This window comes from Shewanella sp. 10N.286.54.B9, assembly GCF_041468565.1.
Taxonomy (GTDB): domain Bacteria; phylum Pseudomonadota; class Gammaproteobacteria; order Enterobacterales; family Shewanellaceae; genus Shewanella.
The window spans coordinates 57,672-115,342 of record NZ_JBFRIY010000015.1; the positions used below are offsets into that span (position 1 = coordinate 57,672).

Here is a 57,671-nt window from a genome sequence, read left to right on the forward strand (position 1 = left end):
TTGACCGTTGGTGGAACAGCTTAATAAGCATCAGTACAAGAAAAATATTCAAAGTAAACTAGGATTTAGTAGTCAGTCATTGCGCTAGATCCTAGCGAGCGTCAGTAAGCAATGATACCATCGGCACATTAAATAGAGTAATAACTCTAGAGGTGTAAATGAAACGTTCGCTCTGTGCTCTTTTGTTAGTTTTTCCGCTGTCGATACAAGCTAAACCTATAGCCTTTGATCAAGCTTGGCAGCAGTTGCTCCAAGTGAGTGATAAGTTGCAAGCTGGCACGCAGGAGGTTAACCGCGCCGAGGCTGAGCGTGTAGCGGGCGAAGATATGAACCTACCTTCAGTCAGTATTAAGGGCAGTTATACCCGTTTAGAAAAACCGATTGAATTGGACTTGCGCGACCTAAACCCTCTCGCGTCACTCGATCCTGCTAGCTTACCACCGGCTTTAGGTGGAGCACTCGCTGGGATCCCCGGCTCCCTGTTTATCACTCCTTTTACCGAACAAGATATTTTTCGCTCGAGCTTACAGGCGATGTGGCCAATCTATACCGGTGGGAAAATAACCGCTGCGCAAGCGATTCATGAAGCCCACGTTGCAGAGAAAGAAGAGCAGCTAAAGCTTACCACTCGCGATCTCTTTGTCAGTCTAGTCGATCGCTATTACGCTGTAGCGGTAACAGCAACATTAGCCAATACTCAAAAGCAGCTGGTTGATTCCCTCACATTGCATGCATCTCATGCACAAAAACTTGAGCAGCAAGGGCAAATTGCCAAGGTAGAACGGCTCAATGCGCAAGTTGCACTAGAAAATGCCAGGGTGAGTTACGGCAGCGCCAAGCGTCAAGCTGAAATGGCAATGATCGCACTGTCTCGGATGTTGCATGAGCGTCAAGTTGATGCAACTTCGCCGATGTTTATGATAAAGAGTGCGCCGTCTCTGCCTCAGTTGTCACAACTGACCATGAATCAACATCCTGCTTTGAAGTTGTTAGCGGCAAAAGAGGATCAAGCCCAAGGACTCATTAGTGTCGAGAAGGGCAGCTACTACCCGACCGTTTTCCTTTACGGTAATTACACGCTTTATGAAGACGATAGTTTGTTCTCTAAAGTGGAGCCTGATTGGATGGTTGGTGTTGGGGTGAATATCCCTCTTATTAGCCGAGATGGCCGCAGCGGCAAAGTGGAAGCGGCTAAGAGTGCACTATTGCAGGCTAGATACACTAAAGCGCAAACCCAACAAGACTTAAATCTATTACTGGAACAAAGCTACCGCCAATTACTGCAAGCGCAGGAGGAAGTTGTTTCGCTTAATACCTCGCTGAGTTTGGCGGAAGAAAATAAACGTTTGCGTGATATTGCCTTCAGGCAAGGGTTATCCACTTCTATTGAAAAAGTAGATGCAGAACTTAAGCTCACCGCGGTAGAAACCCAGCAACTTGGCGCGCAATATCGCTATGTACAAGCTTATGCAAGACTGATGGCGATTAGCGGTCAGCTAGATGAATTTATTGGAAGAAGTCTTCAGCAAGGGGAATATAATGCGCACTAACCGCATCTTAGCTGCAATCGCAATGGTTGTGCTCATTGGAATACTCGCCTATGGCTTAGTATTAGCTTATACGCCGAAATCTCAAGTTTTGCAGGGGCAGATAGAAGCTCGCGAATATAATATCTCATCAAAAGTCCCTGGGCGTGTTGAGCAAGTGTTAGTTCGCCGTGGCGATATCGTCAACCAAGGCGATCTGTTGTACGCGATTTATAGCCCAGAGCTGCAGGCCAAACTGATGCAAGCTGAAGGTGGCCGTGATGCTGCCAAAGCAATGCAGCAAGAAGCAGACAATGGTGCTCGTAAACAGGAAGTTATGGCATCAAAAGAGCAGTGGTTGAAGGCTCAAGCTGCATCAAAGTTGGCCAGCACCACCTTCGCTCGTGTTGAAGCGCTGTTTAACGAAGGTGTAATGGCCAGACAGAAGCGAGATGAAGCTTTTACTCAATGGCAAGCCGCCAAGTATACCGAACAAGCCGCATTAGCGATGTACCAGATGGCCGATGAAGGTGCCCGCGACGAGACTAAAGCTGCAGCCGCAGGTAATGCCCTTATGGCCGAAGGCGCGGTAAATGAAGTTAACGCCATACTCGCCGACAGTCAGATGCGCTCGCCTAAAAATGCTGAAGTGAGCGAAGTTTTATTGCAAGCGGGTGAACTCGCACCAAGCGGTTTTCCTGTCGTTAGCTTAATCGATATGAGCGATGCTTGGGCGGTGTTTCAAATTAGAGAAGATCAGCTTAAATTGGTAAAACAGGGACAAGTCTTATCATTAACAATTCCAGCTCTTGAGCGTGATGTAGAGTTCACCGTCAGCCATATTGCGGTGATGGGGGATTTTGCTACTTGGCGTGCAACTGAAAGTGGCCATGACTTTGATATGCGCACTTTCCAAGTTGAGCTACGCCCCAATGAAGTGATTGCTGACCTAAGGGTTGGTATGTCAGTTCTATTTGCTCTATAACTCAGTGTAGCCCGAGGCTGTTGCTTTGATGACAATGCTAAAAAGAGAGCTTGCTGCCCTAATGGATGATCCTTGGCAGTTGGCACTTATCAGCTATATCCCGCTACTCAGCATTATCGGTTTGTGGCTACTTTTTAGTGCCGGGCTTCCGAGACAACTGCCGGTGGCGGTGGTCGATTTGGACCAAAGCCAAGTTTCCCGTGCCTTAGCGAGGCAATTACAAGCAAACCCTGTTACACAGCCTATCAGTTATACCGATCTTGCAAGCGCTGTTAAAGCGATGCAGCAAGCAGATGTTTATGCCTTGCTAGTGCTGCCTCATGGCCTTAAGCGTGATCTATTGACTGGCAAAAGTCCTACTATAGATATTCGATATAACAGTCAGTTTTTACTGGTGGGTAAGTTGCTCTCAAGTCAACTGCAGGCCAGTATGGCTGATGGATTAAAGCCGTTAGCGGCGATCAAGCAGTTGGCTGCTGGTGTACCTAAAGCCAAGGTTGCGGTTAATTTAAGTCCAGTAAGTAGCCAAACAACGGCGTTGTTCAATCGCAACAATAACTATGTCGGTTTTTTGGTACCGCCGGTGCTTATAGCGCTATTACAACTGGTCGCAATGATGGTGTTTGCCAATAGTTTGAATCGAGAGCTACGCTGGAATACCACTTCAGAATGGATGGCATTGGGGGTGTGGAAAGGGGTAGCGGCTAAGATGCTGTTTTATACTCCACTCGTTTTATTGCACGGTGGCTTTATTCTGGCGCTCATCTATCTATATTTAGACTTACCCATCGCGGGCAGCATCGCACTGTTGTTAGTGGCGCAGTTAATCATGTTGCTTGCCGTTTGGCTGATGGTATTGTTGATCTTCTTTGCGCTAAAAGACAGCGCACGAGTCATAAGCTTTTGTACCGCGATGTTTGCACCTGCATTTGCGTTTATGGGGGTGACGTTCCCAACCCATGAAATGCCGGAATTAGCCCAGTGGTGGCGAGTCATTATGCCTAGCAGTCACTACATTGAGACTCATGTAGCCATTGTCAGCTATGGCCAAGGTTGGTTAGCCACATTGCCACAGTTTACCAGTTATTGGGGCTACTTATTGCTGCTTATACCTATTAGCTTATTAGCAAAGAAAGGGTTTGAGTCAACTGATGATATTGCGACAGTAATGACCCAAGAGGAGCGCTAGTATGAGTTTTTTACAGCTTATTCTCGCCGAGTTGAAAGCGATACTAGCAGACAAAACCATTGTGCTAACTGTATTTGGTGGCGTGCTTTTTTACGCTATTCTCTATCCGTTACCTTATCTCAATCAAGTGCCTACCGACCAACAACTGGTGGTGGTTGATCACGATAACTCGTCATTAAGTCGACAGCTTATTCGCCATGCTGATGCCAGTGCTAAGATTAAAGTCGTCGCTAAAGCGGGCTCGATTGATGAGGCTAAAAACTGGATAGAAACTGGCAGGGCACACGGCCTGTTAGTGATCCCGGCCGACTTTAGGCGTGACCTGTTACTCGGGCGCGGGGTCACATTGAGCTATGGTGGAGATGCGAGTTACTTTCTCATTTATTCAGCTGTTGCTGAAGGGCTTATTTCTGCGGGATTAGATGCAGGTAAGAACATTCAACGCTTAGGCTTACTAGCCCAAGGTAGCGGTGCACAAGCGGCGGATAAAAGCCTTGATGTAGTAAAGCTCAACAGTATTCCAGCTTTTAATCCTAGTTTAGGTTATACCCCTTATATTGTGCCAGGGCTGTTCTTACTGATTTTGCATCAGACCCTGTTAATAGGGACCAGTATTCTAGGAGCTAGCCAATGGCAACAAACTGGCTATTGGCAACAGGTTAGCCCACTTAAATTGGTTTGTGGTCGCGTGGCAGCCTTTATGTTTATCTATACGTTACTTACCAGCTTTTACGTTGGCTATTGTTACTATTGGTATGACGTAAGCTTGCAGGCAAGTTTTAGTCAAGTAGCGTTACTGCTACTGCCATTTTTGCTTGCTACTACAGCCGCGGGAATTGCATTTAGTAGTCTATTTACTCGACGGGATCTGCCGACACAGGTGTTACTGCTGATCTCGATGCCCATTCTATTTGTCTCGGGTTTTGTATGGCCAACGGCATTGATCCCTGAATCTGTAGTGGCCATTTCGCAAATATTTCCTGCGGTTCCAGGGATTATGGCGATGTTAGAGCTCAATCAAATGGGCGCTTCATGGCAAAGTATTATGCCGCAATGGCTGCAGTTATGGGCGATGCTGGTGATTTTCTTTGTACTGGCATGGTTTGGTGTCAAGAAGCGGTTTGCCGTGAGTCAGCAAGCGCTAATCTCGCCTGTTACAGACTAAGAAAAGATCAACGACATCTGCTTGAGATAGATTAAAAAGCCCGTTGTAATCTTATTACAACGGGCTTTTACTTATTGATTTGAGTGACTATCGCAGCGGCTAGGTTCCGGTTAGTTCGACACTAAAGCCTATGCTGCTTTTAACCGCTTTAGGCGTCGCGACTTCAATTGAAACCAGACTGTTTTTCGTCAGTTCGCCGCTACTGGTGGGATCAATATCGTTAGTTAGTGTGAAACCTGTGGTAGTTCCGCCAATACCGTTGCGGTTAGGCACAGTGTAAGCGTCAGCGGTGAGTTCCCCCTGATTGGCACTGGTATTGAGTGTGGTATCAGCTGGCATGATTTGGTTGGCGTCGTCGAAGAAGCGAATGCTAAATGTAGACGATGCGCCTGCCGGAATAGCGTTGGTTACAATCGCTGCGGCATCATCACCATCACTATAGATGGTAATGCCATCTTGTTTTATTTCGAAATGAGCTTGCGAGCCTGACATGGTTAAGATAAGCGCCTTACGAATGTAAGTTTTGTTTGCTTGATCTTGGCCACATAGCCCATTTTCAATATCTGATGTTTGACACTGAGGCCCATTAAACTTGTTATCACCGCAGGTTCCATCAGTCCCTTTATCTATGCAAACATATTCACTATTAGAACTTGTATTAAAGTATGGCTCACCTAAATCATGCTCAAAGTTCTCGTTATCGTCTCGAAATGCATCACCTAAATCGACGAAACCCTCAGTATGATATGTTTCAATATCCATACCATTACCTGAACAAACAACTGTATCACCGTTAGGTTTTAAGCAAGCTTTAATGATTTTACTGCCGTCATCTAGCTCTATTGGCTCCAAAACATTATTGTCGAAAATATTATTACCATTGGTATCAAAGAATGTTTCATGTCCAAGAGCGTAGGCAAGCACGGTAACGCGGTGATCTGGTACTCGGGCATTAGCCGATGTCCATTCAACGCTGCAACTGCCGTTAACGGTCAAGCAATTTGATACTATTTGCCCGCCTTCTGCAGTGAAGTTAATACTAGTGTCATCCGGTGCCGGGTTACCAAAGCTGTCTGACGCGTAGGCGGTTATCGATACTTTTTCACCATTAAAATCACCCGCTTCAGGGTTGAATAGATCAGCGGAAACACTAAAACCAAGCTGTTGCGGTAAACCTGTATTGATGGTGAGTTGCTCAGATTGAGTGGTGACTGATTCATTGTCTTTAGTTGCCGTTGCAACGACTCGCACTGGTGTGGGCACTGTGCCTGATAATACGGTGGCACTGACTAGCCCTTGTGAATTACTGGTGTTGGTTGCAGTTGCTGCGCCATTGTCAAAGCTAATACCACCGACAGTGGTATCCAGCGAAAAATCGACAGCCTGTTGAGCAATCACTTGGCCATTAGCACCTGAGACTTTAAAAGTGATCAGTGATGACTCGCTAGAACCCGTACCGCCAGCGCCTTTGAGTCGAATGGAAGTCGGTTCAGCAGAAACAAAGCTTAAATTGGCCAATGTTTGGCTGGCAAGCGAGAAATCGAGAGTGGCACTAATACTTTGGTTGCCTGCAACCACGGTTGCGGTTATTTGGTCATCGCGTTCGCTATTGCCGCTACAACTGCTGTTTTGGAAAGTAGAGCTTGCGGTGCCTGAAAGAGATGTCACTGGTGAGTCGATACTGGCGCTATTACTTAATACACAACTTGAGCTGAAACTCACACTGGTAGGAGTCTGCAGGCGGGTGTAGCTGCCGTCATCGTTTTTAGTGGCTAAATCTGCTGTGACACCGAAGGTGCCGCCGGCGCTAACCATGTACTTGCCATCAGCGAGTGGTAATGTTGTGGCTAATTGGTTTTCTGTAAATGTCGCACCATCAGCAGAGAAACTACCGATAACAATGATGCCATCTTCACTCACTGCATCTTTTGCTAATACTTCATAAAGACCTGAGCTTTGGTATGTTTTACCGTCACTCTCTAGTGTTACCGTCATGTTGGCAGCACCGAGTTCACTTTCTGTTGGGGTATAACTCACTTGAGCGATACCGTTTTCTTTAGTGAGTGCAGAGCTTGGAGTTAGATTAACGCTACCCGCTACAAAAGTTGCCATTTGACCGGCCACGCCCTGACCTTGTTCATCTAAAAACTGGGCTTGCAGTTGTACCGTCTCTTCAGCTTTGAACTGAGTCACTATGGTGGTGCCATTAATGATTGCGCTGTTGAGGGTAAATGTTGGCTCTGACGGCGATGTCGCTGAGGTAAACTCAAAATTACGAGTGCCGCTGGCTGCATCATCATTTTCAGAAAAGTTAGCTGTTAGGGTGCCTGCACCTTCAGTTGCTGCTGAATTACTGACAATGACTTCGGCTAGACCGCTGCTGTTGGTCAGTTTTGTTGCCGCTGAAAGTTCACCAAAACTGGTTGAAAAAGCGATAAGCTTACCGTTGCGGTTACTGCCACCTTGCTTAAGATGAGCGACCGCGCAGAATGAACTATCGGCACTGAAACTAAGTGCATCCGTGGCTTCAGCACATTGTCCATCAACCACAGTTTTATAGCTTAAAGACAAGCTATAAACACCGCCATTATCGGTATCTTCATTATCGCCTGAGGCGCCATTACAGCCACTTAAGGCAGATAAACATAAAAGAGTAACAGGGAGGGCGGCCAGCTTTTTGGTGAGGCGCATTCGCAAATTCCTTGTGCAACTATATACAGTGATGTTTGAAGGGGTTAGTTGGTCATAAAGATAAAACTTATATTATCTTAGACCAAAAAATAGCCCTCTGAACAAGCTACTTATTCAGAGGACTAATGTCTAGAGCTGACGACTATTCTGTGATTTCGTTACGTAAATATTTACTTAACTCTTTCGCTGTTTTCGACAGAGTGATATCAGCATTTTTAGTCAGTTCTTTCTTAGTCTGACGTACAAACTGACGCAACTTCTGTCTATCAAGCTGTGGGTGCTTTTCAATTAATGCTTGAACAGCAGGATCGCCTTCATTTAGCAGCTGATCGCGAGTCTTGTCTGCAACGTTAGTTTTAGCGCTTTCATTGCTGTTTTGATTCAATACATTTTTCATTGCGAGCTGTAGCTCTTCAATGTCGACGTAGCGCATCAATTTACCAATATACTGCAGGTGACGACGATAGGCTTCTGTGTTGATCTTTATCGTCTTCGCTTTTAATACGTTGTCATAAACTATTTCATCTAGATTGAGTCTCTCAATCTGACTTTTACTAAGTAAAATCAACTTTTTACCTAGTTCTTGATAGATGACGATTTCACGCTTAGCATCTGCTCTGCTTTCGTAATCATCATTTTTGTCATAGGGCTGGTGGAAGTGTTCTGAGTCACCGACAATCTTCATATCTTAAATCTCTTACAAATACTAAGATAATAATAACATTTCTAAAGCCAGTTGACCTGTCAATTTTTAGTCTAACTTGATGAGCGGCCTTTAAAAGCTAAAGTTATTTAATGTGATTGGTTTTTGGGTTTGTTATGCTTATGTCATTACCGATTATTGAAGAGTAGATTTGTGTCCTCACCTAGCATTGATATCGAATTAGTTCCCCTTAAAGAAGCTGTTTCAATGGCGCTGGATTATGCCAAGACCTTAGGCACTTCAGGCGCAGAAGTTGCGATTAGCAAGCAGCAAGGCCTCTCTGTTTCAACTCGTATGAAAGAAGTTGAGACGGTTGAATTTAATAAAGATGGTGCTTTGGGGATCACGTTATTTAGAGATGGTTGTAAGGGCAGCTCTTCAACCTCAGATCTCAGTCCCGCTGCAATTAAGCAAGCGGTAAAAGCGGCTGATGATATTGCTCGCTTTACCTCTGCAGACCCTTTTAATGGACTTGCTGAAAAGTCATTGATGGCGAAGGAGTTTCCTGATCTTGACCTTTATCATCCTGAGACGATTTCGCCTGAAGAGCTAACGCGTATTGCTATATTGGCTGAAGAAGCTGCTCTTGATGCTGATGAGCGAGTGCAGATATCAGATGGAGCCAGCGCTAACGCTCATTCAAGTGTTAAAGTCTACGGTAACAGTCATGGTTTTTTACATGGCTATTGTAGCTCTCGATATAGCCTAAGTTGTGTTGCAATCGGCGAAAACGATAACGGCATGCAGCGTGATTACGACTATACCGTTGCTCGAAAATACAGTGATATGTTGGCGCCTGACTTGGTTGGTAACAAAGCCGCGACTAAGACTGCCAGCAGATTAGGTGGCCGCAAAATTTCTACTACTGAGTTACCAGTACTGTTTTCGCCTGAGATAGCAACAGGCTTGATGGGGCATTTAGTCGGCGCTATTAGCGGTGGCAGTATTTATCGTAAATCCAGCTTCCTATTAGATGCAATTGATACTCAAGTCTTTCCCGATTGGTTTAGCATCGAAGAGCAACCACTGTTAAAAGGTGCACTAGCCAGTGCAGCCTACGACAGTGAAGGCGTTGGCACTCAAGAGCGTAAAATCATCGACAATGGTCGTTTAGCTACGTATCTGCTAACAAGTTACTCTGCTAGAAAGCTAGGGCTAACCAACACGGGTCACGCGGGTGGGATTTATAACTGGACACTTTCATCTACAGGGCAAACATTTGACCAACTCGTTCAAGAGATGGGCACAGGGCTGATTGTCACTGAAGTAATGGGGCAAGGCGTTAACACGGTTACCGGTGATTACTCACGAGGCGCTGCAGGCTTTTATGTCGAGAATGGCGTTATCTTATACCCAGTAGAAGAGATCACCATTGCTGGCAATCTAAAAGATATGTATAGCAATATTGTTGCAGTGGCAAAAGATAGAGATCTTCGCTCATCAATTCGCACAGGCGGAATTTTGATGGATAAAATGAAGATTGCCGGCAGCTAGGTTATTAGTTGGTAGTTATCCCCGTTATACTTGAAAATAAAGGCTTCCTTTGGAAGCCTTTTTTGTCGTTATCTTTCGGCGTGGGCAATCTCACTCTCAAGCCAAAAGCTTTCGAGTGTTTGGATTAACTGCTCATTACTCAGAATGCTGACATGATCTTCATTTAATCCATAAATTTTGGCAGACCGCTTTTGGGCTTTATCGCTCAGTTGGCTTTCTAGGCTAATAACACCATCGCTGCTCTCTTGGTTTAGAATTCCACTCATCTTATAGCCAAAAATAAGTAGATGTGGCGGTGTTGTAGAGTGAAGCTTGCTAGTGGAGAATAGCTTGGCAATAAAATCACTACTCGGCGCTAAGTCACACCATGCAGGCATAACAACTGGGGCATAATCAATGCCGCTTTGAGCTGATCTGACCCCGCCAAAAGGACTCGATATTGAAGTAAAGCTGGCAATATCATTACAGCCTAATTGGTTTCGGCAAAGGTCGAGGTAAGCTTGAGCCACTAAGCCGCCCATGCTGTGAGCCACTAAGTGCAGAGTTTTTACGTCATAGCGATAGTCGATAATTTTAATTAGGCTGTTGACGCCATTGGCTAGTAATTCAAGCGGTAAACCGCTGGGGTAGTTCATCACCCAAACTTGATACTTCTGTCTATCGATTTTGGCAAGTAGTGGGGCAAAGTCTCTGGCGGTACCATTCATACCATGAATAAAAAGAATAGGGGTTTTGTTGCTATCAAATTCATCAAGAAAGAACACGCCACTGTTACCCTCAAGCAGGTGAGTCACGGGTTTCCACATACCAAGCTTAGCCGCTCCGCGATCGAATTTTTCGTCACTTAGCTGAGCTTGTTCACCTATTTTAGCCGGGCTAATTTTTACGTTGACTAGGTTAACGAGTGGCCTATCAATCAGTGCAGTTGGCGGAATGTCTCCAGTCTCACTGAGTGTTATTGTCAGTTCTGTGCTATCACTATTTGCCGCCAATTCGGTAATTGAAAAAGCTTCGCCCACTTGAAAGCGCAAGTCATGATTTACATCGTTGAAAGTAAATAGATATTGACTCAGAGTATCGGTTGTTACGGTGATCTGTTTGTTGCCAATAACGACTTCGTAGCCATCAATAGTCTCAGCATCGACTCGCTGTAATAGCACTAGCACATAAGATTCAACATGATGCATCGACTCGATATTAACCTGATACTCGACGTAAACCTGCTCAAGTAAGTCGACCTCTTCAGCTAGATCTCTAAAATTGGCGCAGCCGCTGACTACACTAATGAGTGCTACAGCTAAAAGCATTTTTGTTATTTTCATTGCGGTGACATGAATACAATTTTTATAAATCATATAGATAACTTAGCAGCAAACTGATCTAAAGCTAAATTTTCACAGCGAATTCATCATTTTTCAAATCCAAACTTGAATATACGGGAAAACATATATATTATTTTCCGTATATTCTGTCTTGGGTACTTATACTTTTCGAGTAATGATAATGACACCTTTAACGTTTTTTAAGGCGATGGCCGACGACACTCGACTACGCAGTTTGTTGCTTATACAAGCAGAAACAGAGCTTTGTGTTTGTGAATTGATGACGGCGCTTGATGAGATCCAACCTAAAATATCTCGCCATTTAGCACAACTGCGCAAGCTTGGGTTATTGGTTGATAGACGCCAGGGCCAATGGGTTTTTTATCGAGTTAATCCAGAGCTACCTGCGTGGGCAAGTGAGATCTTAACGACGTTAGCAAAACAGCAAAATGAGATTATCAAAGAAAACTTAAGTCAGCTTAAACAAATGGGCGATCGTCCTGAGCGCACTAAACAATGCTGCTAGCAGGCAGCTTTTTTATGCTGTTTCACTATTTTAAATTAGGTCAGATGTAATGGGTATTTTTGAGCGGTATTTAAGTGTTTGGGTTGGACTCGCAATTGTGGCTGGTGTGGTTTTAGGCAACTTATCTCCAGACTCTTTTGCCATTGTTGCAGGGCTTGAGTATGCCCATGTTAATTTGGTTATTGCGGTGCTGATCTGGGTCATGATCTACCCGATGATGGTGCAGATCGATTTCTCAGCAGTGAAGGATGTGGGTAAGAGCCCGAAAGGATTAATACTGACCTTGGTGATTAACTGGTTAATTAAACCCTTCACCATGGCGGCGTTAGGTTGGCTCTTTTTCAAGGTATTTTTTGTCGATTTTGTCGATCCGCAAACAGCCAGTGAATATATTGCCGGAATGATATTACTTGGGGTGGCGCCGTGTACTGCCATGGTCTTTGTTTGGAGCCAGTTAACTAAAGGTGACCCTAATTACACGCTAGTGCAAGTATCGGTGAATGATCTGGTCATGGTGGTCGCCTTTGCACCTATCACTGCGCTGTTACTGGGCGTCAGTGATATTCAAGTGCCATGGGCAACGCTATTGTCATCTGTTGGCTTGTATGTGGTTTTACCATTAGTGGCAGGTGCTATTACTCGGCACCTATTACAAAAAAAGGGCAGTGATGCTCAACTGAATGCATTTGTTGCTAACTTAAAACCTTGGTCAATGGTTGGATTATTAGCAACGGTGGTATTGTTATTTGGCTTTCAGGCTGAGACCATTATTGCGCAGCCACAAGATATATTTCTCATCGCAATCCCATTAATGATCCAAACTTATGGCATTTTCTTTGTCGCTTTTTACGCTGCTAGAAAGCTCAAGTTAACTCATAAAATTGCTGCGCCTGCATGCATGATTGCCACTTCCAATTTTTTCGAGCTAGCAGTAGCCGTCGCTATCTCCTTGTTCGGGCTACACTCTGGTGCAGCACTAGCCACTGTGGTTGGTGTGCTTGTAGAGGTGCCTGTGATGTTGTCGCTGGTGGCAATCGCTAATCGCAGTCGACATATGTTTGCTGATGAGGCTTAAGCCATTATCACCGAGTAATTTAAAAATAGTTTTGCAAGCTAGGCTTGAGTATGGACTCGAAGGCTAGCACTACTTACATGATTAAATAATAGGTTAAGAGATCACTATGACAATCAAAATTGGTATTAATGGCTTCGGTAGAATGGGGCGTTTAGCACTACGTTCAGCTTGGCATCATAGCGATGTTGAATTTGTACAGATTAATGATCCCGCAGGCGATGCGGCGACATTAGCCCATCTACTGACTTTTGACTCGATCCACGGCCGCTGGTCTGAAGAAGCCACCGCAGACGGTGACAATATTGTTATTGGTGAGCATATTATTGCGACAAGTCGTAATAGCACTATTGGGGCTACTGATTGGTCGGGCTGTGATGTAGTGATAGAAGCCTCTGGGGTGATGAAGACCAAAGCCTTATTGCAGGCTTACTTAGATCAAGGTGTTAAAAGAGTCGTGGTGACAGCCCCCGTTAAAGAGGAAGGGGTGCTTAATATCGTTATGGGCGTGAATCATCAACTGTATAACAAAGATATTCATCCGATCGTGACCGCAGCATCTTGCACCACTAACTGCTTGGCGCCAGTGGTAAAAGTTATTCATGAAAAAATAGGCATAAAGCACGGTTCGATGACGACCATTCATGACATCACCAATACGCAGACGATTTTAGATGCGCCCCATAAAGACCTTAGGCGTGCACGCGCTTGTGGTTTGAGCCTTATCCCGACAACTACCGGCAGTGCGACGGCGATTACTCATATTTTCCCTGAGCTAAAAGGTAAATTAAATGGCCATGCTGTTCGTATTCCACTTGCCAATGCCTCGTTGACCGATTGTGTCTTTGAAGTCGAGCGCGATACCACTGAAGCAGAAGTGAATGCATTGCTACAGCAAGCAGCGCAGGGTGAGCTAAAAGACATTCTCGGCTTTGAAGAGCGTCCTTTGGTTTCTGTCGATTACAAAACTGACCCTCGTTCGAGCATTATTGATGCACCATCGACCATGGTTGTTAATGGTACTCAAGTTAAACTCTATGTGTGGTACGACAACGAGTGGGGTTATGCAAATCGCACCGCTGAATTGGCCATTATGGTTGGGAAACAAGACCTGCAAGGTTAGGGAGCGAAAAGTGGGAAGAGCAGGTATGAGCTAAAATGGAAAAGCGAGTATTCTGCTCATTCATATTTCTTGGATTACGCATTCAGTTGATTGATTTTTTATAGGTAGTCATTAAGTTGATAAACGTGTTAGCAAAATATCGTGCTTTACCTGAGAGTATTCGGCAGTACTTAATAGTCACTGCTAACTACTGGGCATTCACGCTCACCGATGGTGCGCTGCGCATGCTGGTGGTGCTGCACTTTTACGACCTAGGTTATACACCTCTTGCCATTGCAATGTTGTTTTTGTTCTATGAAATTTTCGGTGTTATTACCAACCTAGTCGGTGGTTGGCTCGGGGCAAGGCTTGGGCTTAATCGCACTATGAATATTGGCTTGGGGCTACAAATAGCGGCACTTGCTATGTTACTGCTACCAGCAGCAATGCTGACCGTACCCTGGGTGATGGCTGCGCAGGCTCTGTCTGGAATAGCTAAAGATCTCAATAAAATGAGTGCCAAAAGTGCGATAAAAACTTTGGTACCCAAAGACGCCGAAGATAAACTCTATCGTTGGGTAGCCATGTTAACAGGATCGAAAAATGCGCTAAAAGGTGCAGGGTTCTTCCTCGGTGGGGTATTGCTCAGTGTTGCTGGTTTTACTGGTGCCATCGCCATTATGGCTGCAGCCTTGTTACTTGTTTGGCTTGGCAGCCTAGTGAGTTTAAAAGCTGATTTAGGTAAAGCGAAGTCTAAACCCAAGTTTACTGAGATTTTTTCTAAGAGTGATAAAGTTAATATTCTCTCTGCTGCGCGGTTATTTCTATTTGCTGCTAGAGATGTGTGGTTTGTCATTGCACTGCCGGTGTTTCTTGCCAGCCAGTTAGGATGGGATCACAGCAGTGTTGGCGCTTTTCTCGCTCTGTGGGTGATAGCTTATGGGATGGTGCAATCTATCGCGCCATCGTTAACGGCTAGAAAAACTATCCCTGACGGCAGAGTCGCAACTATCTGGGCTGGATTGCTGGCATTGATTACCGCACTTTTAACCTTGGCTATTTATACCTCTTGGGTTGCTCCCCAAGTTGCGTTAATTATTGGGTTGTTGGTTTTCGGTGTTGTGTTTGCAATCAACTCTTCTTTGCATAGCTATTTGATTGTCAGTTACGCGGGGGATGATGGCGTTTCTCTCGATATTGGCTTTTATTATATGGCGAATGCGATGGGAAGGCTTATTGGTACCATATTGTCTGGCTGGGTATATCAAGTTGCTGGGCTAGGGGCGTGTTTAGCTATTTCTACAGCCTTATTACTACTGACTTGGCTTATCTCTTTTAAGTTGCCAAGAAGGTAATCAACCGCTAGAACCTAATAGCGTCTTCGGGTGCTAATATCATAATCTTCAAGCGCCTTTCTCTCATGTGGCCTTTTCAAAGGTGAACATTTCGTTGTACTCTGTTTGTTCGATGTATTTTGTTGACTCAGGTCACGTTACATTAGGACCTTTTGACCTTGCTCTAGTTATGGAGAAGATCAAAAAGCCTTACATAAAAATAAAACGATAAAAAATAACTATAAATAATCTGTATCAACGAGGTTTGAATGGAAGCTATTACTGAATTTGTTGGCATGATCAACGGTGTAGTGTGGGGTACCCCTATGCTAGTCATGATCTTAGGCGTGGGTTTATTCCTCACCTTTGGTTTACGCTTAATGCCAATCTTAAAACTAGGCACTGGTTTTAAACTGCTTTGGTCAGGCCGTATTCCTGATAAAGACAAAAACATGAAAGGTGAGATTAGCCCGTTTAACGCGCTAATGACCTCGCTATCAGCAACTATTGGTACTGGTAATATTGCTGGTGTTGCAACCGCCATTTTTATTGGTGGACCAGGGGCGCTATTTTGGATGTGGTGTACGGCGTTAGTCGGCATGGCCACCAAGTTTGCCGAAGCGGTATTAGCGGTTAAATATCGTGAAGTGGATGACAATGGTAACCACGTGGGTGGCCCAATGTACTACATCAAGAATGGCCTAGGTTCAAAGTGGGCTTGGTTAGGTACAGCGTTTGCTCTATTTGGTTCTCTAGCGGGTTTCGGTATTGGTAATACTGTACAGGCTAACTCAGTGGCTGATGCATTAAGCAGTAACTTTGGCGTACCGACATGGGTTACTGGTTTGGTATTGATGGTCTTAGTTGGTGCAGTATTAATGGGCGGTATTAAGCGCATTGCTGATGTTGCCGGTAAGCTTGTACCTATTATGACAATTTTTTATATCGCGGCAGGTATTGCGGTATTAGTGGTTTATGCAGCAGAAATTCCGGCAGCATTTGAATTGATTATCCACAGTGCATTTAATCCTGTTGCTGCGCAAGGTGGCTTTGCTGGTGCAGCTGTATGGGCGGCAATTCGCTTTGGTGTGGCACGGGGCGTGTTTTCCAACGAAGCAGGCCTTGGTAGTGCGCCGATTGCACACGCAGCAGCTCAAACTAATAACCCTGTGGCTCAGGGGTTAGTGGCTATGCTTGGTACCTTTATCGACACCTTGATCGTTTGTACCATTACCGGCTTAGCTATCATTGTCTCTGGCGCTTGGACATCAGGTGAAAACGGCGCAGCATTGACCTCTTTTGCATTTTCCCATGCTTTTCCACTGGGTAATTATGTCGTTGCAATAGCCCTATCAGTCTTTGCATTTACCACTATTTTGGGCTGGAGCTTCTATTGTGAGAAGTGTGTGCAGTTTCTATTTGGTGTAAAAGCAATTAAGCCTTTTAGGATCCTTTGGGTGATAGTGGTACCTTTAGGCGCAGTAAGCTCTTTAGAGTTTATTTGGCTACTTGCAGATACGTTAAATGCAATGATGGCGATACCAAACTTAATCGCTTTGGCGTTGTTAAGCCCAGTAGTGTTTGCGCTGACAAGAGAGTACTTTCTTAAGAAGCGTGAAACGGAAGCTGCTGAGTCGTAGTTTGCGGTGAGGCTGATTGATTCATAAAGCTCCTGGATGTAATTCAGGAGCTTTTTGTTGCGCTTACCTCTTCGGTATCAAGCCCAAAACTCATCATCACCCATTGCTTGTTTTAGCTGGGTTCTTTCTAAGTAGGCTTCTAAGCGTTTTTTGACATCTTTCTTGTGCGCTAAATCATCAGCTGCCTTTTTGTTTTTAGGGGCTGTTAACGCTTCAATTTCTGCATCGTTGGGCACAAAATCTAGTATCTGAGCCATCACGAATTCCTCTTTAAGAAGTATCCATCCTCTTGGCATTTTATATTGCCGAATAATGAGAATGTTATTGATACTTATAGGTTAATAACAGATTTTATCGTGCTCATTTTAGCGGAGTTTACCGCCACATTAGTGAGCGCTTAAGAAGGAATTTAGCAGGCAATTAAATTAAAATATGCGATCTATGTAACAAAATTACAGTTTGGTCCATTGAATGGTTTTAAATACTACTTAATGTGAGTTTTAGTGAAATTAAATAACGGTACATTAGGTTGTTTTAGATTTAACCTCGGACTGATTCAGTTGAGTTTACCGCTAAGATCGCGAGCTAGGAGGGCGCTTTGGGTTGCCAGAGCTGATTATGCATTGAATGAAAATGCAATGGGAGCCCACTGCATCATGCTTTCACTTTGCACTAGCTTGCCAAAAACACCCTGAATTGATGCTTGTTTGCGCTAAGCTTGGTGACTAGAGGTCAAAGCTGTAGCTGTAACCGAGTAAAACTTTTGCATCATCTTCTTCAAGATCGGTATCACTCACCATAAAGGAGACAGTACCAAAATCTGTATCTTTACTTAGTGAAAGTGAGTAGTCAGCATAGTTATCTGTGCCATACCAAGCCGTTACCACATCACCCGTTGAGTAACCGTAGTGGGCAGCAACTGATAAAGTGTCTGATAATGGCAAAGTGACAGTGGTTTGCAGGTAACCCATATCTTTCTCATCAAGTGCTGGGACGCCAGTGACATCACTTCCTGCATTGACGACATGGGCATAGCTTACTTCAATCCATTTCCAACTGGCTGCTAGCGTCACTTCACCGAAATCAACGCTGTCATTAGCATCTGGATATGCGTAGTAAAGATAACTAATGTCGTAACCAAACTCATCACCAATACTGCCAGCAAACCCTGCATAAAAATCAATTTCATAGCTGGTTTCATTGCCAAAGTCGACATTAGAAGCCCAAGTACCCGCATAGAAGCCGGCATCATGGCTGTAATCGACTCCGCCTTGCACCGCGACAGCATCATCTGTTTGAGTTATACCGCGCCACAAATAGTTAGATGTCGCTCCAATGTTGGCTTCGACCGCTGCATGTGCTGAAGCACTCAGTAGTAAAGTTGTGGTGATAACAGCAGTACCAAATAATAGCTTGTTCATTCTCTTCCCCTAAGATTATCATTTTTGTCATTGTCATAGAGGATAAAGCAAGGACCAAGCCAGAAAATTTCATATTATAAAACATTGCTTTAGGTAGTTTTATTGGTTATGAAATGTCTATTTTGAGTCAATTTAGGGCAAGAGGCACTGGTTTAGTGCAATATTGAAGCGGAAGATAGGTTTCTGCAGGCATAAAAAAACCTCCTTAGAGGAGGTTTTATATTAATCACAGAGATTGTGATTAGTTAACGCTATCTTTAAGCGTTTTACCCGCTTTAAACTTAGGTACTGTAGCCGCTGGGATCTGGATCTCTTTACCAGTCTGTGGGTTACGACCTGTGCGAGCTGCACGCTCTGAAGTTTCAAAAGAGCCAAAACCAACAATAGAGATTTTCTCTCCATTCTTCATCGCTTCTGCAACAGTTTCTTCAAAAGATTTTAATGCACGTGCGGCTTCAGCTTTCGTTAATTCCGCAGATTCAGCCATTTTTGCAACAAGTTCAGTCTTATTCATTTGAATCGTCTCTTCTTTCCGTAGATTTATTTGTTAGTAGCGCTATCTAACATGCCACAAGCTTTTGCATTTGAAAAGCGCTTTAAGCCTATGAAATAGCCTTTAAAGTCAAAAATAGGAACGATTTCTCAATTTTTCTACTCTTCGAGCAGTTGAAACAGGATTTGTTTGACCACTTGAGGCTCGAACGGTTTGTCACATAGCGCATTGACTCCTGCTTGTGACACGTTACTTAAGTGGGTGTCATTGGCTTCTGATGACACCATCAGAATCGGAATATGAGATTGCTCGCTATCGTTGCGAATAAATTGTGTTAGTGCCAATCCATCAACACTGGGCATATTGTAATCGGTGATCACTAGATCAAACATCTGCTGTTGCATGATCTCAATCGCTTCTTGGCCGTCTTGGGCTTCGGTAATCATACGTAAACCAAGATTGGTAATTGTACGCTTAATGACATTTCTTGCCATTTTGCTGTCATCAACCACCAGTACTCGTAGATCTTGTACATCGAAATGCGTCAGATCTAATTCATCGTGGCTGAGTAGATCAATCGTTGCGTTGAGTGCTTTTCCAAGATGGCTCGAAGTAAATGGCTTTGGCAGTATGGCCACAACACCAGATTGCCGATAGTTTTCTAGTTGCTCTCTGCGGCACTCGCTAGAGACTAACATGAACTGAATATCACTAAATTGCTCTGTCGACTTGAGCGTTTTTAGCAGCTCTAGGGCTGTACCATCTTCAAAGTGCATTGCGCTGGCAATGAGATCCGGCTGGTGGCGTTTAATTATATCAAGTGCCTGCTCAAGATTTGTAGCAGTTTGGATCTGTTTGACACCCTCTTGCTCTAATCGGTTTGCAATGATTTTTCGCTGAGTATCAGAAGGCTCAACGAGCAGTATCGACAGTTCACTGGGTTGTAAATCGCTCATATTTAGCTTTACCACTTATCGTTATTATTAGTTCTATGGCTATCCGCCGCATTATAATACGACAGTAATCCTTGTTAAATTGAAACTTATTCTTCTTGTTTTAAATAATCTTTCGTCTTCTGGCTAAAGGCAATCCAATATTGGAAGCTCATAGCAACCAATGCTGAGATAACTATCGCGCTAATAGGAATATCACGCCCTTGAAAAATCACTTTTACATCTTCTGGAGTAATTTGGTAAGCAATAACGGCTGCGGTGGCTAACGCTAATAGTGCTACAGTCTGAATTACCAAATATATTTTGAGTACTACAGCCGCCCAATAGCGGCGCATTATAAGCCCGTATAGCACTGGGAAAACGCCTAAAGTGAACAGGTCATAAGATTGGGTTGTCGCGGTGCGCCATAGAGCGGCAAAAGCTAGCAGGACATAGATAAACATTAACACTGCCAGCATGGGGTGAGGCTTCTTCATTGGCTTCCTAACTTTGTTGTATAAAGCGGTTATGTGTAGACCGCTGTGAGTGTAAAAAAATCAACGCAGTGAGTCTAGTGGGGATCCTTGTAGTTTTAATGGCAGAGCTAACTCTTTTATCGAGGATTACGCTAGAATAGCGCTATAGCCACCGCATTTTTAGAGAGCACAATGACAGAGTCACAGTTTTGGGAACTGGTTAGCCGAACTTCTCCCTCGCAAAATCAAACCGATTTAGCTGAAGTATTGAAACAGAAGTTGGCACTTTTAAGTAACGAAGAGTTGCGTGATTTTGATAAAATCTTCGGTCAGCAGATGCGCCGCAGTTATTCTTGGGCTGTTTGGGGCGCAGCTTACATCATCACAGGTTGCGATTCAGAATATGCCTTTGCTGAGTTTAGGTGCTTTCTGATCTCTCTAGGTAAGGACTGGTACGACAAAGTTGTAGAGTCACCAGACGAGCTTGGACATTTGACGGAGTGGCCAGAGAAAGATGGCTATGCTTATCCATTTTTAGATGAATACGATTTGATCGCCGGTCAACTGTATGAAGAGCGCGCCGATGATGAACTTCCCTATGTGCCATCAGGCCAAGCGTCACCAGTGGGTAAGAAATTCTCTCATAAGAAAAAGCAGCTCAAGGCTAACTATCCATTATTGAGCGCCGCTTTTCCATTTTAAGACGGTAGTAAGAGACAAAAAACGAGGCAAGGCCTCGTTTTTTGTATCGCGATACTTAGTCGGTACAAGCGCTAATTTCGCTGTCGAAGTCATAACCGTGTGCTTCACACGTTAGCTCCATAAACTCTTCTTCTGAGTCACTTACCTGCTCGTCAAACTGAGCTTGAAGTTTACTCTCTAGCTCTTGGTCTGATTGAGCTTGCTGCTGTGCCAGGATTTCAAAGTGTCCGTCGACTGCAGCTTGTTCGGCTGGAGTAAAGTCGTTGGCGTTCGCTTGACCAATGAAGCTGAATGAGAAAAGTATTGCAGCGATAAATGCTATACGACCTGAAAACGGCAGTTTTGTAATGTTTGAGTAGTTCATATTTGACTCCAAGTATTAATTAGTGACCAGCATAGGAACTGCTTTCTCTTAACTTGTGCATATTGCGACTGAGCTAAGAGGTTTTCCTCTGGGGATGCGTTTGCTTGATACGTATGTTATCGAATACTTCATGTACCAAAGCTGAACGAAAAGTGAGCAGAGGGTTGTTTAATACTTGGAGTGTGCAAATGAGAATAAAAACAGCTACTTAAATATTTATCTGTTTTTTGTTAGTAACTGATAATTGTTACGATTAGAGATTATGGGACATCAATTACGTTAACATTTTTATTCGTTAGTCATTGTTTCACAATGAAATCCCTGGCGCATTGAATCAAAAGTACAATTAAGGCCACACTCCCAAGTTGCATTATTCAGTTGTTTAGATTGCTGTTGAGAGAATGCCTTACAGCTAGCGTAATCATCAAAGTTGTCTTTTTTATCGTATCCTCCCGAATTATAGCCACTCTTATATACGAAAGAGGACCAAGTCTCATAAGAGGAGCTCTGTTCTGACTCATTGATACTGACGATAGCCCAGACGAGGGCAGAAAAAATAGCGATCACTAAAATGACAGGAGCAAACTTTTGCATGAAAAAATCCAATTGACATAGATTGTATACCCGTTCTACTTGAAAATGCTCGTTTCAGAGGCATTGTGCCAGTTCAATTCTAGGCGCATTAACGTAGAAATGGTTATTCCCTTTTAAGTGAATGCAACAACGAAGTGGGCTGGCACAAAGCCCTCGCTGATGGGCTTTAATGGACTTTACTCAGTGTTATTGATTTTACCAAGGGAATGACCATTCGTTGCAATCAATGCCGTGATTAAAGTCCATTAAATTCCCACTGAATCCTGCATCTTCAGGTAGAACGGGTATAAGCTGTTACTGACAGGATAATATTTAAGCTTGAGAATGCAAACTGTTGTTCTACCCAATTTGTCTAATCGTGAACTGATACAGATTGATGCAACAAATCGATATATAGTGTGGTCTACTAATATAAGACTGGCTGAATATTGGATGTTTCATATTAAGCAGTGATTCAGCTAAAGGCGCTTATACTTGAGAAATAGAACATACCCTTTGTTTAACTGTGGAGCCAATATATGAATTTAAAATACTTACTCGTTGCAGGATTAATGTTATCAGGTTCAGTGGTAACCACATCGGCAATGGCAGCAGATGAAGCCGTAGAAAACCCGGTTACTGAAGATGGTATTGTGAAAGTTGAGTGGCAAGATCCTAAAAGCTTTCGCGATGTTAAGTCGAGCGGTGATATTCAATCTCGCTTTGAAGCTCGAACTTTTAAGGAGCTGACTAAAAACCTAAACAAAGAAGCGGCTAAAATTCTAAAGCCAAATCAAAAGCTAGAAATGGTGGTAACTGATCTAGATTTAGCTGGTGATGTTAGGCCTACATTTGGGGCGACGACAAATGATCTTCGAGTCGTTAAAGATCTCTATCCACCGCGCATCACCTTTAGTTATAAAGTCACCGAAGGTGAACAAGTGATCATTGCGGGCGATGAGAAGCTCACAGACCTGAACTTTATGTACTCAATCAACAAGAGCAATAGCAGGCCAAATCGCTATGAAAATGCACTATTGAAATCTTGGTTAAAAGATACCGTTGCACCTAAGATTTGATTATCGCTAATCATGTTTAGCATTTAAATACTAAGCACTTTTTTCTTGTTGTAACTGGAATAGGCTAAATGAGCTACAGGCTTGTTTAGCCTGTTTTTTAGCTTGTGCACTATAGACTGAAAGTTGATGTTCATTGCAGTTTGAGGTGACAAATGGTGGCAGTACGCCAGCCGTTAAAGCAATTAAATCGTGATAACAAGTCACCCCTTTTCTATCTTCCGCCAGCATGCGCTGAGCGAGCCAGTGTTTATCTGAGTAAAACAGTGACTTTACCGCTTCAAACGCTTCAATGATGCTAAGTGCTTGCTGCTGAATATCATCAGCAGTACTAATTATTACAAAGTCATCCCCTCCGACGTGACCGACAAAGTTGTGGCTATTTTGCTGTTGCTGTAATAATCGAGACACCTCCATGATGACTTCATCACCACGGCAGAAACCATAGTTATCGTTGTAGGGTTTAAAATTCGATAGGTCGAAGTAAGCTAAGTAGAATGGTTTTTTCTGTATCCTCAATCGCTGTAATTCTTCTTGGATTGGGATGTTACCAGGTAAGCCTGTTAATGGATTTGCATGACGTGCAACAGTGATCTTTTGTTCGGTGATCTGTGCTAAAAGATCTTTGGTATGGCCGATACCTAATAATCGACCTTGTTTTAATATAAGAAATTGCTGCGCAACAAGTCCTGTTGAGTCTGACGTTAACCGTTGGCTGACCTGCGACAAAGGCTGGTGGGCTTCTATTTGGATGACGTTGCTGTCGAGAATAGTGTCGACAGCTTGGTGCTCGTGCAGTGATCGACCATAAGGGGTACTGAAAAGCTCGATGACATGTGCACGTGCAATGAGACCAATGACTTGTAGTTTATCCATAACCACTATCGCCTGTAAGGCAGGCTGTTGGATAAACTGCTCGCCAATTAGCTTTAGTTTAGTTCCTGAATCACAAGTTATCGCGCTACAGCTTAGGCTTTCTGCTGAATCAGCAAACCTTACATGATGGCTGATTGGTTCAATGCTCGCTGCCAGTGGAATAGATGTTTTCGGTGACGCTTCAGGGCGGCCAAGTAAGTAGCCCTGACAATAAATAATGCCGAGCTGTTTTAATACGGCCAGCTCTTTTTCTGTCTCTATGCCTTCAGCGATAACTTTACAGCTAAGGTTCTGGCACAGATCGACTATGGAGCGCACAAACTCCTGCTTAACAGGCGATGAGTCTATGGAATCGATAAAGTGCCGATCAATTTTGACATAGTCAGGTGCTAGTTCAGACCATAACCTTAAGCCTGAATACCCCGCACCCAAATCATCAATCGCCGTCAAGAAACCTTGGCTACGATAATGATTCAAACAGGACTTAAGTAAGTCGATATCATCAGCCGGGTATTGTTCTGACAACTCGATGACAACTTGTGAAGGATGGATCCCTAAATCCTGTACTAGGCTTAATGTGAGGCCTTTGGCGTGATTGGGTTCAAGCAGGGCTTTTGGAGATATATTGATAAACAGCTTGCCCGGTAAAGCGCCATTTTTGAATTGCTGGATAGATATCCGCCGGCATAAACTCTCAAGTTCTGATAGCCGACCTTCATAGGCCGCAGTTTTGAATAGTGGTACAGGAGAGTACAGCGGACTGTGCTCTGGACCACGACTGAGGGCTTCATAGCCATGAATTTGATGGGTTGATATGTTACAGATGGGTTGAAAAACCGCTTTGATTTTTTCTCGCTCGATTATTTTTGCGAGTTCTTTTTTGAGATCAATAGCGGTCATATCTTCTACCTAATATCTAATGCTTAGCATCTAAGAGGTAGAAAATTGTATGACGTTAGAGTGACATTTAGATGACAAAAATCAATCCATCAACAAATTAGCCTCATGACTTCAATATACTAAAGTTGTCTTTGAGGAGATTAATGGACTGATCTTGCTGTACTATTTGGCGTTAGATTTAAAAGCCTGCATAGTTTGTAATAATAGGCCAAGCTTACGCACATAACCTTCAAGCGCTTGCGCCATAGTGTCAGTGTTTTGAGTCATGGCTTCCATCTCTGCGGCAAGTTCTTGTACATAGGGTTGAAAGCGATTGCTGGTAGTAGAAAAGCCCTCGTCCTTGGTAAAGATTGTGTCAAACTTAACGTGACCGGCTTTTTTTAGCTCATCAAGTCTGGTGTCAGCATCGATAGCTTGGCGGTATGCGGTTTGCAAACTGGCTTTTAATTGTTCGATAACCTGTGTGTGTGGCATAACAGCCTCTCATTTTTAAATTTGCTGAATTATAAGGGGCAAGTATGTTGGCAACAAGTATCAAGAAAACTTTATTATCGCTGGTGAGCCTTTCCAGTCTATTGTTGGCAACGTTTGTTAGCGCTGCACCCTCCGATAAACCACCGTTCTATCAAATTCATTACCAAGGACAAACAGCCTACCTTCTTGGCTCTATCCATATTGGAAAAGCTGATTTTTATCCGTTTGCTGATCAAATTGAACACGCATTCTTACAATCTAAAGCGTTAGTGGTTGAAGCTGATGTTAGAGGCGCTAACGTGGCTGCGCTATTACAGAAATACGGCGCCGAGGCATTACCTATGGATGATGATACTAAACAAGTGCTAGCGACTTATTGTCAGGATAAGGCAGCCTTGTGTACTGCATTAAGCAGTTATGCGCCTTGGTTGCAATCGATGCAGTTAAGTATCGGACGATACACTGCTTTAGGGTATAGCGCTGTTTATGGTGTTGATTCTGTATTGGTGGAGCAAGCGGGTCATCGTCCAGTGTATGAGTTAGAAAGCACTGAGTTTCAGTTTGGACTGTTGTCCTCTTTTAGTCCTGAGACCCAATGGGAGATGGTGCGTGAAGCCATAGAAGCGCCTGATTCTGACATGTTGGCACTGATTTCGGCATGGAGAAGTGGTGATGAAACTGAACTCGCCGACTTGATGGAAGGAGAGATGATCCGCGATGGTAATACTGAAATGGTTGAGCGTATGTTGTGGGATCGCAACAAAGGCATGGCTAAGAAATTAGTCGAGTTGATGGCCTCATCAACGACCAAACAACCACTTTTTGTGGTTGTTGGGGCTGGACATTTAGTTGGCGAAAAGAGTGTACAAGCCTATTTGGCACCTTTGGGGGTCACTAGTCAAAACTGTTGGCAAAACCGTTGTAAATAAGATGCCTCTAATGCCGATTATCGGCTTTGGCAATTTTAGGGTATAATCCGCGGCTCGTTTTATTTTTGTCTGCGTTCTAATGTAAGGTTTGATTAGTTTGAGTAAAGAATACTGTATTGATTTAAAGGCTATGCCGTCTCTGTTTTCGCTTTATCGAAAGATATTTTTCGGGCGTAAACCTGGTTGGGATGAGCAGCCGCTACCTATGATTAAAGTTAGCAGCCCCAATGTGGCTTTAGCTGCAGATAAGGTCGAGCAGTATGCCAAAGTATGTGGTTTTGAATTTGATGGTCAAACCTTGCCGCCTACCTATTTGTATGTGATGGCATTTAGATTACATGCAATGATTTTTACTCACGAAGCGATCACTTTTCCGCTATTAGGAATGATCCACCTCAAGAACAGTATTACTCTACACCGTCCATCTAGCGTCACTGAAAATTATGATTTCGAGTGTTCGTTAACCACGAGTCAGATGACAGACTCTGGTCTGGAGTTTGAGCTGGTTTCAAAAGCGTTTGTTGCTGGCGAACTCGTCTGGGAGTCACTGTCGACTTACCTTTACCGGATTGAAGGTAAAACTAAACGCGTACGTCCACCCAAAGCCAGTGATATGAACTGGGATGCGCCACAAGCTTGGAGTCTAAGTGAAGATTTAGGCCGCCGTTACGCTAAAGCATCGGGTGACTATAATCTTATTCATTTGCACCCTGTGTTGTCTAAACGATTTGGATTCGATCGGGTATTGGCTCATGGTATGTGGTCTAAAGGCCGCTGTATCGCACAAGTTATGCCAGAAATCGTCAATAAGCCGTGTAAGATTGACGTTGCTTTTAAGTTGCCGCTATTTATGCCAGGCAATGTTAGTTTCTCGGCAGAGAAGCAGCAAGATAGTTTAGTTTTTGAATTAAGAGATCAAAAAGGTCGCCGTCCACACCTAACGGGTGAAATTAGCTTCTTATAAGTGATAATTAAAACAAAAAAGGCGCGTTATCGCGCCTTTTTTGTATCTGAAATCTGCCGATACTATGGCACTCCGTGGCCTGTAGACGCTTGCCAAATACTAAACCACTGCTGTCGTGTTAGTGTCATCCGTTCAGATCTCACTGCTGACTCAATTCGACTCATATTACCACTGCCAATGATTGGATGAGGCTTACTCGGGAGGGCAAGCACCCAAGCATAAATCACTTGGCTGATGTTCTCTGCATCAACTTCGTCTGCAATGGTTTCTAGAACTGCACGTAATCGTAAAGATTGTGGATCGTTAGCCTCAAATATATTGCCCCCGCCCAAACAAGACCAAGCCATAGGCGCTAAATTATGCTGTTGGCAGTGATCTAAAGTACCGTCGTGCAAAGTGGTCATGTTTGTTGGTGATATTTCAACTTGGTTGCACACTAGCTTTTGCGTCATGCGTGATTGCAACAGATCGAACTGTTGAGGGCTAAAATTAGACACACCAAAATGACGGACCATACCTTGTTGGTAAAGGTATTCGAAGGCTGCAGCCACCTCATCAGCATTCATCAGTGGGTCAGGACGATGGATCAGCAGTAGATCTAAGTGATCGGTTTGCAGATTTTGCAGTGATGTCTCTGCACTTTGAATGATATGTTGGCGACGAGTGTCGTAATGGTTGAGATAGTTATCGGGAGTGTTATCTGTAACCAGCTTTATGCCGCATTTGCTAATGAGTTGGATATTATCTCTTAGGCTAGGTTGTAATGCTAAGGCTTCGCCAAATAGCGTTTCACATTGGTAGCCGCCGTAGATATCAGCATGGTCCATACTGTAAACACCGAGCTCGATATAGCGCTCAACAATAGCTAAACGTGCTTGAGCTGATAGCTGCCAGTCGGCGAGTCGCCAAAATCCCGCAATAAACTGAGATAGCTGAAATTCACTACTTTGCATGACCTATTCCTGTCTATTTTATTGATGTAGATTATGAAAAGCTAAAATAGCATTGTTTCACTATTTTACCGCGGTTTCAGATCCACTATATTGCATTCGTTACTCTACCCTACAACAAATAAAAAAGTGGATACATACTGATGCTTTCAGATATTAACATCTCACGCGCTCATGTTTGCAAGCCCATCACTGAGATTGCCTGTCAACTCGGAATCAACGATTCTGAAATCTCTTTACATGGCAAGAATAAGGCTAAGGTCTCGTTATCTGTTGCTAAGCGCTTAGCTGCTAAAGCCGATGCTAAGTTGGTGATTGTGACAGCTGTGACACCAACGCCTCATGGCGAAGGTAAAACGGTGACAACTATAGGTTTAACTCAGGCAATGAATGCCATTGGGGTTAAAACCTGTGGCTGTATTCGCCAACCGAGTATGGGGCCTGTATTTGGGATTAAGGGCGGCGCAGCTGGTGGTGGTTATGCTCAAGTCGTCCCTATGGAGGAGCTGAACTTACATTTAACCGGTGATATCCATGCGGTGAGTAGTGCACATAACCTCGCTGCTGCGGCATTAGACGCTCGGTTATTTCATGAAACAAGATTAGGAGCGGCAGAGTTTACCAAAGAGTCGGGCCTTAAGGCGGTGAACATTGACCCTGACAATATCCTATGGCGCAGAGCCGTCGATCATAACGAGCGTAGCCTGAGGCAGATAGAGGTCGGTTATGGTGCGGTAAACGGCCCTGTGCATAGGTCTGGCTTTGATATTACCGCCGCATCTGAGTTAATGGCCATTCTGGCGCTGAGCAAAGATTTGAAAGATCTTAGGCAAAGAATTGGCCGTTTGGTATTGGCTCTCGATACTCATGCTAACCCGATCACAGCTGAAGATATCGGTGTTGCAGGGGCGATGACGGTCATTATGCGCGATGCAATCGAGCCTACATTAATGCAAACGTTATCGGGGGATCCTTGCTTTATCCATGCGGGCCCCTTTGCCAATATCGCCCACGGTAACTCGTCAATTATTGCTGATAACATTGCAGCTAAATTGGCCGATGTAGTGGTCACCGAAGCTGGATTTGGTTCAGATATGGGCTTTGAGAAATTCAGTAATATTAAAGTAAGAGAATCAGGCTATAAACCATCGGCGGCCGTTGTCGTTGTCACACTAAGAGCACTGAAAGCTAATAGTGGCATTGAGTCCGATATCGAAGTTGATAAACCGGATATGGCTCGTTTAGCGGCTGGTTTTGCCAATCTACAATGGCATATTAATAATGTGCATCAGTACGGCGCACCTGTTGTGGTGGCGATTAACCGCTTTCCAACCGACACCGCTGAAGAGCTCGATTGGCTAAAGGCACAGGTGGCAACGACCAACGCGTTTGGCTGTGCGATAAGTGATGCCTTTGCTAATGGCGCTGAGGGGGCTACTGAGCTGGCCAAAGTGGTGCATGCTGCAACGAAGTGTGAGTCAGAGTTTAACTGTTTATACAAAACAACTGACACGTTACAGTCTAAATTGATGACTTTAGCTGAGGTTGGTTATGGTGCTGCTAGTGTTTCACTGTCAGAAAAGGCAAAGCAGCAGCTCACTTGGTTACAGCTGAATGGTTACAGTGAATTGCCATTGTGTATTGCTAAAACTCCCATGTCGATTAGTCATGATGCGAGTGTGAAAGGAGTGCCCCATGGCTTTGAAATGCCGATTAACGAATTTAGACTCAATGCGGGGGCAGGTTTTATCACAGCGCTAGTGGGTAAAGTGATGACAATGCCTGGACTTGGGGTTAAACCGGGCTACTTGAATATTGATATCGATGCTGACGATGAGATTATGGGTTTAGCCTAAAATCAATCAGGGATAAAAAAGCCCCATCAGCACATGCTGGTGGGGCTTTTTTTTAACTATAAACCTTAGGTGGTTTGGTAAATATGCACATCGCGTTGTGGGAACGGAATACTAATCCCTTCAGCGTCAAAGCGCATTTTCACTTCACGGGTAATGTCCCAGTAGACATCCCAGTAATCGATAGGTCTAACCCAAGGACGGACAATAAAGTCGACAGATGACTCGCCTAATACATGCAGTTTAACCATAGGCGCAGGATCTTTAAGCACCTTGGGGTGAGCCATTATTATTTCGGTTAAAACTTTTTCGGCATGTTCGATATTATCGCCATAACCAATACCAAAAGTTAAATCGACGCGGCGCTGATGCTCAACAGTGATGTTGTTAATGGTGTCGCCCCAGATTTTGTTATTTGGAACGATGAGTCGTTGGTTATCTAAGGTTTTAATCGTGGTGGATACCAAGCTCATATGGCTGACTCGCCCTGTAACACCGCCTGCACTAATCAGATCGTCGACATCAAAAGGACGGTAAATCAGGATCATCATGCCAGACGCGAAGTTAGATAAGGTATCTTGCAACGCGAAACCTATAATCACACCAGCAATACCAAAACCTGCCAATAGCGGTGCTAATTCAAATCCAAGCTGCGACAGACCGATCAATAAGCCTAATGCAAAAACTGCTTTGCCCACCATAGAAACAAAAAAGTCTTGCAGTAGGTAACTAAATTTAAGTTTAGAGTTGCTGACAGTTTTTTGAACTACACGCTTAACAATTTTGCCGACCAAACTTGATAGAAATAGAATTAAGCTAAAAATGATGAGCTTGAAAATAATACTCGCACCATTTTCTAAAGCTTGGGTTTTGGCAATTGACATCCATTCACTAAGAAGGCTACTGGCAACATCGAAGTTAAGGACATCTTGAGTAATATCGCCAGAGATACTAAATAGGGTTTGTTTATACATGGCGGTGTCTTGACCCAATTGATCAAGTAGCCCTATCGCAATCGATAAACTGGAAGAGCTTTGATCTAGGCGCTCTTTAAGCTCAACCACTATTATCGTTTGGTCACTACTGACGTCTTTGCCTGCTACCGCTACATCTGCAACGGCTTGAGTGAGCCGAGACTGGTTGTAATGGACAAAGCTATCTAAATCGTCGGCTCTGTTAACGAGTGCGGCAATGAACTGCTGGTTCTTTTCAGCTACATCGACACCGGCCAGGGTAGCCCAGTCGATTAACTGCTTTTCTGCGACATATAGCTTGTCTTGTTCTCGCTGTATGTGGATCAGTTGCAACATTATCTTACGATCATTGTCAGCGCCAACCTGGCTCATTAACGTTTTCTTTTGCTCGTTAAAGTAGTCTTCAACTAAGTTAGTAAACGCAAGCTGCTTAACAATATAGGGTTTGAGTAGCTCCAAATTAGGTGGCGTTGCTTGAATCTGCTCTTTGAGTTTTTCCTGGAGTAAAGTGGCATTACGGCTAATGCGATATTCAAGAAAAGATTTTATCTCGCCTTTAGTCTCTGTGAGCACCTTAGCATCGCTATTAATAGCGTTTTGAATTTTGTTTAGCTCAGTTATGAGCGGCTCATCATTTGCAGATATGATGGCGGAGAAAAAGCATAAGCTGATAAAGATCAGTTGCGTCAGCAGTCTTTGCATCTGTAAACATCCATTTGTTCCCTAAAGTAACAATATTATACCAATTATATTAAATAGGTAATCAATTCAGGCGTGTTAATGAATTTAAGGCCAATAGACTTTTGTTAATGGTAGCGACTTAATTACTGTTATCGATTCGCGTGGTTGAATTGCTAGTAATAATAAGCAAAATAAAGCCCTGAGTGAGTGGCTAATCTGTTAGAATTATCCGCCGATTTATAGCCCACACTGATTCTTAATTAGCGTCGTTATCCATGTCACTAATTTAACTAATGATAGAGAGAAACAGCTTTGATATGTGCCCATTGTTCTAAGTCTTTCGCAATCGACAAAATAGTCAACCAAAGAGGTAAAGGCTTGAGTGGGGAGATCCAGTGTCCACTTTGCGATGCATGGTTAGGAAAGAGTGCGCCAATGGCGCGAGTAAAAATGGCCGGGTTCTATATTGGCTTTATGGCAATAGTATGGGGATATTTCGATGAGAGTATTCGCAATATCTGTATACCTGTTGCGATATTTGCAGTGATGTTACTTCTGGTCAGCCATATGATGGATCATATGAAGGTCACCGAAGCGCCAGAGCAAGTTGATAACAGCGCAGAGCGGCAGAAATACCGTTAATGGCTATGTGGCTCATGCAATAGAGTTAGCACTGTGAGTGTTAAAGTGCTAACTCGGTAATAGCGACGTATTAGTCGATAACTTGCACTTGCGCTTCTAGCGCTGCTTCAACATAGTAAATACCGCCAAGTACCACAATAAAAAATAGCGATGTCAAAATAAGAAATTTTAAGTTCGAGCGAAGAAGTTCAAGCATGATATTTGCGCCTTATTAATAAATAAACTCTTGTTTCATATCACTATGAATGCATTTTACTGCAGTTATATTAGCTGTATGAGCTTAAGACAGTATTAATTGTCATTCAAGTTTAAGTGATATATATCACAAACAGTTTGTAACGTTTTCTACCTCACAACGCTTGACTTAAACCACGAAGTTAATAAAATTGGCGGGTTTTTTAACAAACAAGGTTAACACTTTGATTCGAATGAGTAGCGTAAAGCAGAAACTCGCAATAGGGCTTATTGCCGTATTCTTGTGCCTGTCATTTGCAGCGTCCGCTCATGATCTGAGTCATTTGGATGATGGCGCTCAAAACCATTGTACTCTGTGTTATCACCAACACCACGTCAATAAACTGCTGCCTAGCTTTGAAATTCATATAGCGGTAGAACGTCAGTTTGTTGAGAGTCGAGAGTACCTCCTGCCCATTTTTAATTCACGTCATGTGAATTTCTTCAATAGCCGCGCTCCCCCTTTTACAGTCTAGTTACTCACAATAAAAAATAACTAAAAATTTAATTAAGCATTCCCAAAGGGAAGGCTTCGCTTAGCTGTATTTCGGAGACAAAATGACTATTTCTACTATGCGCCTTACTGGTGTTGCCGCTGCATGTGCACTTATTTCAATTAACGCTTATGCGGAAGATTCAAGCTTGACTAACCCTGCAATTAGCGCAGTACTTGATGGTTACTATCAAAGTACCGAGCGTCCAATGAGCGAGCGTGTTGAAGGGTTTGGTTTAGGTCACACAGAGTTGGCAATGAGTGCCAATATCGATGATATGTTCTACGGCAAACTGACCGCAGTGGTTGAGATGCATGACGGTGAAACTGAGCTCGGACTTGAAGAAGCATTTATTCAAACTTTAGCTATGCCATATGGTCTATCAATGAGAGCGGGTCGTTTCTTATCAGATATTGGTTACCTGAATAACCAACATGTACACACTGATGCGTTCTCAGACCGTCCTGCCGCCTACCGCGCGTTCCTTGGTAGCCATTATTTTGATGATGGTCTACGAGTGAGCTATGTGGCGCCGACAGATCTTTACTGGACTATGGGAGCTGAAGCATTTAAGGGCGACAGCATGCAAGCGGCAGATGAGCATGGCGAACGTGATTACAAAACTATTGGTGTCTATACTGCATTTACTAAGATAGGTGGTGATATAGGCCTCAATGGGTCATGGCAGGCTGGTCTGAGTTACTTACGCAATGAAAATGGCCGCATGACAGCGGAAGAGCATGAAGATCACCCTGAAGTACAAGAAGAGCATGACCACGAGCATAGTCATAGTGCGCAGTACACCGGTGAGAACACTTATGTGGCTGACTTTGTTTATAAGTGGGCGCCGAATGGTAACTACAAGTACCAACATCTCACATTGAGCGGCGAGTACTTTAGAGTCACAGATTTTAAACCGCTTGAGGAGCACCACGAGGATCATGAAGATCACGATGCTCATGGAGACGAAGGTAAAGATTATCAAGATGGTTGGTACCTAAGTGGTGTGTACCAGTTCTCACCTAAATGGTCTGCAGGTGTACGTTATGGTCAGGTAGATACTCAATTAATGCATGATGACCATTTTGACCCACAAAAGCTGAAAGAAACTGAGGTTAGCTTAGCATGGCACCACAGTCATTTCTCTACAGTACGTTTGCAATACACTAACCAGCAAGGTACTAACTTTGAGGGTATAGAAGACGATAACGTTATAACTCTTCAATATGTTATGACTCTGGGGGCTCACGGTGCGCATCAATTCTAAGCAGTTTTTAACCAGAGGACTAAAAGCCCTCACATTAACCTTGGCTTTGGGAACGGCAAACAGTGCCGTCGCAGGACTTAATATTTTTGCCTGCGAGCCTGAGTATGCTGCATTAGCAAAAGAGCTTGCTCCTGATGCGCGGATCTACTCTGCCACAACGGCAATGCAAGATCCTCATCAGGTACAAGCTAGACCAAGTCTGATCGCTAAAATGCGTCAAGCAGATTTAGCGGTATGCGCCGGTGCGGATCTTGAAATTGGTTGGCTACCTATGCTGCAGATGAAATCTGCCAATGCGAAAGTGCGTTCTACTGATCAAGGGTTGTTCTTTGCTGCAGAACAGATTGATACACTCGATCAAATGAGTTCAGTCGACCGTTCAATGGGAGATGTCCATGCTAAAGGTAACCCACATCTGCATTTCGATCCAAGGCGTTTGTTGGGGGTTGCAGAAGCATTAACGCAGAAGCTCGCTCAAATTAATCCGGATTCTGCTGCTGAGTACAAAGCTAACTTGACTCGTTTTAGCGAACGTTGGAATCAAGCTATTCCTCGCTGGGAAGAGAAAGCTAAGCCATTACAGGGCAAAAAGGTGATTGCTTACCATTCAAGTTTTAAATACCTGTATAACTGGCTAGGCTTGGAGCAAGTTGCCGACCTTGAGCCAAAACCAGGTATTCCGCCAAGTAGTTCTCATCTAGCAGGTTTGTTAAATCGTGCTAAGCAGGGCGACATTTTAGCTATTATCATCGCTTCATATCAAAGTGAACGCGGTGCTGACTGGCTAGGCGAACGCGCAGATCTGCCCGTTATCGTATTGCCTATGTCTGTAGGTGGTAACGATGACAGCGTTGACCTGTTTAGCTTGTACGATAGTGCAATCGATCTGTTGTTGGCCGCTCAGTAGTCTGAAATGAGCTGGGTGCAGAAGGGCACAGACTATGCTTTTATAGTCAGTGCCCTTTTGCAGTTTTGAATACTTAACCAGAGTTAATGCTTATGTTTGATCTGGATCTATTATCGATTTTGCTACCCGCATTTGTCGCCGGAATGCTCGTATTGTCTACCCATGTAGTACTTGGGCAGCAAGTGTTAAAGCGTGGCATCATATTTATCGATCTTGCCATTGCCCAAGTGGCTGCCTTAGGCGCTATTGTGGGTCATATGAACCACGATATTGAAGCGCTTCCTTTCTCTCATATCTGGATGCCTGCACTGTTCGCAATTGCCGGCGCTGCTTTTATTGCTTGGCTGTCTAAGAGAATGGCGGATGAACTAGAAGCTATTATTGGTTGCTTCTACGTACTAGCTGCAGTTGCTGCTATGTTGCTGTTATCGAATGACCCACATGGGGCAGAGATGCTTAAGCAGTTAATGTCTGGGCAGATCCTTTGGGTTAGCTGGAGTCAATTAATGCTGCCAGCAATACTATATGCAGCCATATTGGTGTTATTACTAGTTAAACCACAAATTCTTTCTGGCCGTGGCTTCTACCTAATTTTTGCCATTGTAATAACCCTTTCTGTCGAGCTGGTTGGCGTATACTTGGTCTTTAGCTCTTTGATTCTACCGGCTCTTGCCGTTAATCATTATACCGGACGATTTAAAGTTGGTTGGGCATACTTAGTGGGTCTATTTGGTTATATTGCTGGTTTAGTTTTATCAGCAACATTTGATTTACCTAGTGGCGCTGCAATCGTTGCAACTTTAGCGGTAAGTGCAATTGCCTTTAGACTTGTTCTGCATTTTACGGGGAAGTCGAAAGTTATCGCAACTGAGGTCTGACCTTGCCGGAGTGGGATATAGGCTAGAATTCCCGGTGTTTAATGTGTGCGCTAGATTAAAGTTAGCTTAAGTTGCATGCGCTAAAGTAGCTAAATCACGCTACTGTATAGCTTGAGTTCAGGCTACAGGTGTAAACTAAACATTGAGTCGCCAGAGCTTACTGCTATACTGGCGCCAATTAAATCGCGGGAGATTGTAGTGCTGTTAATCCTTAGGTGTTTGATTTTATCTGTCATGCTAATTTTAGCCTTTATTATCGGTGGCTTAGCTTGCATTTTACGACCACGTCACCGTGATAATGTGCATATGTTTGCCAAGATCTTCTCTTGGGCAGCTCCAGTTCTTGGTATTAAGGTCATTGTTCGCAATTCTAAAGGCGAAAGTGAAGAGCCTTGTGTTTTCCTTGCGAATCACCAAAATAACTTCGATATGTTTACCCATACCGCAGTGGTTCCTAAAGGTACGGTAAGTTTAGGTAAGAAAAGCCTTGCTTGGATGCCACTGTTTGGTCAGATTTACTGGTTATCGGGTAACATTTTGATTGATCGTAAAAATCGCAGTAAAGCGTTTGATACCATGGCTGAAACAGCCAGGAAGATTAAAGATAAGTGCTTATCGGTGTGGATTTTCCCTGAAGGGACTCGCTCTCGTGGTAAAGGTTTACTGCCTTTTAAAGCTGGTGCCTTTTATACCGCAATTGCTGCAGGTGTTCCTATGGTGCCCGTATTGGCATCTAACCAAGGGCATATAAAACTAAACCGTTGGAACAATGGTGTGGTTATTATTGAGATGATGGAGCCTATCGAAACTAAAGGTTTTGATAAGACACAAGTGAAAGAGCTTTCTAAGCGTATTCATAGCATGATGTCAGAAAAGTTATCACAGTTGAATCAAGAAGCTTCTGCATTAATGGCTAAAGCGGTATAATCTTCGCGAAATTTTTGAGGAGCTACTGATGTCTATAGAACGCCTGTTAAACGAACAGAAAGCTGAGAACCGTGAAATCGTCGAAGCGATCCTTGCTGATGGTTCACTACCAGATGCAGATTACACCATTGAGCATCACTTCTCATCGACCAATTTTGATCGCTTAGAAAAAGCCGCTGTAGACGCCTTCAAATTGGGTTTTGAAGTCAATGATGCAGAAGAGATGGAGCTTGAAGATGGCTCGGTTATTATCTGTTTTGATGCTGTTGCTTCTCATAAGCTAGATGTAGAACTGCTCGATACAGCTTGCGAAAAGTTACTGTTGCTAGCGAATAAGCAAAAAGTTGATTATGACGGTTGGGGTACATACTTCATTGATGAAGATGGCGAAGTCCGTGATGAAGAGGAAGACGAACTGGATTAAGTTTTACTGCTAACCAGGTTCGAATTAAAAATGCCCATCAATGATGGGCATTTTGCTATCTAGTACCAATCAAGTAAGTCGCTAACTGTTTTTATGTTGGTGGATCGCACAGGAGTTTCTGCCCGATTCTTTGGCTCGATACAAGGCTTGATCGGCTAAAGAGAGCCATGTTTCACTGCTAAGGATTTCAGGTTGGATATCACATATGCCGATGCTAATCGTGACCTTAATAACCTGATCTTCAAACACGGTTTCTGATTGTTGGACTTTTTTCCGCAATCGCTCTGCAAAAAACAGTGCATTGGCAGCTGGTGTATTGGCAAGTACAACACCGAACTCTTCGCCACCATAACGACCAGCGCAGTCTGTCTCTCTAAGTGACTTATTAATTAGGTGTGAGACGTTCTGTATGACCTTATCGCCAGCTTGATGGCCGTAGGTGTCATTAATCACCTTAAAATTATCGATGTCGAGCATTACCAGTGTTGTTTCGTCGCCATAGCGGCTATTGCGGTCAAACTCTTTTTGCATGCAAAGTTGCCAGTGACGGCGGTTATATAGCTGTGTTAAGCCATCGATCTGACTTAATACTTCAAGGCTTTCATTAACAGCTTTTAGCTGTAACTTGTTGATAGCGACATCAGTAACGTCGTAGACAATCATGCTTAAGTGAGTCACTTCACCCGTCAGTGACGACAGCGGCAGAAGAGTAACATTCTGGTACATGAAGTCAGCACGGCCAGTAATCGGTCGGTAGTTTTTGAATTGAAACACAAACGGACGCTGTTCCCAGCTGATAAAGGCACGGTTTTTAAGCTGAAAAACCGACTCCATTTTATGTTTGAGCCACTTTGCAGGTAGATACTCAAACTGCTCAAACAGATTTTTACCTTTAATCGAATTGGGTGAGACGCCGCTGTGGTTTTCCATGAAACCATTCCACAGCTGGATGTTGTAATCTTTATCGAGTACCACTAACCCAACTTCAATGGTTTGCACCATATCAATCAGCCAGTGGAGCTCGTTCATCGCGCCTTGATCGTCTGCCATCTTATGATCCATCTTAATCTAGCAAATAGCCGAGCTTATAATTAAGCGTTGGCAAAGAGTCTTCAGTAAATAGCAGCAGTAAATCACATTGAATATCATGATTTTCAATTTGATAGTTAATTTCCATTGCTAAGGTGCGTTGCCATTTATCAGAGTTCTCATGGATGAGTTCATTGGCGGTACAATGTCGGCCTAATACCACGGGGTGGCTTTGGCTGAATTTCATATGCAGTTGTTCTGATATCCCGTTCAGAAAGGCACCAATAAGTACGTTGCCGGTATCCATCATGACTTCTAATTCAGTGGTTTCATCTTCTGGGTTTTCAAGCTTCATTAGCTTGGCCATATCCTGGAAAGAGGAGTCATGAAATAGCAGTAAAGCTTCACCTGCAATACCGGCACCAATAAACCCTTGGCAGAGTGCGGAGACGGTACCATTTTCCTCTGTTGCTTTTAGTGTCATTGTCAGCTCACTGACTTCAAGCACATTAACGTTAGGGATAGGCAGTAACACGAACACATCGAGTAGCTTTGATAATAAGTCTGCTGCTCGCCCCATCGCGACGTTAGCAACTTCCTGGCAAGCGTCACGTAGGTCAACCTCAACCATAGGGTTTTCAGTTTGGCCGGTACCAATCGCGAGTTCTAAAATACCGTACTCTTGCAAGATATGGCTTATGGCATCGACACTGACAGGTTTTTGAATAAAATCGAGTGCACCGAGTACTTTGACGCGCTCATGTGCTTTTATTTGGATATCGCCAGAAACAACGATGACTAATGCGGGAAGATCTTCTCTTTGAATCGCTTCGAGAACTTCATAACCATCCATAACAGGCATATTTAAGTCTAAGAAAACAATCTCGCCTTTACCTTCACGGATCGCATCAATCCCTTCCGCACCATTGGCGGCATAAGTGAGTTCTACGTCCCACTCTTTTGGAAGTGTCCGTGCCATCTGCTTTCTCGCAAGCGCAGAGTCGTCACATATTAGTACGGGAAAGGGCATTATTATTCTTATATCCTAATGTTCGTGCTCAAGTTAACTATTGTTATTATTTTTAGACATCAACTGTAAGTTTTGTTTGGCCTATCTATATGAATATAAATGGTTTTTATTTTATTTCTTGTGTTTATATTTTGCTACTATTACATCAATTTTGCAATTGAATTAGTTTCCTAATGCTGTCACATCTATGTCATTAATGAAGGAGATAAGTCAATATCTCATTGATAATTATCACCTATTCAAGCATTGATAGAAAGTAGCACTGTATGACAGTTTATTGACGATGGTCAAAAAACAATGACATGTTATAGGTATTAACGATTTATGCCAAACATGTTAACTTACTATCTGGACTGACCAGTATCATGTAAAAGGATTTGAAAATGAGCAATAAATTAGTCTCGATACGAAAAGAAGATAGTATTGCGTACGTATCCCTGAATCGCCCTGAAAAGTATAATGCTTTGAATTATGAGCTTTTTAAGCAGATTGATGCTTGCATAGTTCAACTCAGAAAGGACAAATCACTAAGAGCTGTGATCCTATTTGGTGAGGGAGATAGTTTTTGCTCTGGCCTCGATGTAAAGAGTGTAAGTCGCTCACCTTTTGATGCGGTAAAGCTACTATTTAAATGGTTACCTGGTAATGCCAATTTGGCGCAACGAGTCTCAATAGGTTGGCGTCGATTACCCGTGCCAGTTATCGCCGTTTTGGAAGGGGTTTGTTACGGTGGCGGAATGCAAATTGCGTTAGGAACAGACTTTAGAATCGCTTCCCCTAACTGTAAATTATCGATAATGGAAGCGCGATGGGGATTAGTACCTGATATGGCTGGTTTTGTCGGGCTTAGAGAACTAATGCCAAAAGATCAGGCGCTTAAGTTAACCATGACTGCTGAAATACTGACTGCTGAACAGGCATTATCCTACAATTTGCTCACGGCCATTGAAGATGAGCCTATGGCTGCAGCAATAATATTAGCTCAACGATTGATGCAAACATCCCCTGATGCCAATGCGGCAATAAAGCAGAGCATTCAAAAAAGCTGGAGTGCGCCTATTAGGCAATTATTGCGCAGAGAGTCGTGTTACCAAGTGAGGTTACTTGCGGGTAAAAACCGAATTATTGCTGCAATTAGACAGTCTAAGGACTCTCTAAAGGAGTATAGAAATAGGCAATCAGGCTGGTAATTCTGATCTATTGCTTAATTTGTGATGAACGTCACAAATGACCATGAAGTTTGTGTGGAAGTGGGAGGCATATTTTACACTTTTGCATCTTACTTAAACTCGTTGGATTAAATGATTGTGCGTGAACTTTTTGAACGTTTTCTATGGAGTAGCCGACTTTCGGTAATGTTTGGTGTTTTATCCTGCATCATTGCAGCTTTTGTTGTATTTGCAATGGGGTTAAAAGACGTTATTCACATGCTGCACCTTATCTGGGGTTATGTGTTTAGTGGTAGCCATGCGATTCGTAATGATCTGGTTATGGTTGTGGTCGAGATCTTAGATACCTTTTTACTTGGTGCTGTGTTACTTATTTTTGCGTTTGGCCTCTATGAGTTATTCATTAGCAACTTAGATGAGGCGAGTAAAAGTGAAGCGGGTGGTAAGATTCTGATTATCAGCAGTATCGATTCGCTTAAAAGTAAATTAGGTAAAGTGATACTGATGATGCTTATCATCAAAGTGTTTTCATTTTTTAGTGAAATTAAGCCAATGACAACGTTAGATTTACTTTATATGGGGATCACCGTGGTACTCATTGCCGGCGCATTGAAGTTAAGTAAAGACTAAAAATAGTAAGCCTATCCGTTCGGGTAGGCTTTATTTATCCGCAGTGCAAAGCCTTCAATTAATTTAATGCCGTTACTCCAACCTTCTTTGTGTAGTAGATCCAGAGACATTCTGTATTGATGATATTTGTAAGGTTGGTTTTGCGGTAACAATTCTAAACGCATTTGCTGTGTAGCAAGAGATGCCGCAGTGCCGTCTCGAGATTGAATGTCGAGTATTGGTATTGTTAGCTCTGCAAGGTTTTTGGGTAATGCTTGATTACGGCTTGGGATGTCACTATAAGGGTTGATTACCGCGAGCATATCTGGCATTGGTAGCTGATTGTCTTTTAGTAATTCAGTGATAATGGCCGCGCTATCACCTGAGCTGATTAAGATCCGCTTGCCTTGATATTGTTTACCTAAGCTATCTAACTGGGCCATGCTGCTAATTAAGAAGCTTTGCTGTTGCTCAAGGTTGAGACTGATCTGCTCATCACTGAACACTGGCATAGCTTGGGTGCTTTGTTCGCTAAGTTGTTGCTCACCAGCAATAGAGACATCTTTGGCTTGAGTGGCGTAATTAGGCATTCCTGGTTTAAGAGGCGGCGTAATGGCAAGTGTTGCCCAGCCAGCTCGATTAAGTTCACGTCGTATATATGCAGTAAAACCTGCCGCATCGGCACCTTGTCCGAGCTGTGGAACAATAATCGCCAGTCCTAACTTTTTCTTACCTTGCCACGATCTTAACAGTGCTGGGTATTGTTGGTCATCCACCTGTAGGTAATTGACTTCAGTCTCTGGTAGGTAAGAAAAATCCTGCGCCATGCTGGGTGCCACAACAAAGGCCACTGATAGGGAAAAGATAAGCGTAAGTAATAGTTTGAGAGGGCTTAAAGTTCGTTGATACATACGCGAGTACAACCTTAAATGCTGCAGAGAATGGTAACGTTAATTCATCGAGTATATCGTATTGGAAACGGCTGCTTAATACCAATCAGTATAAAGATTTTATCGCTCAGCGAGAGTTTAGCGGCTTTGAGGTAAGGTGATTAAATGCTCCTCGGTAACTGCTCCTGCGTTACTCTCGATAATTGCTCCTGCATTATTCTACCTTCGACCATCCTTGGTCTCGTATCTCCTATATCTGACCTCCAGGGATGGAGGGAATGCCTTAAGCATGTCAGGAACATACTAGGTCAAGTGGTTCGTAATGAATGAAGGTCATAGTTATTCTACGTTCAAGTTCATTAACGCAGCATCAGAGCCGCTAAAACTCGCCTGGTAAGGAGTGTTTTTGGCTTGCTACTTCTGTGTTGAATAAGCTCATAAGGGAACAACCATTGTGTCCTTTATCGGCGTTGAGTTAGTTCGCCAAGAACACTCTGAGTAGATCAACGTCTTATGCTGATTGGTATATAGTATATGGAGCCAAAAACAAAAAAGCCTCGCTAAAAAGCGAGGCTTTGGGCTTAGCGTGCTGTATTAGGCGTGGCTGACTAATACCAAACGAATAGCATCAAGTTGCAGTTGGCTACTATCAAGATAACGGTTTAGCTCACTCATCTGTTCGCTTAAGTGGGTTAACTCTTCATCACGAATGTTCGGGTTAACCGCTTTAAGCGCTTTTAGTCGCTCAAGCTCACCAGTTAGTTGCTGGGTCATCTTTTCACGTGCGCTCTCTGTCAGTAATTTGAGTTCGCTGGCAGCGAAGCTCTCTCCTTTAGCAAATAGCGGGTGCAAAATTGCCTGTGAGGCGGTCACTAATTTGCTGGCAATATGACGATTAACCGCACTTAACTGTCTGTCGAAACTCTCGTAAGTGACATTATCAGATAAATTATTACCACTCTTATCTAACAAGATACGAATAGGTGTTGGTGGCAGGTAGCGATAGAGTTGGCTCGACTTTGGCGCTGACGCATCGGCCATATAGATTAGCTCTAAGAACACGGTGCCGGCTGGTAGTGCTTTATTCTTTAACACGGCAACACTGGTGGTGCCAGTTTCTGAAGAGGTGATTAAATCCAATCCCGTCTGTACGATAGGGTGCTCTTGGGTAATAAGCGCGATGTCATCACGTGAAAGTGCCATCTCTCGGTCGAAAGTGACGGTAATGCCATCTTCCGGCAGGCCTGGGTAGGTCGGGAACATCATGTGCTCACTTGGGTGCAGCACAATAGCATTCTCGCCGCTATCTTCCTGTTCAACGCCGATGATGTCCCATAAGCGGATCACTGAACCAATAAGCTGAGTGTCTTCATCTCTGGCTGCCAAGCTTGCAACTAACTTGTTAGCACGCTCGCCACCGTGAGAGTTGATCTCTAGCAGTTTATCGCGCCCTTGCTCCATGGCCACTTTCAGTTCTTGATAACGTGATTTGGTGTTATCTAGTAGCGTCTCAAGGCTTGATTCATCGTCAGTGGTTAAGGTTTCAAGCAGCTCGCCCGAAAACTCACCAAATAGGATATGACCACTTGGACAGGTACATTCAAAGGCATTCAATCCCTGATGATACCACTGCATTAATCGCTCTTGCGCAGTACCGGCTAAATAAGGCAGATGGATCTCAACATCATTTTTCTGACCAATACGGTCAAGACGGCCAATGCGCTGCTCGAGTAAATCAGGGTTAAGCGGTAGATCGAACAGTACTAAATTACTGGCGAACTGGAAGTTACGACCTTCGGAACCGATTTCACTACAAATAAGCGCTTGCGCTCCGCCAGTTTCTTGGGCGAAATAAGCGCCGGCTTTGTCACGCTCAATAATCGACATACCTTCGTGGAATACCGTGGCTTGGATCCCTTCGCGTGTGCGTAGTGCTTCCTCTAAGCTCAAGGCTGTTTCAGCTTGGCTGGCAATAATAAGCACTTTTTTGCTGCGATTGGTTTTAAGAAAATCAATTAGCCAATCAACACGAGGATCAAACTTCCACCAACTGGCACTGCCACTGTCAAAGTCTTGATAGATTTTCTCTGGGCTAAGCACTTGTCGTACTTTGGCATTGGTGTCTAAGTGCTTGTTCATCATGGCACTAACGCGTGATGCGGTAACATACTGCTCAGGCATTGGCTGTGGATGAATATGTAAGTTACGGGTTGGAAAACCTTTTACTGACGCACGGCTATTACGGTATAAGACGCGTCCTGTACCATGGCGATCAAGTAGCTCTTGTAGCAGCTCTTCGCGGGCTTGATTGCGTGTGTCAGCATTGGCGCTTTCGTCTTGAATAAGGTTGATGCTGTCGCTGATATCTTTTTCTGACAGCAGCTGCGTGAGGCTAGCGATAGCGTCAGTTGAAAGGTTTTCTCCACCAGCTAAAGCATCCGCAGCAGTAGCGACATCTTTATAACTCTCTTCTTCTTTCAAGAAAGAGGGGTAGTCATAAAAACGGTCGGGATCGAGCAAGCGTAGACGGGCAAAGTGGCTTTGGTGGCCTAGTTGATCAGGGGTTGCAGTAAGCAGTAGTACGCCAGGAACCACTTCACTTAATGCTTCAACTACTTTATATGCGCGGCTTGGGGCATCCTCAGACCATTCTAAATGGTGGGCTTCATCGACAACCATTAGATCCCAATCGGCATCCAATGCTTGATCTAAACGCTTTTTCTTACGCAGTAGTTCAAGTGAACAGATAACCAGTTGTTCCGTGTAGAAAGGGTTATCGTTATCTGCATAAGCTTCAACGCAGCGATCTTCATCGAATACTGAAAAGCGTAAGTTAAAGCGGCGTAACATCTCCACTAACCACTGGTGACGCAGGGTGTCAGGTACAATGACCAAAATACGTTCAGCACGGCCTGTTAGCAGCTGTTGGTGAATAATTAAACCCGCTTCAATGGTTTTACCAAGACCGACTTCATCGGCAAGTAATACTCGCGGTGCAAAACGTTGACCGACTTCGTGAGCAATCCACTGTTGATGTGGGATTAACCCAACTCTTGGCCCTTGTAGTCCAAGTAGATCGGAGGTCGCCAGTTTATTTCTCAGCAATTGACATTGATAGCGCACACCAAAACGGTCCATGCGATCAATTTGGCCAGCAAATAGACGATCTTGTGGCTTATTAAAACGAATATTGTGGTTCAGCAGTGTTTCACGCAGGCTGGCTTGCTCACCCGTTTCACTATGAATGCCGTGGTAGATAATAAGGTTATCTTTTTCTTCAACTTCGGTAACAGTTAATGACCATTCATCGTGGCTTTCAACTTTATCGCCCGGGTTGAAGATAACGCGTGTTAGCGGGGCTTCTGAACGAGAAAACAGTCTATTCTCGCCAGTCGCAGAAAAAAGTACGGTGACCATACGGCCTTCCATACCGACGACTGTACCCAAACCTAGTTCTGATTCGGTATCGCTGATCCAACGTTGACCAAGGGAAAACGGCATTTAAAAACTCTCATATACTGGGTGAATCACAAGGGGCGCGTATGTTATAACAATCCAACACATTTTGAAATTGAACCTACTAATATTAGCTTAATTCTGTTGGTGATAGATTACAAATTCACCAGTTGAATGTGAGTATTTTACAGCATCATCAACTTGTCACAAATTAACGCTAATGATGAAACCTAAGCTTACGATTAAAAATTATGCGAGGGCATTGATGCGAGACAATATTGGTGGCAGTATAAAAGTTAATGAAATGTAATAGCTAGGCAATTTAAGGAGCTTAATTTATCTCGTAATCAAAACTAATGCACAATTGGAGGCGCCATGGAACAAGACGACAGAAAGTTGTTTGTACTGGATACCAACGTATTACTGCATGAACCTTTGGCTATTTATTCATTTAAGGAACATGACGTAGTCGTACCAATGACAGTTCTAGAAGAGCTGGATCTGATTAAAGACAGAAAGCGAGACGTTAGCCGCGATGCAAGGGTCGCGATTAGAGCATTAGAAGATATCCTCGGTGGGCAAACAACACCGGAGCAAATTGTTCAAGGTGTGCCATTGCCTAGACGTGAAGATCACAGTGACGCGAATGGCACATTGTCGATTTTCCCCGATCATCAAATCGAATTCACCATTGGCAGCATGCCCGGTGATAATAACGATAACCGCATTATCAATACCGCACTACACCTACAAGAACTCAATCAATCTCGAACTGTTGTACTGGTTACCAAAGATATTAATATGCGCCTTAAGGCAAAAGGAGCAGGAATACAGCGTGTTGAAGATTATCGTACCGACCAACTTATTGACGACATTCGCTTCCTAACCAAAGGTTTCCACAAATTTGATGGCGACTTTTGGCAGCACACCGACGATGTCACTACCGAAAGTAATGGTCGTCATACAGTACATAAAGTGCCAATCGACAAATTGGGTGATGACATTTTTTACACCAATCAGTATTTGTTGGATGAAGGGCGTGATTTTTGTGGCCGTATTATCGAAAAAACGGATAGCGAGCTTAAGTTTCTCGATCTTGGTCGAGAGCGGTTAATGAATCTCGATGCATGGGGGATTAGACCTAAGAACATTTACCAAGGAATGGCACTGCAAGCGCTGCTTGATCCCGAGATTGATCTGGTGATCCTAACGGGTCCCGCTGGCTGTGGTAAAACCTTGCTGGCAATGGCCGCAGCGCTTGAAATGGTGGTCGAACGCGGTAAATATGAAAAAGTTATCGTGACACGTAATACCCCTGAGATTGCTGAGTCGATAGGTTTCTTACCGGGTACTGAAGAGGAGAAGATGGCGCCGTGGCTAGCTGCTATTACTGATACCTTGGAAGTACTGCATAAAAATGATGTAAACCCCAGCGGCAGTATGAATTACATCATGGATAAGGCCAACATCCAGTTTAAGTCAATTAACTTTATGCGCGGTCGCTCGATTCAAAACTCAGTAGTATTGCTCGATGAGTGTCAAAACTTAACGGCATCGCAGATCAAAACCATGATCACCCGTATGGGGGAGGGGACTAAATTGATCTGTAGTGGTAACTTGGCGCAAATCGATTCCAATTACCTGACAGCAGTCACTTCAGGTTTAACCTACATTGTCGAACGCTTTAAAGATTTTGATGGTAGCGCCAATGTTTACTTAAATGGTGTGGTACGTTCTCGTTTAGCCGAGTTTGCTGAAGAGAATCTATAGAGCTTGCTCAGTTAAAAAGCTGCAATTAAATGGCCTCTGATATATTGAGGCCATTGTTCGATAATTCGTTACATTTTAAGCTAATATAGAGTATTCCAATAGGTTATCTTCCTGATAGTATTAGCGAGCATGCCAAGATAAGTCTATGTTCTAGTCAAATGAGTATATGTCTTAGGCATTGGCGCTAACCAAGATACATTTCGATTGAGTATTACCAAGGGTTGTAAATGAAACCGACTGATCAAGCGCCCCAGCTAAAGTCACCGATACAGAAAAATTACAGTAGAGCCGTATTTTACACTTATATGGGTGTAATCATTATGGCTCTATTAACTGCTTGGTTCTTTTTTGAAAGACAAAAAACTCAAGTGATAGAGCAACGTGAAGAGCTTGTAGAGCGTCACGTGCTGCAGATCGATCTACTGCTCGAGTCGAGTATTAGAGCGGTGAAAAGTTTGCGTAACGTCGCCATTGATCATTTAAGATTGGGCGAATTAGTGCGTAAAGAGCGTTTGCCTCAGTATGAGAAATTTAACGAAAGCGGTCAGCTTTTTACCTTAGAACCCAGTTACGCTAAAAGTGGCGAACCCTTCACCAATATGGGACGTATTACTGGTGCAGGTTCTCTCAACGGCCGTAGCGATAAATTTTATCAAGAGCTAGAGATGCTATTTGAATTGTCTCTTTCATTTCCAGTGGCTACGCTTGCCGCACCGAATGCATCGTCAATTTATTACACCTCTAAACGGCGGATTATGTCTTATTATCCTTGGCCGTCTAATGAGCAACGCTTCCGTGATGAACTGCTTAATAAGAAACAATTCCAGCTAGCAACGCCTGCCATGAATCCGCAGCGCAGTATCTTTTGGAGTCCAGCCTACGTTGACCCTGCGGAAAAAGGCCTATTAACAACGCTAGGGGTGCCCATCTATTTAGAAGATGAGTTTATTGGCTCTATTAACTTAGATATGACCCTTTCCTCACTCGCAAAACAGATCCGGCTCTATTTTAAAATGCCTGGCACCGTGATTTTGCTGGATCAAGACAACAATATTCTCTCCCACAGTGATATCGATACGTCTGAGTTTAATCGGGTGTACCACATTAGTCAGAAGATCCCCTCTGAGCTACATTCGATTCCCGAATCTGAGTTATTTGACGCCCATGAAGGGATTATTCGTAATGGTTACTATATTCACTCTGTTGCACTTGCCAATCCGCCATGGCGCTTGTTGTATCTGCAAGATGTCGATGATCTGTTTAAAGATTCTTGGGAAAAACTCGAACTGACATTCGTATTAGTGGTAATGGCACTGTCCGTTTTAGTGACGATTGTGCATTGGCAAACCAGGCGCTCGTTCGTTAATCCTGCAACTCAATTACTGACACATTTAGAAGAGTGTTCGGCTGAGCCAATTAAACCGCCAGAGAAGATTACTCAAGGCTGGGGGCCTTGGTTTCAGTTAGTCAGTCGGATTTTTGAAGAGAACAAGCAATATACTCGCCATCTTGCGGAGCAAAACAGGCGACTGGATAAACTAGTCGCGCAGCGAACAGAGCGACTAAAAGATACCACTGAGCGACGTGAAGAGGAGTATGCACTGCTACGCTCTTTACTCGACTCAATTCCTGAGGCTATTGTATTTAAAGATAAAGACGGTCGCTATTTGGGCTGTAATAAATCTGCTGAACGAATGCTGGGCTACACCGAAAATGAGATCGTTGGTCAGTATGCTGATGCCTTGATCCCGAGCGAACAAGCGGTTCGTATTCGTGCCGAAGATGAGAGAGTACTGGCTAATAAGGTGCCGCTTCGTTATCAAGAGAAAGTCGATTTTGCTGGTAAGCCTGTATTACTCGACACCCTAAAAATTCCATTTTATAACCGCCGTGATGAACTGTTAGGCTTGATTGCTGTTTGGCGTGATGTTACCCGCGAATATGAGTCGGCAGAGCAGTTACGTTTGTCGGAGGAGCGTTATCATCTGGCGATGGATGCGGTAGAGGATGGCTTATGGGATTGGTATTTAGATTCCGAGCAAATTATTTGTAACCCAGCCTATTACTCAATGCTTGGTTATAAGAGTAATGAGTTTCCGGCACTGGTTTCGACAATCGATGAACTGATCCATCCCGATGATCGCATTCGTGTTGAGGAGCATCGCAACGAGTACTTAAGTAACCCTGTAGGCACATACGATGCCGAATTTAGGATGCTGGGGAAAAGTGGCGAATATCATTGGCTGCTGTCTCGTGGTCGAGTGGTCGAGTTTACTCCGACTAACCAACCAAAGCGTATGGTCGGTACCCATAAGGATATTACCCGTCATAAGCGTAATGAAGTGGCGATGCTTGAAGCGAAACAAGACGCTGAAATGGCAAACCTTTATAAAAGTGAATTCTTGGCTAATATGAGCCACGAGATCCGTACACCAATGAATGCGATTATTGGTATGTTGCAGTTAGCACAGCGTACATCGTTAACTGCTCAGCAAAAAGATTACCTAGAAAAAGCGGGCTTTTCCGCTCATTCATTACTGCGGATTATTAATGATATTCTCGACTTCTCAAAAATTGAAGCCGGTAAGTTAGAACTCGAAAGAGTGGCATTCCCACTCGATAAAGTACTGGATCATGCCCTAGACCTTAATGCACTAAAAGCCCAAGAGAAAGGCGTTGAGCTATTACTATATGCCCCAGTCACAGCAGGGCTAATTCTGGAGGGCGATCCGCTGCGTCTTGGTCAGGTACTGATCAACATGCTCTCAAATGCGGTTAAGTTTACTCAATCAGGTGAAATTGAGCTTGGCTGTGAAGACGTTGGTGAGCGTGATCACCGCATTACATTGAAGTTCTGGGTGCGCGATACCGGTATTGGGATCAGTAAAGAGCAGCAAGCGATACTGTTCGATGCCTTTGCTCAAGCTGATGGTTCAACGACCCGTAAATATGGCGGCACAGGTTTAGGCTTGTCTATCAGTAAGCATTTAGTGTCGATGATGGGCGGCACCATGCAGGTTGAAAGTGAGATGGGGGTGGGTAGCACTTTTAGCTTCACTATTAGCTTTGAAATTGCTGAAGAGGCAGAAGTAGAGCAATTAGTGATCCCTTCAGCATTAGGGAATTTGAAAACACTAGTCATAGACGATAATCCAACTGCACTACAGATTTATTCAAGCGTCATGCGCGACTTCCATTTTACTGTTGATACTGCTGCTAGCGGCCCTGAAGGATTATACAAACTCAGCAAGAACCCCGTCGACTTGTTGCTGCTAGATTGGATGATGCCTGAAATGGACGGCATTGCGGTAATTGAAGAGATCGACGATATGGTGGCTACAGGCAAGCTAGCAAAACGCCCAGTGATCATCATGATGACAGCTTATGCTGCAGAGCCAATGCATAAAGATATAGCGGGCTCAAATGTATACGCACTACTGCAAAAACCGTTTAAGGCCTCCTCTTTATTTGATGAGATTATTTCGGCATTTTCAGATGAACCGAGTTTAAACCCATTGCCGGAAGCCAGTGAAGAGGCGGCAGATAAGGATACGGGTTACATACTGTTGGTAGAAGATAACTTTATTAATCAGCAGGTAGCTACGGAGCTACTTAAAAGTGCGGGTTATACGGTCGATGTCGCTGAGAATGGTCAGATAGCTTTAGATATGATTGACGCTGCTAATTACGACGCGGTATTGATGGATATTCAGATGCCAGTGATGGATGGTTTAACTGCCACTATGGAGCTGCGTAAGCGCTATTCGGCAACTGAGCTGCCAGTTATTGCCATGACAGCGCATGCGATGTCGGGTGATAGAGAGAAGAGTTTATCGGCAGGTATGAACGCCCACATTACTAAACCTATCGTGCTCAATGAGTTATTTGAAACCTTGAGCCATTGGATCGGAGAGTGTGGCCGAAAGTCATGATGGGTAAATGTTTCACGTCAAATAGTTGATATAGGCTTGCGAACATGCAAGCCTATTTATTAAGCTAATAAATAATTAAGACTATCGCGATTAACGATAGCAACCAATAAGGCTCAAGGAGAGACCATGAAACCCTACAAACTCGCACTGGCAATTGCCCTAGCGACTGTGCCATTGACCAGTTCGTATGCTGCTACTAATACCGCAACGATTATTAAGAAAAGCCAAGCAGCCACGGGTTTCATTAATCTGTTTTATGAAAAAGCATCGGGCGACCTTTATCTCGAAGCAAACAAGCTAAATAAGCCATTCATACTGCTGACTAGCCTGCCACACGGTGTTGGCTCTAACGATATAGGCCTAGATCGCGGGCAATTAGGCCGCACACGCATGGTTCAATTTGAGCGTCATGGTCCTTACCTCATTCTTAAACAGCTCAATACGGCTTATCGTGCAAGTACTGATAATGCCGCAGAACAGCGTGCCGTCAATGAGGCCTTTGCTGAATCGGTTTTATGGCGTGGAAAAGTGGTTACGGGTAAGCGTAATTTGGTCGCTATCAATGAGTTGGTAGTTAATGACCTGCATGGTATTAGTGAAGTGCTAGAGCAGACTAAGCAGGGCAGTTATCAGTTAGATAAGGGCAAATCGTTGATTTTACCTGAAGGCGTTAAATCCTTTGAGCGTAACAGCGATGTAGACGTACTACTGACATTTAATAGTGCTAAAGCGGGGAATTATGTCGCGCAGGTCACTCCTGATGCTAAGCATCTATCTGTGCGTCTTCGTTACTCATTTATAGCCTTGCCCGAAGAGCAGTATCAGGTGCGCAGTTATCACCCTATGAGTGGTTACCTGTCTGATGATTACCTCGATTATGGCACTCGTGTTGACGAAGACATTCGTCAGCGCTTTCTACTGCGGCATCGATTAGAGAAGGTAACCCCAGGGGCTGCGCCGAGTCAGGTGGTGAAACCTATTACTTATTATCTCGATCCGGGAGTGCCAGAACCTATTCGCTCGGCACTACTTGAAGGTGCCCGCTGGTGGGAAGATGCCTTCACTGCTGCCGGTTTTATCAACGGCTTTAAAGTGGAGTTATTACCCGAAGATGCCGATCCGCAAGATGTACGCTATAACGTTATTCAGTGGGTACATCGCGCGACGCGTGGTTGGTCGTACGGCTCTGCAGTTACCGATCCTCGCACTGGTGAGATTATTAAAGGCCATGTGACATTGGGCAGTCAACGCGTACGACAAGACCACCTAATTGCTCGCGGCCTAACAGCGGGCTGGCAAGATAGAGCTGCGGCAGATGATGCCGCCATGGCACTATCTTTAGCGCGTATTAGGCAGTTATCTGCGCACGAAGTTGGTCATACATTAGGCTTAGATCATAACTTTGCAGCATCAAGCAATAATAACGCCTCTGTGATGGACTACCCGCATCCTAAGGTTACGATAAATGGCGGTAAGCTTGATATTAGTAAACCTTACGATGAGGGCGTTGGTGCATGGGATAAATATACCGTCGCGTATGGCTATAGTGAGTTTGCCCCAGAGCAGGAACACGCTAAGCTGGCTGAACTTCGACGTCAAGTTGAGCGCCAAGGATTACGTTACATCGGAGAGGCTGATTCTCGAAGTGCAGGAGCGAGTAATGCTTACGCGAGTTTGTGGGACAATGGTACCGACCCTGTTGCAGAGCTGAAGCGATTAAGTGCTGTACGAGCTAAAGCAATACAGAACTTCTCAACTGCAACACTATTAGCCGAGCAGCCACAAGGCGAGTTAAGTGATGCCTTTGTTCCTATCTATCTGTTAACGAGGTTTCAACTAACAGCAGCAGCTAAGTTTATTGGTGGTACAGATTACACCTATGGTGATAGCGTCGATGGAAAAAGCTGGCACTACTTAGCGCCTGCGCTGCAACAGCAAGCATTAGACGCTATCTTATCGACTTTGACGCCCAGTGAATTAACAATCTCTGAACCATTGCAGCAGATGTTAGTACCTAAGGCGGGTAACTATCAAAACACCCGTGAGAGTTTTCACTCGGGCTTAGGTGTTGTCGCCGATCCGCTAGGTATGGCTGAAGTGTTGAGCCGTCACGCATTGTCGCAAGTGTATGTGCCAGAAAGGATTAATCGAGTTAACCAAGCTTACCTTAACGATAAAGAGCAGTGGTCAGTGGTTAAGATCACCGACAAGGTGCTAGCTAGAACAGTATTCTCGGATATTCCGACTGGCCCAGAACTTGGAGTATGGATGCGTGTTAACGCGGTCACTATCGATGTGTTACTGCAGGCCTACCATAATGTAAAAACCAGACCTGAGGTTAAGGCGCAGTTGGCTGAGCGATTAACTTATACCGTTAAGCAATTGAAGCGCAAAGTGAAGCGAGTTAGTGCTTATGAAGCTGCGCACTTTGCATGGTTGCAGCATGGTATTGAAAAGGGCTTGCTCAATCCAGAAATTAAGCTAATTGTTAAACCGCTACCTATGCCGCCAGGCTCGCCTATCTAACCTGAGATATTGTAAAGCGCTTGGTACCCACTAAGCGCTTTTTTATTGATTGAGTGAAACTATTTTTGTAGCCATATGTCTATGTTGTATTAGCATTTTAATTCACTAGGGTTAGAGACCGTTTTGCTTAAAGGTTTTATGTATATTCTATTGTTCACCTCCTTGCTTGGGCAGTTTTTGCTCACGCCAGCGATGGCAATGCCGGATATGTTGTACTCTTTAAGTCAACAGCACTCTCAAGGTGCTGTACAAAGCAACATTTCGCGAGTGTCGCACTCTTCAATAGACAGCCTTTACGCTCAACAATCAGATTTTGTCGCCAATAATGGATCGTTTGATTGCGAAGCTTTATGTCAGGAGCTGGCGTCTGGTCACTGTAAGACTCACGGTGGTTGTAGCGTAGGGCTGCACAATGACGCCATTTTCGTCTCACCAAATAGTCGACTACATGCAAGAATAATTGTGCCGACTTGGTCAATTAAAACAGTTAGCCTTCATATAGTTAATCCCCCTCCAATTGCATAACCATCTAGCATAATTTTTAAACTTTGTATGTTATTTGTATCAAATTGCAAAATCAGCCTCTTTTTTGTTCTCTATACTAAGTAAATGACTTAGACTGGTTGTTAACAAGAATAGGCAAATAAGATTGGAGTTGTATATGAAAATGTTAACCAGCGTAGCCTTATCAGTAGTTGTTACTTTAGTTTCTAGCTCTGCAATGGCAGAAAGACCTGATTTCTCTAAAACTTCAGCAGCACGTGCTGATTACGATTTTTCTAAAAATGTTGCTGCTAAGCATGTTAATGATATTGAGCGTGGCACCACTCGTCATGATTTCTCTAAAACATCAGCGGCCACAAGTGGCTATGAGTTCTCGAAAAATCCTACTGCGAAAGTAAAGCAGTATGTTAAGCCATCAACTCAACATGACTTTTCAAAAACAGATGCAGTTAATCAAGTTTGTAGTTAAATAGATTAAATTCTTTGATAAAAAAAGGGCTACTCAATGAGTAGCCCTTTTTTTGAGCGATAGGGTAATACAATTGCTATAACTGCTCACAATCATGACAAGCTAATTAACTTTCTTGTTTGTCTTGCTGGCGACCTAAACGGTACGAATCTGCGATACCAAAAAGCCAAGATAATACAAAGGCTGCCGTCGCGATGTTAATCCACAGCGCCTCATTGCCGACAGGGGCTTGGGTAACAGCACTGTATATAGCGTCAAGCTGCAAAGGGATCTCGCCGCTAATGATCTTCTCTGATATTAATTGTGCTTTTTGATAAGCATGCCAGCAGAGGTAAGAAAGTGCTATAACCGCGGTCGCCAAAATCAATTTCCCAGTGGTCATCTTTTTCAAGTAAAAGTGACCGGCACCAGGACAAACAAAGGCAGACAGTAATACAGCTTTAATCGATGTTCTCATGGAAGTAGCCCTTTATTCAAGATCAATTCGGCGAATGGCTTGCTTTAAAAAATTGACCTGGTGTTCTAATTTTTGCCGACGTTCATCTTGTTGCTTATATGCATCAAGCTGACTTTGGACGCCTGCGAGCTCTTGTACTAACCAACCTCTAATCATCACGTAGTATCTTGAGTCTGTGCCATATTGGTAGATTAATTCGAGGGAGTCAGGCTGAGCATCGGATATAGCCTTGTCGATAGCGTTGACCATGACGCCAATTTGGTGCTCTTGCTGATAACTCACTAAGTCGCTGTCAGCCAAGGCAGCGCTTGATAGCGAGCAGCTAAACAGTAACAAGGCAAACGTGGCTGAGTGAGCAGTATGGCTGAGTGCAAAGCATTTCATAAGGGGCAAGCTTCAGTGTGAATTGATTTAAGACTAACAGCGTCTGTTAGCGATTACCCATAAAATATTGTTCATCTTTTATGGTTAGTGGCTAAAAGTACTCAGGCTCAGCACATTACTGAGCTGAGCCTGAACTGCCGGGAAGCATTTATCTAGCACTAACGTTATCGAACTATTGGGTTATTTAATGGGTAGTAACCTCCTTATCGCGCTTTTTTATGTGGATAAGGAATACGGAACATTAGGGTGTAGGTTACTGGCAGTACAATCAGTGTGAGCACTGACGCAAAACCCAAACCAAAGATGATGGTAATTGCCATTGAGCCAAAGAAAGCGTCCGATAGCAGCGGGATCATCCCGAGCATGGTGGTTATGGCTGCCATTAATACCGGTCTGACGCGACTCACTGAAGAATCCACTACCGCTTGGTAGGCATCTTTACCTTCGCTGAGCTCAAGGTTGATTTGATCCACCAACACAATGCCATTTTTAATGATCATGCCAGTCAGGCTTAACATGCCGAGCATAGCCATAAAGCTAAAGGGGGCATCAAACAGCAGTAATCCAGCGACTACACCAATAATGGCGAGCGGTACGGTAAACCAAATAACTAACGGCTGTCTTACTGAGTTAAACAGCAATACTGTGATTAAGAACATCGCTAGATATCCAAGCGGAATAGAACTAAATACTGACTCTTGCGCTTCTAGTGATGTCTCATATTCGCCGCCCCATTCGAGTTCATAGCCACTTGGAAGTGGAATGGCTTCGATATCGGTTTTAATCTTTCTAAAGACCGAATCAGCGGTTTCCCCGGTGCCGTTAACGGGATCTGCTAGCACTGAAATCACACGCTTGCGATCACGGCGCATTATTAGTGGATTTTCCCACTCGGTTTCAAAGTTAGACACTACCTGAGTCGCTGGCACAAAAGTGTTGTTATCTGAACTCCATACTTGAAGTTTCCAAATACTCTCAGCATCTAATCTTTCACTTGCAGGTGCCCTAGCGATAATCGGTAACAGATGGCTATTTTCACGATAAGTACCTATCTGCTTACCACTGAAATTAACCAGTAGTGAATTATCTAAGTCTTGTTTGCTTATGCCTGTTTCTCTAGCTTGAGCCAGTGCTAACTGCGGACGTATAAGTGTCACTTGATTACGCCAGTTATGACGAACGCCAACTGCATTAGGCTCATTTTCCAGAACAATCGATGCTTTGGCGGCTAGCTGGCGCAGAACTTGAGGATCTTCACCATAAAAACGGGCTTCGATTTTAGCCGCAGGGCTAGGACCGTTCTCCATATACTTAAAACGATACTCAGCTTCTGGGAAGCGGTAACTAAGCTCTACTTCTAACTTACGCATATATTGGTTAAGCGTAGTTAAGTCACTCATCTCAATCAGTAGTTGACCATAGGCGCTGTAACCTTTTTCTGGCACATAAGACAGTACAAACCTTTGTGCACCTTGTCCTACCACAGTGGTTAAGTTGGTGAGCCCAATATCATGTTCCGCCTGTTGTTGCATAATGTCTGCTTCAATTCGAGAAAGCAGTTTTTCAGTTGCTTTAATATCAGAGCCTTCAGGCATCCATACATCGACAAAGAACATAGGTGTATTTGATGCTGGGAAGAACACGTTCTTCACCTGGCCAAAGCCTACAACTGCAGTAACCAGTGCCGCGATAACCAATAGCAAGGTGACAGAACGAAAGCGCATGGCGATGTTTAAAGTTTGGCGATAAAGCGTGAATAACCAGCCTTTGTAAGGGTCTTCATCAACTTCTTCGTTGACGACACCATCTTTGAACATGATATTGCAGAAAAATGGCGTTAGCGTCATAGCAGTGATCCAACTGATGAACAGTGAGATCAATAACACCTGAAACAGCGATACACAGAACTCTCCGGTAGAGTTGTCAGACAAACCAATCGGTGCGAACGCAATAATGGCGATAATAGTCGCACCTAATAGTGGCCACTGAGTTTGTGAGATAACACTCTTAGCTGTTTCTAAGCGAGTTTTGCCCCGTTTAATGCCAATTAAAATACCTTCGGTGACCACAATGGCGTTATCAACCAGCATTCCCAATGCAATAATGAGTGCGCCAAGTGAGATAATTTGCAGTTCAATGTTAAGCACATTCATCATGATGAAGGTACCGAGAATAGTTAGCAGCAATACTAGACCCATTAGTAAACCTGAGCGCACGCCCATAAAGATCAGCAGTACACCAATTACAATAGCAATCGATTCAGCCAAGTTAACTAAGAAGCCGCTT

Annotated in this window: 51 protein-coding genes (2 of these 51 cut by a window edge); 29 read left to right on the plus strand and 22 right to left on the minus strand. The window is 43.8% G+C overall.

The features are described from left to right. The 5 genes from tldD to AB4135_RS04910 form a co-directional block, all read left to right on the plus strand. A protein-coding gene (tldD, locus tag AB4135_RS04890) for a metalloprotease TldD (RefSeq protein ID WP_371990801.1) crosses the window boundary here: on the plus strand, positions 1-24 show its 3' portion. The gene continues 1,425 nt to the left of window position 1, outside the view; only the last 24 of its 1,449 coding nucleotides appear in the window; its start codon lies off the left edge, out of view; the stop codon is at positions 22-24. A 134-nt stretch (positions 25-158) separates the two neighbouring features. Continuing rightward, on the plus strand, positions 159-1,550 hold the full coding sequence (locus AB4135_RS04895; RefSeq protein ID WP_371990803.1) for a TolC family protein: 1,392 nt from the start codon (positions 159-161) through the stop codon (positions 1,548-1,550). Further along, on the plus strand, positions 1,540-2,511 hold the full coding sequence (locus tag AB4135_RS04900) for an HlyD family secretion protein (protein ID WP_371990805.1): 972 nt from the start codon (positions 1,540-1,542) through the stop codon (positions 2,509-2,511). Before AB4135_RS04895 ends, AB4135_RS04900 begins: the two co-directional genes overlap by 11 nt. A 28-nt stretch (positions 2,512-2,539) precedes the next feature. Further along, entirely contained in the window at positions 2,540-3,700 is a 1,161-nt protein-coding gene (locus AB4135_RS04905; protein WP_371990807.1) for an ABC transporter permease, read from the plus strand. A gap of 1 nt (position 3,701) precedes the next feature. Next, positions 3,702-4,865, plus strand: coding sequence for an ABC transporter permease (locus tag AB4135_RS04910; protein WP_371990809.1), 1,164 nt, complete (start codon positions 3,702-3,704; stop codon positions 4,863-4,865). Between the two features lie 99 nt (positions 4,866-4,964). Here AB4135_RS04910 and AB4135_RS04915 read toward each other — a convergent pair whose 3' ends face one another. Both AB4135_RS04915 and yjgA read right to left on the minus strand, forming a co-directional pair. Continuing rightward, positions 4,965-7,556, minus strand: a complete 2,592-nt coding sequence (locus AB4135_RS04915) for a hypothetical protein (RefSeq protein WP_371990811.1) — start codon at positions 7,554-7,556, stop codon at positions 4,965-4,967. 142 nt (positions 7,557-7,698) lie between these two features. After that, a complete protein-coding gene (gene yjgA / locus AB4135_RS04920; RefSeq protein ID WP_371990812.1) occupies positions 7,699-8,241 on the minus strand; it encodes a ribosome biogenesis factor YjgA in 543 nt (180 codons plus the stop codon). 171 nt (positions 8,242-8,412) lie between these two features. Between yjgA and pmbA the strand changes: the two genes are divergently transcribed. Beyond that, positions 8,413-9,753, plus strand: coding sequence for a metalloprotease PmbA (gene pmbA / locus AB4135_RS04925; protein ID WP_371990814.1), 1,341 nt, complete (start codon positions 8,413-8,415; stop codon positions 9,751-9,753). Between the two features lie 68 nt (positions 9,754-9,821). Here the strand turns inward: pmbA and AB4135_RS04930 are convergent, their stop codons facing one another. Then, positions 9,822-11,075 (minus strand): alpha/beta fold hydrolase, encoded by a 1,254-nt coding sequence (locus tag AB4135_RS04930; protein WP_371990816.1) that lies wholly within the window; start codon positions 11,073-11,075, stop codon positions 9,822-9,824. 181 nt (positions 11,076-11,256) lie between these two features. On the opposite strand from AB4135_RS04930, the gene AB4135_RS04935 reads away from it, so the two are divergent. The 5 genes from AB4135_RS04935 (at position 11,257) to AB4135_RS04955 (ending at position 16,749) form a co-directional block, all read left to right on the plus strand. Then, positions 11,257-11,601, plus strand: coding sequence for a metalloregulator ArsR/SmtB family transcription factor (locus tag AB4135_RS04935; protein WP_371990818.1), 345 nt, complete (start codon positions 11,257-11,259; stop codon positions 11,599-11,601). A gap of 49 nt (positions 11,602-11,650) precedes the next feature. Next, the gene (gene arsB, locus AB4135_RS04940) at positions 11,651-12,676 is read left to right on the plus strand and encodes an ACR3 family arsenite efflux transporter (RefSeq protein ID WP_371990820.1); all 1,026 of its coding nucleotides are present in this window, start codon (positions 11,651-11,653) and stop codon (positions 12,674-12,676) included. Between the two features lie 106 nt (positions 12,677-12,782). Beyond that, complete coding sequence (locus AB4135_RS04945; protein ID WP_371990822.1) at positions 12,783-13,796, plus strand: ArsJ-associated glyceraldehyde-3-phosphate dehydrogenase; 1,014 nt, start codon at positions 12,783-12,785, stop codon at positions 13,794-13,796. A 125-nt stretch (positions 13,797-13,921) separates the two neighbouring features. Continuing rightward, positions 13,922-15,130: an organoarsenical effux MFS transporter ArsJ gene (gene arsJ, locus AB4135_RS04950; RefSeq protein WP_371990824.1), complete on the plus strand. Its 1,209-nt coding sequence runs from the start codon at positions 13,922-13,924 to the stop codon at positions 15,128-15,130. A 248-nt stretch (positions 15,131-15,378) separates the two neighbouring features. Then, a complete protein-coding gene (locus tag AB4135_RS04955; protein ID WP_248974515.1) occupies positions 15,379-16,749 on the plus strand; it encodes a sodium:alanine symporter family protein in 1,371 nt (456 codons plus the stop codon). 77 nt (positions 16,750-16,826) lie between these two features. Here the strand turns inward: AB4135_RS04955 and AB4135_RS04960 are convergent, their stop codons facing one another. The 5 genes from AB4135_RS04960 to AB4135_RS04980 form a co-directional block, all read right to left on the minus strand. Beyond that, a complete protein-coding gene (locus AB4135_RS04960) occupies positions 16,827-17,006 on the minus strand; it encodes a hypothetical protein (RefSeq protein WP_044555588.1) in 180 nt (59 codons plus the stop codon). Between the two features lie 468 nt (positions 17,007-17,474). Beyond that, positions 17,475-18,170: a TorF family putative porin gene (locus AB4135_RS04965; protein ID WP_371990826.1), complete on the minus strand. Its 696-nt coding sequence runs from the start codon at positions 18,168-18,170 to the stop codon at positions 17,475-17,477. A gap of 241 nt (positions 18,171-18,411) precedes the next feature. After that, entirely contained in the window at positions 18,412-18,684 is a 273-nt protein-coding gene (locus tag AB4135_RS04970; protein ID WP_020910742.1) for an HU family DNA-binding protein, read from the minus strand. 137 nt (positions 18,685-18,821) lie between these two features. Then, a complete protein-coding gene (locus AB4135_RS04975; RefSeq protein WP_371990828.1) occupies positions 18,822-19,619 on the minus strand; it encodes a response regulator in 798 nt (265 codons plus the stop codon). Between the two features lie 86 nt (positions 19,620-19,705). Beyond that, on the minus strand, positions 19,706-20,092 hold the full coding sequence (locus AB4135_RS04980) for a hypothetical protein (RefSeq protein ID WP_371990830.1): 387 nt from the start codon (positions 20,090-20,092) through the stop codon (positions 19,706-19,708). A gap of 171 nt (positions 20,093-20,263) precedes the next feature. Between AB4135_RS04980 and AB4135_RS04985 the strand changes: the two genes are divergently transcribed. Then, positions 20,264-20,773: a DUF4240 domain-containing protein gene (locus AB4135_RS04985; RefSeq protein ID WP_371990831.1), complete on the plus strand. Its 510-nt coding sequence runs from the start codon at positions 20,264-20,266 to the stop codon at positions 20,771-20,773. A gap of 55 nt (positions 20,774-20,828) precedes the next feature. On the opposite strand, the gene AB4135_RS04990 is transcribed toward AB4135_RS04985, so the two are convergent. Both AB4135_RS04990 and AB4135_RS04995 read right to left on the minus strand, forming a co-directional pair. After that, positions 20,829-21,137, minus strand: coding sequence for a hypothetical protein (locus tag AB4135_RS04990; protein ID WP_371990833.1), 309 nt, complete (start codon positions 21,135-21,137; stop codon positions 20,829-20,831). Positions 21,138-21,425: 288 nt separating this feature from the next. Then, a complete protein-coding gene (locus tag AB4135_RS04995) occupies positions 21,426-21,731 on the minus strand; it encodes a hypothetical protein (RefSeq protein WP_371990835.1) in 306 nt (101 codons plus the stop codon). A gap of 518 nt (positions 21,732-22,249) precedes the next feature. Between AB4135_RS04995 and AB4135_RS05000 the strand changes: the two genes are divergently transcribed. Then, positions 22,250-22,789, plus strand: coding sequence for a DUF3016 domain-containing protein (locus tag AB4135_RS05000; protein WP_371990837.1), 540 nt, complete (start codon positions 22,250-22,252; stop codon positions 22,787-22,789). 30 nt (positions 22,790-22,819) lie between these two features. Here AB4135_RS05000 and AB4135_RS05005 read toward each other — a convergent pair whose 3' ends face one another. Together AB4135_RS05005 and AB4135_RS05010 are read right to left on the minus strand one after the other, a co-directional pair. After that, complete coding sequence (locus AB4135_RS05005) at positions 22,820-24,562, minus strand: GGDEF domain-containing protein (RefSeq protein ID WP_371990839.1); 1,743 nt, start codon at positions 24,560-24,562, stop codon at positions 22,820-22,822. 162 nt (positions 24,563-24,724) lie between these two features. Beyond that, complete coding sequence (locus tag AB4135_RS05010) at positions 24,725-25,036, minus strand: prephenate dehydrogenase (RefSeq protein ID WP_371990840.1); 312 nt, start codon at positions 25,034-25,036, stop codon at positions 24,725-24,727. A 44-nt stretch (positions 25,037-25,080) separates the two neighbouring features. Here AB4135_RS05010 and AB4135_RS05015 point away from each other — a divergent pair, with 44 nt between their 5' ends. Together AB4135_RS05015 and AB4135_RS05020 are read left to right on the plus strand one after the other, a co-directional pair. Then, entirely contained in the window at positions 25,081-25,965 is an 885-nt protein-coding gene (locus AB4135_RS05015; protein WP_371990842.1) for a TraB/GumN family protein, read from the plus strand. Positions 25,966-26,095: 130 nt separating this feature from the next. Further along, positions 26,096-26,929 carry a MaoC/PaaZ C-terminal domain-containing protein gene (locus AB4135_RS05020; RefSeq protein ID WP_371991066.1) on the plus strand — a complete coding sequence of 278 codons (834 nt, stop codon included), beginning with the start codon at positions 26,096-26,098 and terminating at the stop codon, positions 26,927-26,929. 62 nt (positions 26,930-26,991) lie between these two features. On the opposite strand, the gene AB4135_RS05025 is transcribed toward AB4135_RS05020, so the two are convergent. Next, positions 26,992-27,882 (minus strand): aldo/keto reductase family oxidoreductase, encoded by an 891-nt coding sequence (locus AB4135_RS05025; RefSeq protein ID WP_371990844.1) that lies wholly within the window; start codon positions 27,880-27,882, stop codon positions 26,992-26,994. A 140-nt stretch (positions 27,883-28,022) separates the two neighbouring features. Here AB4135_RS05025 and AB4135_RS05030 point away from each other — a divergent pair, with 140 nt between their 5' ends. Beyond that, positions 28,023-29,735, plus strand: coding sequence for a formate--tetrahydrofolate ligase (locus AB4135_RS05030; RefSeq protein WP_371990846.1), 1,713 nt, complete (start codon positions 28,023-28,025; stop codon positions 29,733-29,735). 65 nt (positions 29,736-29,800) lie between these two features. On the opposite strand, the gene AB4135_RS05035 is transcribed toward AB4135_RS05030, so the two are convergent. Further along, a complete protein-coding gene (locus AB4135_RS05035) occupies positions 29,801-31,408 on the minus strand; it encodes a mechanosensitive ion channel family protein (RefSeq protein ID WP_371990847.1) in 1,608 nt (535 codons plus the stop codon). Between the two features lie 414 nt (positions 31,409-31,822). Between AB4135_RS05035 and AB4135_RS05040 the strand changes: the two genes are divergently transcribed. Then, complete coding sequence (locus AB4135_RS05040) at positions 31,823-32,029, plus strand: hypothetical protein (protein ID WP_371990849.1); 207 nt, start codon at positions 31,823-31,825, stop codon at positions 32,027-32,029. Positions 32,030-32,099: 70 nt separating this feature from the next. Here the strand turns inward: AB4135_RS05040 and AB4135_RS05045 are convergent, their stop codons facing one another. Beyond that, positions 32,100-32,225, minus strand: a complete 126-nt coding sequence (locus AB4135_RS05045) for a hypothetical protein (protein WP_020910759.1) — start codon at positions 32,223-32,225, stop codon at positions 32,100-32,102. A gap of 596 nt (positions 32,226-32,821) precedes the next feature. Here AB4135_RS05045 and AB4135_RS05050 point away from each other — a divergent pair. The 5 genes from AB4135_RS05050 to rraB all read left to right on the plus strand — a co-directional run bounded on the left by AB4135_RS05050 (position 32,822) and on the right by rraB (position 37,160). Further along, the gene (locus AB4135_RS05050; RefSeq protein ID WP_371990851.1) at positions 32,822-34,024 is read left to right on the plus strand and encodes a hypothetical protein; all 1,203 of its coding nucleotides are present in this window, start codon (positions 32,822-32,824) and stop codon (positions 34,022-34,024) included. Further along, a complete protein-coding gene (locus AB4135_RS05055) occupies positions 34,008-34,931 on the plus strand; it encodes a metal ABC transporter solute-binding protein, Zn/Mn family (RefSeq protein ID WP_371990853.1) in 924 nt (307 codons plus the stop codon). The genes AB4135_RS05050 and AB4135_RS05055 overlap by 17 nt, the downstream gene beginning before the upstream one ends. A 92-nt stretch (positions 34,932-35,023) precedes the next feature. Further along, positions 35,024-35,809, plus strand: a complete 786-nt coding sequence (locus AB4135_RS05060; RefSeq protein WP_371990854.1) for a metal ABC transporter permease — start codon at positions 35,024-35,026, stop codon at positions 35,807-35,809. A 198-nt stretch (positions 35,810-36,007) separates the two neighbouring features. Then, complete coding sequence (locus tag AB4135_RS05065) at positions 36,008-36,736, plus strand: 1-acylglycerol-3-phosphate O-acyltransferase (RefSeq protein ID WP_371990856.1); 729 nt, start codon at positions 36,008-36,010, stop codon at positions 36,734-36,736. Positions 36,737-36,764: 28 nt separating this feature from the next. After that, positions 36,765-37,160: a ribonuclease E inhibitor RraB gene (rraB, locus tag AB4135_RS05070; RefSeq protein ID WP_371990858.1), complete on the plus strand. Its 396-nt coding sequence runs from the start codon at positions 36,765-36,767 to the stop codon at positions 37,158-37,160. 81 nt (positions 37,161-37,241) lie between these two features. Here rraB and AB4135_RS05075 read toward each other — a convergent pair whose 3' ends face one another. Together AB4135_RS05075 and AB4135_RS05080 are read right to left on the minus strand one after the other, a co-directional pair. Then, positions 37,242-38,210 (minus strand): diguanylate cyclase, encoded by a 969-nt coding sequence (locus AB4135_RS05075; protein WP_371990859.1) that lies wholly within the window; start codon positions 38,208-38,210, stop codon positions 37,242-37,244. Positions 38,211-38,223: 13 nt separating this feature from the next. Next, positions 38,224-39,219 (minus strand): response regulator, encoded by a 996-nt coding sequence (locus AB4135_RS05080; RefSeq protein ID WP_371990861.1) that lies wholly within the window; start codon positions 39,217-39,219, stop codon positions 38,224-38,226. 383 nt (positions 39,220-39,602) lie between these two features. Here AB4135_RS05080 and AB4135_RS05085 point away from each other — a divergent pair, with 383 nt between their 5' ends. Together AB4135_RS05085 and AB4135_RS05090 are read left to right on the plus strand one after the other, a co-directional pair. Then, positions 39,603-40,409, plus strand: a complete 807-nt coding sequence (locus AB4135_RS05085) for a crotonase/enoyl-CoA hydratase family protein (RefSeq protein ID WP_371990863.1) — start codon at positions 39,603-39,605, stop codon at positions 40,407-40,409. A gap of 111 nt (positions 40,410-40,520) precedes the next feature. Further along, positions 40,521-41,018: a YqhA family protein gene (locus AB4135_RS05090; protein ID WP_371990865.1), complete on the plus strand. Its 498-nt coding sequence runs from the start codon at positions 40,521-40,523 to the stop codon at positions 41,016-41,018. Between the two features lie 11 nt (positions 41,019-41,029). Here the strand turns inward: AB4135_RS05090 and AB4135_RS05095 are convergent, their stop codons facing one another. Continuing rightward, on the minus strand, positions 41,030-41,908 hold the full coding sequence (locus AB4135_RS05095; protein WP_371990867.1) for a DUF3530 family protein: 879 nt from the start codon (positions 41,906-41,908) through the stop codon (positions 41,030-41,032). Between the two features lie 573 nt (positions 41,909-42,481). Further along, positions 42,482-45,388, minus strand: a complete 2,907-nt coding sequence (gene rapA / locus AB4135_RS05100) for an RNA polymerase-associated protein RapA (RefSeq protein WP_371990869.1) — start codon at positions 45,386-45,388, stop codon at positions 42,482-42,484. A 330-nt stretch (positions 45,389-45,718) separates the two neighbouring features. Between rapA and AB4135_RS05105 the strand changes: the two genes are divergently transcribed. The 5 genes from AB4135_RS05105 to AB4135_RS05125 all read left to right on the plus strand — a co-directional run bounded on the left by AB4135_RS05105 (position 45,719) and on the right by AB4135_RS05125 (position 54,544). Beyond that, a complete protein-coding gene (locus AB4135_RS05105; protein WP_371990871.1) occupies positions 45,719-47,113 on the plus strand; it encodes a PhoH family protein in 1,395 nt (464 codons plus the stop codon). A gap of 227 nt (positions 47,114-47,340) precedes the next feature. After that, entirely contained in the window at positions 47,341-51,045 is a 3,705-nt protein-coding gene (locus AB4135_RS05110) for a response regulator (RefSeq protein ID WP_371990872.1), read from the plus strand. Between the two features lie 126 nt (positions 51,046-51,171). Continuing rightward, entirely contained in the window at positions 51,172-53,571 is a 2,400-nt protein-coding gene (locus tag AB4135_RS05115) for a zinc-dependent metalloprotease (RefSeq protein WP_371990874.1), read from the plus strand. A gap of 138 nt (positions 53,572-53,709) precedes the next feature. Further along, a complete protein-coding gene (locus AB4135_RS05120; protein WP_371990876.1) occupies positions 53,710-54,096 on the plus strand; it encodes a hypothetical protein in 387 nt (128 codons plus the stop codon). Positions 54,097-54,232: 136 nt separating this feature from the next. Continuing rightward, on the plus strand, positions 54,233-54,544 hold the full coding sequence (locus tag AB4135_RS05125; RefSeq protein ID WP_371990878.1) for a hypothetical protein: 312 nt from the start codon (positions 54,233-54,235) through the stop codon (positions 54,542-54,544). 106 nt (positions 54,545-54,650) lie between these two features. Here AB4135_RS05125 and AB4135_RS05130 read toward each other — a convergent pair whose 3' ends face one another. The 3 genes from AB4135_RS05130 to AB4135_RS05140 form a co-directional block, all read right to left on the minus strand. Further along, on the minus strand, positions 54,651-55,001 hold the full coding sequence (locus tag AB4135_RS05130) for a DUF6677 family protein (RefSeq protein WP_371990880.1): 351 nt from the start codon (positions 54,999-55,001) through the stop codon (positions 54,651-54,653). A 12-nt stretch (positions 55,002-55,013) separates the two neighbouring features. Then, a complete protein-coding gene (locus tag AB4135_RS05135; protein ID WP_371990882.1) occupies positions 55,014-55,385 on the minus strand; it encodes a hypothetical protein in 372 nt (123 codons plus the stop codon). Between the two features lie 203 nt (positions 55,386-55,588). Further along, positions 55,589-57,671, minus strand: the 3' portion of a protein-coding gene (locus AB4135_RS05140; protein ID WP_371990884.1) for an efflux RND transporter permease subunit. 998 nt of this gene lie beyond the right edge of the window; 2,083 of the gene's 3,081 nt are visible here — the last part of the coding sequence; the start codon falls outside the window, past its right edge; its stop codon occupies positions 55,589-55,591.

Excerpts from the sequence above, each read along its gene's own strand:
- AB4135_RS04895 (WP_371990803.1), top strand. The coding sequence starts at position 159 with ATGAAACGTTCGCTCTGTGCTCTTTTGTTAGTTTTTCCGCTGTCGATA.
- AB4135_RS04900 (WP_371990805.1), top strand. The coding sequence starts at position 1,540 with ATGCGCACTAACCGCATCTTAGCTGCAATCGCAATGGTTGTGCTCATT.
- AB4135_RS04905 (WP_371990807.1), top strand. The coding sequence starts at position 2,540 with ATGACAATGCTAAAAAGAGAGCTTGCTGCCCTAATGGATGATCCTTGG.
- AB4135_RS04910 (WP_371990809.1), top strand. The coding sequence starts at position 3,702 with ATGAGTTTTTTACAGCTTATTCTCGCCGAGTTGAAAGCGATACTAGCA.
- AB4135_RS04915 (WP_371990811.1), bottom strand. The coding sequence starts at position 7,556 with ATGCGCCTCACCAAAAAGCTGGCCGCCCTCCCTGTTACTCTTTTATGT.
- yjgA (WP_371990812.1), bottom strand. The coding sequence starts at position 8,241 with ATGAAGATTGTCGGTGACTCAGAACACTTCCACCAGCCCTATGACAAA.
- AB4135_RS04930 (WP_371990816.1), bottom strand. The coding sequence starts at position 11,075 with ATGAAAATAACAAAAATGCTTTTAGCTGTAGCACTCATTAGTGTAGTC.
- AB4135_RS04935 (WP_371990818.1), top strand. The coding sequence starts at position 11,257 with ATGACACCTTTAACGTTTTTTAAGGCGATGGCCGACGACACTCGACTA.
- arsB (WP_371990820.1), top strand. The coding sequence starts at position 11,651 with ATGGGTATTTTTGAGCGGTATTTAAGTGTTTGGGTTGGACTCGCAATT.
- AB4135_RS04945 (WP_371990822.1), top strand. The coding sequence starts at position 12,783 with ATGACAATCAAAATTGGTATTAATGGCTTCGGTAGAATGGGGCGTTTA.
- AB4135_RS04955 (WP_248974515.1), top strand. The coding sequence starts at position 15,379 with ATGGAAGCTATTACTGAATTTGTTGGCATGATCAACGGTGTAGTGTGG.
- AB4135_RS04960 (WP_044555588.1), bottom strand. The coding sequence starts at position 17,006 with ATGGCTCAGATACTAGATTTTGTGCCCAACGATGCAGAAATTGAAGCG.
- AB4135_RS04965 (WP_371990826.1), bottom strand. The coding sequence starts at position 18,170 with ATGAACAAGCTATTATTTGGTACTGCTGTTATCACCACAACTTTACTA.
- AB4135_RS04970 (WP_020910742.1), bottom strand. The coding sequence starts at position 18,684 with ATGAATAAGACTGAACTTGTTGCAAAAATGGCTGAATCTGCGGAATTA.
- AB4135_RS04975 (WP_371990828.1), bottom strand. The coding sequence starts at position 19,619 with ATGAGCGATTTACAACCCAGTGAACTGTCGATACTGCTCGTTGAGCCT.
- AB4135_RS04980 (WP_371990830.1), bottom strand. The coding sequence starts at position 20,092 with ATGAAGAAGCCTCACCCCATGCTGGCAGTGTTAATGTTTATCTATGTC.
- AB4135_RS04985 (WP_371990831.1), top strand. The coding sequence starts at position 20,264 with ATGACAGAGTCACAGTTTTGGGAACTGGTTAGCCGAACTTCTCCCTCG.
- AB4135_RS04990 (WP_371990833.1), bottom strand. The coding sequence starts at position 21,137 with ATGAACTACTCAAACATTACAAAACTGCCGTTTTCAGGTCGTATAGCA.
- AB4135_RS04995 (WP_371990835.1), bottom strand. The coding sequence starts at position 21,731 with ATGCAAAAGTTTGCTCCTGTCATTTTAGTGATCGCTATTTTTTCTGCC.
- AB4135_RS05000 (WP_371990837.1), top strand. The coding sequence starts at position 22,250 with ATGAATTTAAAATACTTACTCGTTGCAGGATTAATGTTATCAGGTTCA.
- AB4135_RS05005 (WP_371990839.1), bottom strand. The coding sequence starts at position 24,562 with ATGACCGCTATTGATCTCAAAAAAGAACTCGCAAAAATAATCGAGCGA.
- AB4135_RS05010 (WP_371990840.1), bottom strand. The coding sequence starts at position 25,036 with ATGCCACACACACAGGTTATCGAACAATTAAAAGCCAGTTTGCAAACC.
- AB4135_RS05015 (WP_371990842.1), top strand. The coding sequence starts at position 25,081 with ATGTTGGCAACAAGTATCAAGAAAACTTTATTATCGCTGGTGAGCCTT.
- AB4135_RS05020 (WP_371991066.1), top strand. The coding sequence starts at position 26,096 with ATGCCGTCTCTGTTTTCGCTTTATCGAAAGATATTTTTCGGGCGTAAA.
- AB4135_RS05025 (WP_371990844.1), bottom strand. The coding sequence starts at position 27,882 with ATGCAAAGTAGTGAATTTCAGCTATCTCAGTTTATTGCGGGATTTTGG.
- AB4135_RS05030 (WP_371990846.1), top strand. The coding sequence starts at position 28,023 with ATGCTTTCAGATATTAACATCTCACGCGCTCATGTTTGCAAGCCCATC.
- AB4135_RS05035 (WP_371990847.1), bottom strand. The coding sequence starts at position 31,408 with ATGCAAAGACTGCTGACGCAACTGATCTTTATCAGCTTATGCTTTTTC.
- AB4135_RS05040 (WP_371990849.1), top strand. The coding sequence starts at position 31,823 with ATGGCGCGAGTAAAAATGGCCGGGTTCTATATTGGCTTTATGGCAATA.
- AB4135_RS05045 (WP_020910759.1), bottom strand. The coding sequence starts at position 32,225 with ATGCTTGAACTTCTTCGCTCGAACTTAAAATTTCTTATTTTGACATCG.
- AB4135_RS05050 (WP_371990851.1), top strand. The coding sequence starts at position 32,822 with ATGACTATTTCTACTATGCGCCTTACTGGTGTTGCCGCTGCATGTGCA.
- AB4135_RS05060 (WP_371990854.1), top strand. The coding sequence starts at position 35,024 with ATGTTTGATCTGGATCTATTATCGATTTTGCTACCCGCATTTGTCGCC.
- rraB (WP_371990858.1), top strand. The coding sequence starts at position 36,765 with ATGTCTATAGAACGCCTGTTAAACGAACAGAAAGCTGAGAACCGTGAA.
- AB4135_RS05075 (WP_371990859.1), bottom strand. The coding sequence starts at position 38,210 with ATGGCAGACGATCAAGGCGCGATGAACGAGCTCCACTGGCTGATTGAT.
- AB4135_RS05080 (WP_371990861.1), bottom strand. The coding sequence starts at position 39,219 with ATGCCCTTTCCCGTACTAATATGTGACGACTCTGCGCTTGCGAGAAAG.
- AB4135_RS05085 (WP_371990863.1), top strand. The coding sequence starts at position 39,603 with ATGAGCAATAAATTAGTCTCGATACGAAAAGAAGATAGTATTGCGTAC.
- AB4135_RS05090 (WP_371990865.1), top strand. The coding sequence starts at position 40,521 with ATGATTGTGCGTGAACTTTTTGAACGTTTTCTATGGAGTAGCCGACTT.
- AB4135_RS05095 (WP_371990867.1), bottom strand. The coding sequence starts at position 41,908 with ATGTATCAACGAACTTTAAGCCCTCTCAAACTATTACTTACGCTTATC.
- rapA (WP_371990869.1), bottom strand. The coding sequence starts at position 45,388 with ATGCCGTTTTCCCTTGGTCAACGTTGGATCAGCGATACCGAATCAGAA.
- AB4135_RS05105 (WP_371990871.1), top strand. The coding sequence starts at position 45,719 with ATGGAACAAGACGACAGAAAGTTGTTTGTACTGGATACCAACGTATTA.
- AB4135_RS05110 (WP_371990872.1), top strand. The coding sequence starts at position 47,341 with ATGAAACCGACTGATCAAGCGCCCCAGCTAAAGTCACCGATACAGAAA.
- AB4135_RS05115 (WP_371990874.1), top strand. The coding sequence starts at position 51,172 with ATGAAACCCTACAAACTCGCACTGGCAATTGCCCTAGCGACTGTGCCA.
- AB4135_RS05120 (WP_371990876.1), top strand. The coding sequence starts at position 53,710 with ATGTATATTCTATTGTTCACCTCCTTGCTTGGGCAGTTTTTGCTCACG.
- AB4135_RS05125 (WP_371990878.1), top strand. The coding sequence starts at position 54,233 with ATGAAAATGTTAACCAGCGTAGCCTTATCAGTAGTTGTTACTTTAGTT.
- AB4135_RS05130 (WP_371990880.1), bottom strand. The coding sequence starts at position 55,001 with ATGAGAACATCGATTAAAGCTGTATTACTGTCTGCCTTTGTTTGTCCT.
- AB4135_RS05135 (WP_371990882.1), bottom strand. The coding sequence starts at position 55,385 with ATGAAATGCTTTGCACTCAGCCATACTGCTCACTCAGCCACGTTTGCC.